Below are 41,740 nucleotides of genomic sequence, written 5' to 3'. Positions count from 1 at the left end.
GAGATGACCACGTTGATAGGCTATAGGTGTAAAGGCAGTAATGTCATAGCCGAGTAGTACTAATTACCCGTAGGCTTATGTACATCGCTTGCCCCTTTTTTAAGGGGTAGCACACTCTTTAGAATTTAAGGATCCAATATAGAAGAATATCTTTTTATCTCAGTATGTTACAATATTAGAGTTATGTAAATAACCAAAGATTTAAGGTGGTTATAGCAATGGGGCTCACCTCTTACCATTCCGAACAGAGTAGTTAAGCCCATTAGCGCAGATGGTACTGCCATCCGGTGGGAGAGTATGTCGCCGCCTTTTTTAAAACTCCTCAGTCTATTATTTAGTCTGAGGAGTTTTTTTGTTTAGATACTTTATGAAATAATATGTTTTTTTATCTTACCTATATAATAATTAAGTGGTACACTTTATGATCAAAGAAGCCTGTGTAGAAACCTTACAACAAGCCATAAGAGCTCAGCGAAAGGGTGCAAACAGAATTGAATTGTGTAGATAGTAGGTATTATTTCTTGTTCAATAAATAATACTTGTTTTTATTGTTTTGTTGTGGCTGTTTTGATTAGAAAGACTTTCGTATTATTTATACACCTTAATCAAAAAGCTTTTTTCTAGTTGAGAATCCCTTTTATTTGAATTTAAAAATTTCAAAGATAATCTACTTACTTTGTAATCTTTAAACGTTTGAATTATTTCACTTTTAAAGCCTAGCATATTTAGTTTGGGTTTTAATTCTTCGTAATTATTGGTAACGGAAAGAAATGGTGTAATAGGAAATTTAGAGTTTTCTAACTGAATTACATCAATATTTTTTTGCAAATAGAAATCTAGAGACCACTTATATTCATTATTAAATTGATGTATTGGTAAGTGATTTAGATTTGTGTTATTATGTATGTAGTTTGCAATTGATTCACCACTTTGATACTTTAATAAATTTGGATAAAAATAGGTGTTAAGATTAAAATTGAGCAGAATGGTAGCTACACAGGAAGTTATAATTAGTTTAGAAGATTTTGTGGTCGTTTGGCTGATCAAAATAATTGAAAGACCTACTAAAATAAGTGTTCCAGTTATGGTGGTTACAGATATAGTAGTGTTAAATCTTATTAAGTAGAGTCCAATAATAGCTAAGCAAGATATTACTGCAATAAAGTAAGATAGACCTAAGAAGAAGTTGATGGTTTTGGTTTTATTTAATTGCTTTAAGGAAAGAAAATATCCTGCTACAAAAATACTCATTAGTGGAATTAGAGAATTTAAATAGTGAGGTAATTTAGATTTAGAAAAACTTATAAGAACTAAAGTAATGAAACTTCCTCCAATGGATAGTATTTCTATTAGTTTTTTTCGTTTTACAATTTTTTGGATAGTTTCAAAAGTTCCTATATAATATGCAATTGACCAAGGAAAGAATACCCATAGAAGGCTATGAAAGAAAAAGAAGTTGTCATTGCTTTTCTGAAAATCTTTGGCAGCCATTCTATTAAAACTATGATCCCAAAGGATGAATTTTAATCCTGAATGATTATTGGTTTCGTTAATCATAATTTCGGGATGTAAGTCAAATTGGATATAAAATGCATACAGAACGGGCGTAATGCCTAAGACAAAAAAGCCTAGACCTACTAATGTTTTTAGTGAAATTAATGGTTTGTAATTTTTTGTGTAAATGATTTGGCAAAGAATAGACAATCCTATCACAAAAATTCCCAGATGTCCTTTGGTTGAAAATGCTATGGCAGATCCTAATGCACCTAGAATTATTGATTTATAACTTTGTCTTTGTAAATAGCTATTCAATTGCCAAATAGAAAAAATGACGGCACCTGTAAGAACCGCATCTGTTCTTACATCATGGTTTGCCAATATAATGGTTTGTGAGGTTAAGAATATAGCAGCTGCAGCATGAGAAAAGCTTTTGTTTTTGTATAAATCATTAAACAATCGATAGCATGAATACGCTCCTAATAGTGTAAATAACAGAGCTGGAATTCGATAGGCTACATGATTGATTCCAAATATTTTCATGGAAATCGCCGCAAGCCAAAAATGCATGTGTGGTTTATCTAAATACGGATCTACACCTTTATACAGATGAATAAAATCGTTGTTTAATACCATTCTCATTGCCATTGTAGCATGCTGAGCACTATCACTTTCCATTACCGGAATAAAAAGTCCCGCAGTATATACAATAGCAATTAAAAAATATAAAATATAAAAACTGGTAGTTGTTGTTAGGTTAATTTTCATATTTGATTCCCGAATTGAGTAGAAATTTTCATTAAGCTGATTTTATGTTTTGATTTCCTTTTAAAGAATTATAAGTATGAACTTTTCTCACTTTATATGGCTTTTTATTTTGTGATTCAAAATAGGTTCGCATTAGTAAATCTGCCAAAATACCCATAGTGAAAAATTGAATGCCAACGATGGTTAATAAAATTCCTAAGAGTAACAATGGACGATCACCAATATCATTTCCTAAAAATTTCACTATTAATAAATAACTATTAATGAGTATTCCAATCGAAAAGAATATAAGACCAATGTTTCCAAAAAGATACATGGGTTTTTGCAAATGTTTTCTTTTAAAAATAATGAGGAGTAGATCATTTACAACCTTAAATGTACGTTCTAGACCATATTTTGATTGGCCAAATTTTCTGGGATAATGATTTACGCTAACCTCTTTGATTCTGGCTCCATTCAAAAAAGCAATTAAGTTGATGAATCTATGCATTTCTCCATATAAGCGTAATTCTTTTGCTGTTTCATTTGTGAAAACTTTTATAGCGCAACCTTGATCTTTTAAATTTAAATTGGTTGCTTTTCTGATGATGAAATTTGCAATTTTAGACGGAATTGTTTTAAAAAAATGATCTTTCCTATTTTCTCTAAACCCTGTAACTACATCCCAATCTTCACTCTCTGCAGTATCTACCATTTTTAAAATATCATCCGGGTCATTTTGTAAATCACCGTCCATAGTTACTATGAAATCTCCAGAAGCATATTCAATACCCGCCGCTAATGCTAAACTTTGCCCATAATTTTTTTTAAGTTCAATAAGGTGAACATGATCGTCTTGAAGGTTTTTGATGGTTTCCCGCGTTTTATCGGTGGAAAAATCGTCAACATAAATTATTTGGTATGAAACTCCAGTAAGTGCTAGGTTAATTTTCTCGGTTAACAATGGTATGTTTTCCTCTTCATTATATACCGGAATGATGACGGAAATGTAAAAGTTGTTATGAGACATGCAGTAAAGTTGGTTAGTTGTGTTTGATAACTCTAAAGTAGTAAAACTTTATTATAAGTAGACGTTAGATTTTGATACAAAAAAAGCTTACTCAAAAGAGTAAGCTTTTTATATGGATGATTTTATGTTTTTGAATTATTTAAATTCCGAAACGTAATGCAATTTAACACTCGGATATTTAGATTTGGCCATGTCTATAGAGAATGCTGAATCTGCTAAAAATACTAGCTGACCTTTTTTGTCTTTCGCTAGGAATTTTTGTTTTACTCTTAAAAACTCTTGGTATTCTTCATTTTTAGGATCTTCAGCTTCTACCCAACACGCTTTGTAAACAGGGAAGTTTTCATAGGTACATTTGGCTCCGTATTCGTGTTCTAAACGATATTGAATTACTTCGTATTGAAGTGCTCCAACGGTACCAATGATTTTTCTTCCGTTTAATTCTAATGTAAATAACTGTGCAACTCCTTCATCCATTAACTGGTCAATTCCTTTGTTAAGCTGTTTTGCTTTCATAGGATCGGCGTTGTTGATGTAACGGAAATGTTCCGGAGAGAAACTAGGAATTCCTTTGAATCTAATTTCTTCACCTTCGGTAAGTGTATCACCAATTTTAAAGTTTCCGGTATCGTGCAAACCAACAATATCACCGGCAAAAGAAATATCTACGATCTCTTTTTTCTCAGCAAAGAAAGCATTTGGACTACTAAACTTTAGTTTTTTGTTATTTCTAACATGTAAATACGGTTTGTTACGCTCAAAAGTTCCTGAAACAATTTTAATAAAAGCCAAACGGTCACGGTGTTTCGGATCCATGTTTGCGTGAATTTTAAATACAAATCCGGTGAACGTTTCTTCATAAGGATCTACCAAACGAACATCGCCTTGTTTTGGTCTTGGTGAAGGTGCTAAATCAATAAAACAATCTAACAATTCACGAACCCCAAAGTTATTCAGAGCCGAGCCGAAGAAAACGGGTTGTTGTTCACCTTTTAAATAGGCTTCACGTTCAAAATCTGGATATACTTCATACACCAATTCTAAATTCTCACGAAGATCAGCTGCATGTTTTTCTCCAATAATTTTATCAAGTTCAGGATTGCTGATGTCGTCAAAAGCAATAGTTTCTTCAATATTCTTTCTACTGTCGCCGCTAAACAAGTTGATGTTCTTTTCCCAAATGTTATAGATTCCTTTAAAATCATATCCCATTCCAATCGGGAAACTCAACGGAGTTACCGATAATCCTAGCTTTTGCTCTACTTCATCCAATAAATCAAAAGCATCTTTACCTTCACGGTCTAGTTTGTTGATGAAAACAATCATCGGAATGTTTCGCATTCTACAAACTTCTACCAATTTTTCAGTTTGTTCCTCAACCCCTTTTGCAACGTCAATAACTACAATAACACTATCTACAGCGGTTAATGTTCTAAATGTATCTTCAGCAAAGTCTTTGTGACCAGGCGTATCTAGAATATTGATTTTTTTCTCCTTGTAGTTAAAAGCAAGTACCGAAGTAGCTACCGAAATTCCACGTTGGCGCTCAATTTCCATAAAGTCACTCGTAGCGCCTTTTTTAATCTTATTACTCTTTACAGCTCCTGCTTCTTGAATCGCACCACCAAATAACAATAATTTTTCAGTTAATGTGGTTTTACCTGCATCGGGGTGCGATATGATTCCAAACGTTCTTCTCTTCGAAATTTCTTTGCTTAACGACATGCTTTTAATTTAAAGTGCAAAAATAGAATTATTTGATAACTTAACTAACAAGCAACACGCTTAATCCGCAGAATAGTTAGGAAATACAGCCTTGAATTTTGTAGATTTGCTTAATTTGAAAAAAGAAGAATGGCAGAAGAAAGATTGATCTTAGTAAACGAAAAGGACGAGCCTATTGGGTTGATGCCAAAAATGGAAACCCATGAAAAAGGATTGTTGCACAGAGCTTTTTCAGTTTTTATCATGAATGATAAAGGAGAAACCATGTTGCAGCGAAGAGCTTTACATAAATACCATTCTCCGGGATTATGGACCAATACGTGTTGCAGTCATCAACGTGAAGGTGAAACCAATATTGAAGCCGGAAAAAGACGCATGATGGAAGAAATGGGCTGTACTGCCGAGCTTACCGAATTATTTTCTTTCATTTACAAAGCTCCGTTTGATAACGGCTTGACCGAGCATGAGTTTGATCATGTCATGGTTGGTTATAGTAATGAAGCGCCCAATATCAATCCAGATGAAGTTGCAGAGTGGAAATGGATGTCTCTAAATGATATCAAACTAGATATTGCTAAAAATCCTGCTGATTATACAGAATGGTTTAAGATCATTTTTGAAAAATTCTATCATCATCTGCCAAATACCATGACTCATGAGAGCTAGAGTAAGTAGAAAAGCTCATTTCAATGCGGCACATCGTTTGCACAATCCTAATTGGTCTGCTGAAAAAAACAAAGAAATTTACGGGAAATGTAACTACCCAAATTACCATGGTCACAACTATGAATTGGTAGTGCATGTTATTGGTGAAATAGATCAGGAATCTGGATTTGTCATGGATTTAGGAATCTTGAAAAGTTTGATCGGTGAACATGTTGAAGAAGCATTAGATCACAAAAACTTGAATTTAGATGTACCTGAATTCAAAGAAATAATTCCGACAGCTGAGAATATAGCTAAGGTAATTTTTCATAAATTACGTCCTCATATAAAAGAAACTTTAGACTTGCAGGTAACACTTTACGAAACACCTAGAAATTTTGTAACATACCCTGTTTAATTAACTGTAACCAAAAATACTATGAATCTGTATCCATTCAAATTCCAACCAATTTTAAAAGAACGTTTGTGGGGTGGAACCAAATTGAACACCGTTTTAGAAAAACCAATCACTTCTGATATTACAGGAGAAAGTTGGGAATTATCTGCTGTTCCAGGAGATATTTCTGTGGTTGCCAACGGTGAACTTGCCGATACTTCTTTACAAGAAATTATCAATGAAGCTAAAGGAGCTTTGTTGGGCGAAAAAGTGTACGAGCGTTTCGGAACTGATTTCCCTATTTTGATCAAATTCATCGATGCTAAACAAGATCTTTCTATTCAAGTGCATCCAAATGATGAATTGGCAAAAGAGCGTCACAACTCGTTTGGAAAAACTGAAATGTGGTACATTATGCAAGCCGATCCAGGATCTGAATTGATTGTTGGCTTCAACAAAGATGTAAGCAAAGCTGAATATCAAGAGCATTTAGATAATAATACGGTTACTGATTTAATGAATTATGAAGCCGTTAAAGAAGGCGATACATTTTTTATAAATACGGGAACTATTCATGCTATTGGAGCAGGAATTATGTTAGCAGAAATTCAACAGACTTCTGATATTACTTACAGAGTTTACGATTTCAACAGAAAGGATAAAGAAGGAAATCTTCGTGAATTACATACCGAACTTGCGCTAGATGCGATTACGTATGAAAAGAAAGATGATTTCAAAGTGGAATACAAAAACGAAGAGAACGTTTGTGGCGAGATGGTAGATTGCCCGTATTTCACAACCAATTATTGGAACATTACCAAAGAAACTAAGATAGATGTAACAGAGCGCGATTCTTTTACCATTTTCATGTGTACAAAAGGAGCTGCTACGATTACAACTCCAGCAGGAGCTATCGATATTAAAAAAGGAGAAACCGTTTTACTTCCGGCAGATTCTAAGCAAATCACTATTTCTGATGATGCTGTAGAATTGTTAGAAGTTTACATTTCATAAAAATTGAATTATGGCAAATATTAGAGATCTTAAAAAAGATATCAACTACGTTTTAGGTGATATCATTGAAACTGTTTACATCTGGGAAGTAGCCGCAGACAAAGCGAATGCTTCGGAAGGACAAGCAATTATTGATGAAGCTATTCAAGTTTTTGATGAATTGATGGCAAAAGTAAATGACAGGTCTGTAGAAGACAAAAAGGCTCATTTAAAATCAGTTAGAATCGAGTTAGAAGAGAAGGCTACAGCTTTGGTAGAAAAAGTGAATCAACTTTCTTGAAAAAAATTTCAAAAGCGCTTGCAGATATAAAAAACAGTGTTATATTTGCACCCGCAATGCCGATGTAGCTCAGCTGGCTAGAGCAGCTGATTTGTAATCAGCAGGTCGTGGGTTCGAGTCCCTCTATCGGCTCAAGCAAAAAGCCTCCTTAAACAAGGAGGCTTTTTTTATGGAGTTTACGCAAGTTCTTGATACAAAAAAAGCTCTTGTAAAAAGAGCTTTGATTCAGATATGTAAGTCAATTTATTTCTTTTTCTTATCCTTTTCATAAGGAAATTTTCTGGCCGCTTTTTTCATCATATCAGTAATGATCTCATAGGTGTTTTTTCCAGATTTTTTGTTGATCTCTTTTTCGTATTTCCAAAGAAGCTTACTGGTTTTACCGTCAGAAATTTTAATAGCAATTCTTCCGTAACCGGAATCTCCCAGAAGGTAGTCAAAAATGTCGAAATCGGTAGAAACTCCTTCAGAAATTAGTGCTTTGAGCGTAAGGTTTCCACTAATGATACCATCTACTCCTAAAATTTCAGATAATTGCTTAGTGGTGTAAATATCAATATTATCAATTGTGATTCCTTTCTTTGCAAGCATACTGTTCGTAATTCCAGTATTTTGAAAGGATACTGAAAACTTCTTTTTCTGTTTTTGCTTTAAAAAATAGGTTTCAATAGCGTTTTGAACGGCATAGCCTTCTTTCTCAGCTAGTTTTTTTAAATTTTCTTTAGAAATGTTCTTTGAATCTTCTAAATGTAAAGTAGCGTAAAACGGCATTATGGCCAATGTTTTATGATCTTTGCTTAGCTCATCAAAACTTTCACTGGTATAAATGTTTTTTTGAGCATAAGTAGTCACATTTAGTAATAGGAATAAAAGAAACAATAATTTTTTCATGTTGTTATTTTAGAATTTCATATTGAATTTTACATTGAATACACGGCCCGTCATGTAATTGGGAATTCCATATTGTCTTTTGGTATAGACATCGCGTACCCAAGTATTGGTAATAGAATTTAAGTTTTCAAAAATATTATAAATCTCGAAACCAACAGTAAATTCTTTGAAAGGATGTAACCAATGTCCTTTCGGGAATTTTTTCTCACTATCTGTTAATACATACGAAAAACCGGCATCAGCTCTTTTATAAGAATCTAATCTTGTTTGATACACGTAAGGGTCGGCATAACTTGGAGAGCCACCAGGAACTCCTGTATTGTAGGTTAAATTCAAGTACATTTTAAGTGATGGAATATTTGGTACATAATCTTGAAAAAGAAGTCCAAATTTTAACCGTTGATCTGTTGGTCTCGCAATGTAGCCACGATTGTCTATGTTTTCTTCAGTCTTAAGATATCCAAAACTCACCCAACTCTCAGTTCCGGGAACAAACTCCCCGTTCATTTGAAGATCTAAACCGTATGCATAGGCTTCGGCATTATTGTCTGCCTGATAACGAATGCGCACGTTTTCTATGGTGTAGGTGTTTACATCTGTAAGTTTTTTGTAATAAGCTTCTGTGGTTAATTTAAATGGCCGCTTCCATAGCTGAAAACTATAATCATTTCCAAATACAGCATGAATAGATTTTTGTGCTTTCACATTAGGATTTACCATCCCCGTAGAATCTCTTAATTCTCTATAAAATGGAGGTTGATAGTAAATTCCTCCAGAAAGTCGAAAAAGCATGTCTTTCTCCCAATTTGGTTTAATGGCAAATTGCCCTCTAGGACTTATAATGGTTTGGTTGGTGGTTTCTATATTTTCACCACTAACTGTCCAGTTTTGCATGCGAACACCCGCATTAAAATACAAATCTGTGTTTTTTGCCGTAGTAGTTCTGTAGCTCCATTGCCCAAAAGCAGAAACTCTGTCAATATTAGTATAATTGGTAGCTCTTACAGATTGATAGGAAACCAATGGACCTTCATAAGCATTGTATGGCTGATCGTTTGCTGGTTCAAAATAAGGTCTGATTGCAAATCCTGCAGAATCTATACTTTCCCATTCCACCAAACGATCTCTTATGTCTTCATGGGTATATTTAATTCCCCATTCTATTTGATGATCATTTTTGTTAAAGGTTCCTTTGTGCTGAAGATTAAAAATGAGTGCGTCCAAATCATTTCTAGCGTGGTTTAACTGTGAACCAATACCTTCTGAATATTCCACTTCTCCTAAATCTTCACTTCCTATACTTGTATTCACATCGCCCATTCGGTATTGCGCCAAAATATCAAAATACTCCTGTTCGGTGGTATGATAGGCAGAACCAATGAGTTTAAGAACCGTATTTTCATTCACCAAATAATTGGCTTTAAAAGCTCCAAATGTGGTCAAATATTCATCTTCTTCTTGTCCCTCGTAATAAATAAGCAACGCAACAGGATCATCAATAGTTCCAAAGTTTGTTTGGCGTGTCAACGGACTATAATTGTATTGGTTGATGGAAACATTGCCCAAGAAATTCAACGTGAATTTTTCTGAAAATTGATATGTAAGATAGGTTTGAAAATCCGCAAAAATAGGATCGTAATTCGTTTCTGTTTGTTTTGAATTCACAAGCAAACTATTGTTGCGGTAACGAATTCCCGAAATAGAAGAAAATTTTTTGTTTTTGGAATTCGTAGCCAAAGAAGCACTTGCGCCTAAGAGGCTACCGCTTACGGTTGCACCAAAATCGGTAGGCGTTTTATAGGTAATATCTAGTACTGAAGACATTTTATCGCCATATTTAGCCTGAAATCCTCCAGCGGAAAATTCTACATTTTGAACTAAATCAGTATTCACAAAACTCAATCCTTCTTGTTGCCCAGATCGGATTAAAAAAGGTCTATAAACTTCAATTTCGTTGACATACACTAGGTTTTCATCATAATTTCCACCGCGAACCGAGTATTGAGAACTCAATTCATTGTTCGAAATAACACCGGCAAATGTTTTGATAATATTCTCCACGCCAGGTTGTGCTCCAGGAATGTTCTCTATGGTTTTTGGGTCTATAGTTTTAACTCCTTCAACTTGTTTGTTTCCGTTTTCGGTAATGATTACTTGCCCAATATCTTGTACGTCAAAAGACATTACTGGGTGTAGTTTATAAACTTCTTTTGGTTCTAGTGGAAGAATTTTAATTGGAATTTTCTTAAAAGATAGATGGCTAAATATAATAGTAATCTCTTTGTTAGCAGTAACCTGAATGTTGTAAAAACCGTTTTCGTTACTTACTGTATTTTCATTGTCGGCTGTCACAACCACGCCTTCAATAGGTAAGTTGTTTTCGTCTAGAATAACTCCGGTAATATTGGCTTTTTGAGCTTGCAGGGCAAAACCTATCAAAAGGAAACTACAAAAAGTAACTAATTGTTTAAGCATGGTGGTTGTTTAATATTTCCTGAAAAAAGTGCTGGTAAAAGTAGTACTATTTCCCACATTATCGGTTACGGTAAGTTCTAATTTGTGCTTGGAACCTTCAAACTTCAGGTCGTTACAATTAAAAGTAAGTGTGTTGTTTTTGTATTCGTATTCCGTTAAAATCCATTTGCCATCAATAGTTGCTTTATAGGATTTAATACCACTAAGATCATCGCTTATGGTAAAAAGGAGATAATTGTAATTGGAAAGCCATTGGTTGTCTTTAAAATTTTGAGCTTTTACTACAGGCGGCGTACTATCTCTAAGGATTTTGTATGTACCCAAACTGCGCGTTCGTGTACTCATAGAAGTTCCTTTTAATCGCGTAGGTTCATACATAGGATTTCCACGATAGTTATAACTCGCAATAAAATATTGGTCAAGATGAGGATCGTCTTTCATATCACTGATGTCAAAATTGATAGAAAAATAATCGGCCGCAGGTGTTTCTCTGTTATGAACGTATAACGCATCTTCATCACTTTTCAAATCGATATAGAAATTTTTGTAAAATGTGTTCGCAGGGAAATAAATTGAAGCATTTCCTATTTCATAAAAATTATCACGATTCGCCATCAAGTAATAATTGGTTTTTTCCATCTCTGGAGCATTTGTCACAGCATGGTCTTTTCCTTTTACAGGAATATGAATGCTGGTAATGTTATCTTCAAAATCCTTTAGATTGATGGTGATATTGTAGTTTTTACCGGGTTCAATCAATATTTTTCCATCGTTTACCTGATGACTGTAAATGGATAAATGATTTCCAGAATCTAAATAGCATTTTTGATAACGCTGTCCGCTTCCAGCAAATTTTGCATAATCGATATAAGTGTTTATTTGTCTGCTTTCTGCAAAAGAAAAGGTTTCAAAATCTAATTTCACGTAAGGAGAACCGTTTACCAATACATCCACTGCGTAAATTCCGTTATGATTGTAAGCACCATCTTGACGGTCAAAACCTTTAAAGCCAAAAGATATATAGCCACTCGCAGTGATAGGATCGGCTAAGAAAACACCGTTATTTTGTTGCGTGTAATTTAATTGATAGGTGCCTTGTTTTCCATTAATTTGAGCATTCCAACCTAGTGTATATCCTACCAAACCTTGTAACACAGGAGCTTGAGAATCTTTGATGTCAATGCCAAAAAATAGTGGATTTATAATATGTTCTGTTTCAGAATCACGTACTTCAAAATGCAAATGTGGTCCTCCGCTACCTCCGGTATTTCCAGAAAATGCAACCACATCACCTTGCGAAACTTTTAGTTCATCAAATTTTGGGAAAAGTTCTATTTCGTACGATTCGTCTTGGTATTGTTTTTCTTTTATGTAGGCTTCAATATCTTTTCCAAACTTGGTCAAATGTCCATAAACTGTGGTGTAACCATTCGGATGCGTAATGTACAACGCTTTTCCATAGCCGTAGTGAGATATTTTAATACGGCTCACATAACCATCGGCTACGCTATATACTTTAAGCCCTTCTCGTTGCTGTGTTTTAATGTCGATTCCGGAGTGGTAATGATTGCTGCGTAGTTCGCCAAAGTTTCCGGCAAGTACTAGTGGAATGTCTAACGGATTGATAAAGTCGTTTTTAGGGTATTCTTTTTGTCCAAAAGAAACCAAACAGGAAAGAAAAAGTAGCCAATAAAGTTTATTCATACAGCAAAGAAATCAGAATTAATCAAGCATTCAAAACAACAGACGCTAAAATACAACCAAAAAAAATGATTTTTATTGTGCTTTAACTACTTAGCTTCTATTGCTTAAAGAAAGCATAAAAAAAGTTGTGAAGATGTCTGCGGAATAGTAACTTTGTATTTATTGTATTGAATTGAGTAGCTCGATGGAAGATCTTAATAATGTCGTTGATTCTCTTGAAAAGAAGATACATATCTTGTTGCAAAAACTCGATGGTATTTCTGAGCAAAACGAAGCCCTTTCAAAAGAACTTACAATGGCGCAGCAAGAGCACCAAAGGCTACAGCAAGAAACAGCAAATTGGCAGGAAAAATACAACTCGCTGAAACTTGCAAATTCAATGCTTGGCAGTACGCAAGATAAAACAGAAGCTAAGCTTAAGATAAATACTTTGATTCGGGAGTTAGACCATTGTATAATGCAACTCTCTGAATAACGTTCTCAAAACAGCTGTGTATACATGAGTGATAAGCTTAAAATAAAAATTTCTATTGCAGACAGGGTATATCCCTTGACTATAGATCCTAGTCAGGAAGAAGGCCTTCGAAAAGCAGCAAAGAAAATAGAAGAGCTTATCAAGCAATTTGAACGGAGTTATGCCGTTAGAGATAAACAGGATGTTTTGGCCATGTGTGCATTACAATTTGCTGCAGCGGTGGAACAACGAGGTATTGATAAAGAAAATAATAACAAAGATTTAGAAGAAAAATTAAGATCTTTGCATAGTCTTTTAGACGATAAACTTAGTTAGATTACGTTCTTTACATAGATAATGATACTGCCTATATTGGTTTTACTTTTTTGATAAACTCAACGCTAATTTCTTTAAAAAGGGTGAGTTTAGGTTGTAAAAGCGCGCCGCTTTTTAAGCGGATTCTTGAGCAATCTGTTAGCCCTAAACCTGTTTATTACGAGTTTATACAAAACTCTAACCAGTATAGGCTTTTTTTATACATAAATTTTACAAAAAGATGGATACTATAGCAGTGTATGTTGTAATTGGTATTGTAGGTCTGGTCATCGGGTTTGCAATTGCCAAATTTTTAGAGAAGAAAAGCGCTTCCGGTATTTTGGCTACCGCTAAAAAAGAAGCTTCTACCATAGTTAAAGAAGCACAAACCGAAGGAGAAAACATAAAGAAAGACAAAATCTACCAAGCCAAAGAAAAATTCTTAGAATTGAAAGAAGCACATGAAAAAGTGATTCTTGATAAGGATAAGAAAATGGCAGATGTAGAAAAGCGCATTAGAGACAAAGAGTCTCAAGTAGGTAGCGAATTAGCCAAGTACAAAAAATCAAGTGCTGAGCTAGACGAGAAAATGAAAGACTATAATTACCGTCTTGAATTTATTGAAAAGAAGCAAGCCGAAGTTGAAAAGCTACATAAAAGTCAGGTGAATCAATTAGAAGTTATTTCTGGTTTATCTGCTGATGAAGCCAGAACTGAATTGGTAGAATCTTTAAGAGAAGAGGCGAAAAGCGATGCCATGGCGTTTATTCAGAACACGATGGAAGAAGCCAAGCTTACGGCTCAACAAGAGGCTAAAAAGATCATTATTAATACTATTCAGAGAATTGGTACAGAAGAGGCTGTTGAAAACTGTGTGTCTGTATTCAACTTAGAATCCGATGATGTAAAAGGTAGAATTATTGGTCGTGAAGGGCGTAACATTCGTGCGCTAGAATCGGCTACAGGAGTAGAAATTATTGTAGATGATACTCCGGAAGCTATCATCCTTTCTTGTTTTGATTCGGTTCGTCGTGAGGTGGCGCGTTTGTCATTACACCGTTTGGTGACTGACGGTCGTATTCACCCTGCACGTATTGAAGAAGTGGTTCAAAAAACTACGAAACAGATCGAAGAAGAGATCATTGAAGTTGGTAAACGTACCGTGATAGATCTTGGAATTCACGGATTACATCCTGAATTGATCAAAGCAGTTGGTAGAATGAAGTATCGTTCTTCTTACGGTCAAAACTTACTACAACACTCGCGTGAAGTGGCGAAACTTTGTGGTGTAATGGCTGCTGAATTAGGCTTAAATCCTAAAATGGCAAAACGTGCCGGATTGTTACACGATATTGGAAAAGTGCCAGAAACAGAAACAGAAGTTCCTCACGCTATTTTGGGTATGGAATGGGCTGAAAAATATGGCGAAAAACCTGAAGTTTGTAACGCTATTGGAGCTCACCACGATGAAATAGAAATGAAGTATTTAATTTCTCCAATTATTCAGGTTTGTGATGCTATTAGCGGAGCAAGACCGGGAGCAAGACGTCAAGTGTTGGATTCATACATTCAACGTTTGAAAGATCTTGAAGATACAGCATTCTCTTTTAACGGTGTGAAGAAAGCTTACGCTATTCAAGCAGGTAGAGAGTTGCGTGTAATTGTTGAAAGTGAAAAAGTAAATGATGAAAAAGCATCTGAACTTTCATTCAATATTTCTCAGAAAATCCAAACGGATATGACGTATCCAGGACAAGTGAAAGTAACGGTAATTAGAGAAACCAGAGCAGTGAATATTGCAAAATAATCATTGATTCTCTTTAGAAGATAAAAAAAGGAACCTATTTGGGTTCCTTTTTTAGTTGGTACACAGGGCAATACTTTTTCCTTCTGTGATACGTATCAAATCGTTTGGTGTTAACTCCATTAAAATACCTTTTTTTCCGGCACTTACATACACCTTTTCAAGAGTGTCTATACTATGGTCAAAGAATGTTTGATAGTGTTTTTTCATGCCAACTGGCGAACAACCACCACGAATATAGCCGGTAAGAGTTAGGAGCTCTTTCATGGCTGTGAGTTCTATGCTTTTTTCACTGGCAGCTTTGGCTGCTTTTTTCAGGTCTAATGCTGCTAAAACGGGCACTACAAACACATAGATTTCCTTACTTTTTCCACGTGCTATCAATGTTTTGAAAAACGCTTCCGAAGGCAATCCTAATTTTTTGTAAACCGAAGCACCATCAATTAGGTCATCATCTATGGAATAGTTATGAATGCTGTATGCAATTTTAGCAGCATCAAGTAAGCGTAACGCATTGGTTTTTGCTATTTTTTTAGCCATGTTATTGGATGTCTATTTCAAAAAGAAATACTTGCGTTAGTTGATCTGCAAAAGAATTGAAGTTGTTATCAGAAACTAAAAGTAAGCTTTGTTTTCCATTAGGTAAAACCGGACCAAAACACATTCCTTCAATATTGTCAATCACCTTATCGGTCAATTCATTTTTTACCGATTTAAAATCGAAAAGTAATTTTTTGCTGGCTGGTGTGTAGTCTACTTTTTTTAGATTTTCTTCATTCACTGTATTTGTTGCTTGGGAAGCGTCTACCTCAAAAATCTTAACGGTATTTCCGTGTGAACCATGCCCGGCGGAATAGGCTCTTTCCAATACTAAAAAATGATCCTTCTTGTATTCAAGCAATTCAGTAATTCCGTTTACGGCAAAATATTTCCATGGAATTTTAGAAATACCATCGAGTTTGTAGGCGAATTGTTTGGTCGCTTTTTTAGAGTCTTTATCATAATACGTAATTCTTGCGTAGGAACGAGTAGGGAAGAGCTTCGGTTTGGCTCCATCCTTCGTTAATGGTAATTCGGTAGCTACCCAAAAACCTTTTTGATCTGTACTTGCTGCCAAACCTTCAAAAACACCATTGTGCCTTGGCTTCTGTTCTCCTGTTGCTTTGAAATAGGAAGGGATTTCAAAAGCATCTTTAAAACTCCCATCCATATTTACTTCAAAAATAGATGGATCTTTTTCGTAATTAATACTTCCTTCACTGGTGATGACAAACTCTTTTTCTTGCGGAAGAAAGCGTATGGATTCTGGATCAAGTGTGTGTGCTTTAAAAAATGGAGCTTCAGTATCTATAAAAGTTGTTTGCTTAAATACAATCGTATCTATTTTTTGATTGGAAATTGGAATGCTAGCTTGGTAAAATCGTGCTTGTTTGGGAACATCAACAATAAAATAATAGGTATTGCTTTCGGCATCATAATCAATATTGGAAAGTCCGCCAACCTTGGTATTGTTTACCATTAAATCACCAGGAATTACGTGTTCATCCAGAAATTTTAAGGATACTTCTGCATCTTTTGCTATACGATTTGTAGTGGCGCAAGACGTGATGATGCTAGCAAATAAGATGGCTAAAACTGCTTTTTTCATTTCCATTTTCTTTTAAAGCGTAAAGAAACAAATTCGCTTACAAACAAAAAAGAGGCATAAAGCCTCTTTCAATTTTTTTAACATGGATGGGAGATTTACTTTTTGGTGGTAACCTCTATAACTCCATTTTTGCCTTCTTCACCGTATTTTTTGATGGCAGGTTCACCCTTTAACACATTGATACTTTCAATGTTTTCTGGATCTATTTTATTTTGATCAAAATCTTTGGGTTGTTTTTTTTCATCAATTACAAATAGCGGTTTTTCAGAGTTTTGAATAGTACTATTTTTTTTGATTTTAACGTACATGTCTCCATTTGGAGTTACCAAACCACTATTAGACGCTTCTATTGTTTTTTTGTCCCCATCTTTGGTTTCTATAACAATGGTTTTAATGTTCTCAGGATCTACAAATTCATCAACAACTTGCACAGAATCTGTTAGTATGATTCGTTTTACACTGGTCTTGATTTTTTTATCGTCATCATCATCATCACCGGTATAAATAGCTATATATTTCTCTTCTTTTTTGGTTTCTTCCCTAGGAGTGTCTTCTATCACTTCAATTACTTCAATGATTTCCTTTTCATCTTCAACTAATTCAAGGATCTCTGGATTTTCCTTACTATTTTGAATTGTTTTTCTGAAGGTGATTTTCTTTTTAGGAGTAGTTTCCTTTTCATCTTCAACTACCTCAATGATTTCAATGTTCATATTTTTTTCATCATCATTTCCGGCTGTTACAAACAAATGTTTTCCGCTGTTCAGCATGTCAATTTCAGAGGTGTTTGCATTGTAACCGCAAGTGATTTTACCATCCTCTTGATGTGCAAAGAAGTGAACTGGTTCTATGCCATTTGAGTTTTCAATCTTGTAATTTCCAGTTTGTCCCGCAACTTCATACGTAGATTTAAATTTCACAATGTTACCATTGGTTCTCTTAATTCCTTTTACCTTAAAGTCAACGCCCAATTTTTCTTTTAGCGTATTTTGAAAAGATGTAATTTCTGCATCGCTGGTGGTTTTGGTAATTGGAAATTCATAATGTTCCACTTTCTTTTCCTGTTGATCCTCTACCACCATAATTTGTGCTTCAGATTGGTAATTGAACATAAAAAAGAAAGCTGTAAGTAGTGGGAGTATAATTCCTAATTTTAAAGCGTGACTGTTTTTTGATTTCGATTTTTGTAACATAACGATTCGTTTTTTGATTGATAATTTAAAGAATGAACTCACCAAGGGAAGTTCGTTTTTTGATATGTGATGATTCAGTAATAAATATTGATAATTTTTGATGTTTTTGGTCTTTTGAATTGCCGCGGTATCTGCTAGAAACTCCAAGTTTTGCGATAATTGTCTTTTATAAAAATGGATGAACGGAAAGAACCATAACAGGATTGAAGCTACTTCGGCAATGATAATGTCTACAGAATGCAACTGGCGAATGTGAGCAAATTCATGCTGAAGTATGGCGCTAAATTCGGTTTTAGAGTAATTTTTTTGATTGTATACCAAATAATTAAAGAAAGAAAACGGTGTGTTTTCGTCTTCTGATTTTATCAAATGGATGTTGGATAATTTTCGTTTCAAGCCGGTAGACAATACTTTGTTTACGCTTAATAATTTTATGATTAGTCGACCACTGAAAAACAGCAAACCAGCGAAATAAACGATCGCTAATATATTGGTGGTATTCCAAAAACTTTCTTCCATAACCAGCTCACTTTGTGGTGAAGCAGTAGTTTGCAGGGAAGATTGTGGAATGTAAATGGTTTCTACATGTGTATACGTGAGCAGCGGAAACAGAAAACTGATAAAAATTCCGGCTAAAAGAAAAATTCGATTGGCTTTGAAAAACGTTTCTTTAGCCAGTAGTTGATAGCTCAAAAAGAAGAGCGTCAACAAACCACAGCTTTTAGCAATGTAAATAAGAAATGTTTCCATTATTGTTCGTTTTCAATGATGTTGATGATTTCCTTCAATTCGTCTACCGACAGTTTTTGCTCTTGTGCAAAATAGGATACCATACTTTTATAACTATTATTAAAATAATTTTCTATAGCCTTGTTCATAAACGTTTTTCGGTATTCCTCTTTCGGGATAATAGGATAATATTGATGCGTGTTTCCAAACGCATTGTGGTCTACATATCCTTTTTCCTCTAAGTTTCGGATGATGGTAGACAAAGTGTTGTAATGTGGCTTGTCTTCGGTGATCTCTTGCATCACTTCTTTTACAAAAGCTTTTTCAAGCTTCCATAAAATGATCATGATCTCTTCTTCTTTCTGCGTTAATTTTTTCATTATTCTTTCTTATGATACTTCGAAAGTAAAACTATTATTTTAGTTACACAACTATTTTTATAGTTAACCAACTGTTTTTGTAGTTAAATCATGTTAAAGAAACGGTAAGAATACTCGTTTGGCATAAAAGAAATTGTATTTTTACGTCAAATACCTTTTCATGTTACAAGACATTCTGTTTGTTATTTTCGGATTTGTACTATTGGTTTTAGGAGGAAATTGGTTGCTGAAATCTGCGGTAGCCTTATCGCTTCGGTTGGCGATTCCAAAGATCGTAATAGGAATGACCATTGTCTCCTTAGCTACGTCAGCACCAGAACTTATCGTAAGTATTAGCGCTGCGTTCAAGGGAAATCCGGATATTGCTATCGGGAATGTGGTAGGATCCAACATAGCAAACCTTGGTTTAGTACTTGGAATCACAACCATTTTGGGAAATATAGATGTGGAGAAAAATTTCTACAAAGTCAACTGGCCGGTCATGATGTTGACCAGTGTATTATTATATCTATTCGTCATATTTGATGGAACGTTAAGTTGGGTAGAAGGAATTTTATTCATTGTGTTACTAGCACTCTTTTTATGGTTTTTAGTTAAGAATGGAAAAAGTTCTGTGGTAGATGAAATGCCGGAAGATGATGAACCACTTTCTCTTTTTAAAACCCTTGCTTTTTTGGTATTGGGTGGAGTTGCGCTTTGGGGTGGTTCGGAATTGTTGATTGATGGTGCGGTTTCTTTGGCCAATGATATGAATATAAGCCAACGCATCATCGCGGTTACCGTTATTGCTATAGGAACCAGTGTGCCCGAATTGGCGGCGTCGGTGATGGCGGTGATCAAAAAAGAGAAAGCTATTTCGCTGGGGAATCTTCTAGGCTCTAATATTTTTAACATTCTAGCCGTATTGGGTGTTACTTCGGTCATTCACCCTATAGAAGTGAGTACCGCTTTTAATAGTGATTTGCTGTGGATGTTGGGTATTTCATTCCTTATTTTACCATTGGTGTTTTTTCCAAAACGAATGAGCTTAGGCTGGCGCGAAGGAATCTTTTTGTTATGTAGCTACGGGGTTTGTTTGTATTTGTCTATATAAAAATTCATATCGTAGTACTTTTTTTTGGTAGCATTCACTGACTTGATGACTGTGGTTTGTAAAGGGATGTTTTAGGGATTAAATATTTACTTATGAAAGTAAATGGCATTGTGCTATTGTTGTTGTTATTAAACTATGGTTGTAATAAACCTACAGCTTTAGAAAATAGATTTTTAGGTGATTGGCAAATTATAGAATCTGTAAATATGGATCATACAATAAAGGACATCATTAATAGTACTCTTATATTGACAAAGTGGGTTTTCCTCGTAACCACCTAATTCATCTATTATCGTTTTTACATTCATAAAGTATCTATTTACATTTTTCACATTCGCTGTGCCATCAATACAAGTTCTATTGTTAATAAGTGTAAAGAAGCCACCAAGGCTAATACAAAGGATGAAGATAATTAGAGCCTTCCAAATTTATATAACTTATAATACCTCTGTTTTTTGAATAATAAATTATTCTCTCCTCATCACTGTCTGGAACATTAACACCAATAGTAATATTAAATTTATATATGATTTCATTATCAAGAGTGTCGATTCTTGAAGTCTTGGATTCTAAATGGTAGATTATTGTACTTAAATTGCACTCATTCCCTACAGAAAACAAATTATGATTACTAATTCTTTTCAACCCTATCTTCCAAACTTCATTGCATTCATCAAAAATATCATCTATCATATATACAGTATCATTAGATTCTCTTATGTAAGCTTCATAGATATCTAAACTATCCCCGTAGTGACTTATAGCATTGTAAGTATCTTTATAGAAAATATCTCCATTAAACTCCTTTAGTTCTTTTTTGATGGAAGGACTATTACTACATGAATTCAGTAATATCACAAATAGAATAATTAACCTAAAATTCATAAATTTCTATTTCTAGCGTCATTGGTACTTAAGCTTTTTTAATGTATGCATCAATTCTAACACAGAAATATTTACTATCACATCTACTACATGTTACTTTTCTATAAATAATATCATCAGTAAAATCTATATAAACAAATTTTTTCTCGTTGTAAAGAAATTGATTCACGTTATATTTATCCTCCTTTTTTAAAATATCAATAAGCTTCCAAAAATGATTATAATCAGAACCAATAGAAAAGTATATTTGATAATAATCTAAAGTTTCATTTTCAAACGCAAGAATATATTTCACTTTTGTTTTTTCATGATTGAAAAGCGATATTTTAAACTCTGTCACTAAAGTATTCCATAATGTATCCACTGTAAACTCACCTTCGTTTACTCCATGGGAATCGTGAAATTTCTCAAAAACTTTTTGCTTGTCTTCACCTAAAGATAAATCAAATCCAAATATGGGTTGTAGATAAAAGGTCTTAATTTCATTTTCATTAGTAGCTTGAGCATTTAAATTTAGAAAACTTAAAGTGCATAGAATGAAGAGGTATACGATGTGAGGTTTCATAATTTCTGATTTTAGCGTTATATGTGTGTAAAGATGTCTTTGCCAGTAGTTATTTTTTATCTCTTATTTTGTTGGTATACATAAAAAAAGCATCCAAAACTTGGATGCTTTTTTAAATCTGACACTTGATATTGAATACTAAAAATTAAATTTTCGCAGACTTTACAGTTTTCACGATTCTTGCCGCAATTTTGTACGGATCACCGTTTGAAGATGGTCTTCTGTCTTCTAACCAACCTTTCCATCCTTTTTGAACTGTCATAATTGGAATACGAATAGAAGCACCTCTATCAGAAACTCCAAATGAGAATTCGTGGATAGATTGTGTTTCGTGTTTTCCTGTTAAACGCATTTCGTTGTGCGCTCCATAAACTTCAATGTGCTCTTTCACAACTGGTCTGAAAGCTTCACAAATCTTCTCATAGGTTTCTTTAGAACCACATTCTCTTAATACAGAGTTAGAGAAGTTAGCGTGCATACCAGATCCATTCCAGTCTGTATCTCCAAGAGGTTTTGGATGCCAGTTAATAGCTAATCCATACTCTTCTCCTAATCTTTCTAAAATATAACGAGCTACCCAAATTTCGTCTCCTGCATTTTGAGCACCTTTTGCAAAACATTGGAATTCCCATTGACCTGCAGCAACCTCAGCGTTGATACCTTCAACGTTGATACCTGCTTCTAAACACATGTCTAAATGTCTTTCAACGATTTCTCTACCAAATGCATTTTTAGCACCTACAGAACAGTAGAACTGTCCTTGTGGAGTTTGATCCCTTGGGAAACCTAAAGGTAAGTTCGTGTCAACATCCCAAAGGAAATATTCTTGCTCAAAACCAAACCAGAAATCATCATCATCATCATCGATAGTTGCTCTTCCGTTACTTTCGTGTGGAGTACCATCAGAATTTAAAACTTCCGTCATTACTAGATATCCGTCTTTTCTAGCCGGATCCGGGAAAATTGCAACAGGCTTTAACAAACAGTCAGAAGAGTTTCCTTCTGCTTGTCTTGTAGAACTACCGTCAAAAGACCACATTGGGCAATCTTCTAGTTTACCGCTAAAATCTGTTTCAATTTTTGTTTTACTTCTAAGGCTTGCCGTTGGTTGATATCCATCTAACCAAATGTACTCTAGCTTCGCTCTGCTCATAGTTGAATTGTTATAGATATTGATTGAACTTAATTTTGAACTGTAAAATTAATTTTTTTTTGTATCCCCTCCTTGGGAAATGGGGGTAAATATTAAAAAATTATTAATTTTTAATGTTAGTGTAGTAAAATGAGGGGTGCAATGAAATTTTTTTAAAAAATACCTTTTCAATTTATATTTTTGCAATAATAATCAAAGATTACTAGTATGTCTTCAATCAGATTCAAAGCTTTACAAGAAATTTATAACAAAAAACCTCATTTCGTAGATAAAATTGAAAGAAGGTCTAAAATTTTTGCGGAAAATGTTTTCAATGAGACTTCCATGAGGCAATTTATGAGTGAAGCGGCTTATAAAAATATTAAGGATGCAGTCACTTTAGGTAAAAAAATTGATAGAAAACAGGCAGATCATATTGCTGTAGGTATGAAAAATTGGGCCATCTCTAAAGGAGCTACCCATTATACGCATTGGTTTCAACCCCTCACAGGGTCTACCGCAGAAAAACACGATGCATTTTTTAGCTTAACTGAAGAGGGAATTCCTGTAGAGCGTTTTGATGGTTCACAATTGGTACAGCAAGAACCTGATGCATCTAGTTTTCCAAGTGGTGGTATTCGTAATACGTTTGAAGCACGTGGTTACACAGCCTGGGATCCTTCTTCTCCGGCATTTGTATACGGGAGTACACTTTGTATTCCTACCATTTTTGTTTCGTATACCGGTGAAGCTTTAGATACCAAAACCCCCTTGTTAAGAGCATTGAGCGCTATAGATAGTGCAGCCACAGAAGTGGTGAAGTATTTTGATAAGAATGTGACCAAAGTAAATGCAACGCTTGGTTGGGAACAAGAATTCTTTTTGGTCGATAAAGGATTGGCATATTCCAGACCCGATATTTTAATGGCAGGAAGAACCATGCTGGGCCATGCACCTGCGAAAGGACAACAGCTAGATGATCATTACTTCGGAAGCATTCCTTCTCGTGTGATTGGCTTTTTAAGAGAATTGGAGATCGAATGTATGCGATTGGGAATTCCGGTAAAAACACGACATAATGAAGTAGCGCCCAATCAGTTTGAATTAGCGCCCATACATGAAGAAGCCAACCTGGCGGTAGATCACAATTCCTTGATCATGGATGTGATGGATAAAACAGCCGATAAGCATCAGTTTAAAATACTATTTCATGAAAAACCTTTTGCGGGGATCAACGGTTCCGGTAAACATAACAACTGGTCACTCACCACAGGAGCTGGTGTAAATTTGTTGAGTCCGGGAACTACTCCTATGAAAAATCTACAGTTCTTAACGTTTTTCATCAATACCATCAAAGCGGTTCATGAGAATGAAGAATTGTTAAGAGCTTCGGTAGCTTCTGCCGGAAATGACCATAGATTAGGAGCTAATGAAGCACCACCAGCCATCATTTCGGTATTTATAGGAGAACAATTAACCAAAGTGTTGGATGAGTTAGAAGGCGTTTCTAAAGGAAAACTATCTCCACAGGAGAAAACCGCATTGAAGTTGAACGTAGTAGGGAAAATTCCGGATGTGTTATTGGATAATACCGATAGAAACCGAACGTCGGCTTTTGCCTTTACCGGAAATAAATTTGAGTTTAGAGCCGTGGGAAGTAAGGCAAATTGTGGAAGTGCGATGACGGTTTTGAATACCATAGTAGCCAAGCAATTGCAAAACTTTAAAAAGGAAGTAGATGCTTTAATAGATAAAAAAGGACTGAAAAAAGACGAAGCTGTTTTTAATGTTCTTCGGGAATATATCAAGGCTTCTAAGAAAATTCGTTTTGAAGGCGATGGTTACAGTATAGATTGGGAGAACGAAGCCAAACGCCGTGGCATTAGTAACTATAAAAATACACCAGATGCGCTGAAAGTAATGAAAAGCAAGAAGGCCATTGCACTGTTTGAAGAAACCGGTGTAATGAATGAGGCAGAACTGCGAGCGCGTTTTGAGATAGAGTTGGAGGAGTATGCCAAGAAAATTCAAATAGAAAGCAGAATTTTAGGGGATATCGCCAACAATCATGTAGTGCCTACAGCCATTCGTTATCAAAATTTGTTAATTAAAAATGTACAGGGCTTAAAGGATATTTTTGGAGCTACGTTTAGAACCGTAGGCGCAGAACAATTGGACCTTATTGAACAAATAGCCAATCATATTGCCATGATCAAAAAGAAATCAGACCTCATGCGTAATGAGCGTAAGAAAGCAAACGGTATTTCGGACGCGCATAAGTTGGCAGAAGCCTATTGCTACCGCGTTAAACCGTATTTTGAAGATATTAGATACCATTGTGATAAGTTAGAGTTATTGGTAGAAGATGATATTTGGCCATTGACAAAATATAGAGAACTGTTGTTTATGCGATAAACGTAACCGAATTCTCTGCGAGGGTGTTAATTTTAATTCACAAAAGTGTAGTATTTCAAAAATATTTAAGTACATTTAAAAAGTCGTAACCAGACAGCGGATACTGAATGGGATAGTGAAATACTAACGATACAGCTCAAAAAAAGCCGGGGCCTAATCCGAATTTTTGAGCTTTTTTTATGTCTTTTTAGTAAAAACCAGTACTTACGGTTTGTGTAAAAAATAAAGGTTTCTTCTAGCTGATTTATGCTACATTTCCTTTAAGAGAGGTATTTTGATGTGATTTAAGATGTAAATTATGCATTTTGCAGCAACAAACGTTTGGTAGGAAGGAATCAAACGTTTGGTAGGAAGGAATCAAACGTTTGTTTGGAGTGGGGGAAACGTTTGTTTTGGAAGTATTTTGATAAAAAAATCCCGACCAGCGGATACTAGTCGGGATAATGAAACTACCGAAGTAGCTCAAAAAAAGCCGGGGCCTAAGCGACTTTTTGGTAGGTAAGCAGTTTCAGCATTTCGCGGATACGCTTACCCGGTTGAAACAACACTCGATTTTTGGTGACATCACTGGCTACAACATCCTCTTCATTGTCTTGTCCCTGTGCGCTGACGCTTACTTTAAAACTCCCCAGTCTTCCGAGTTTTACATGTTTCCCGTTACGAAGTTGTTTGATCACATTTCGTTCCAGGGCTGCTAGCACTGCTAAGCAGTCGGTTTCAGTTACGGTGCATTGCAGTGAAATGTCTTCTGCTAATGCTTCCAAATCGGTTTCTCCATCGGTGATGGCTGTGGCATAATACTTTGCCGGTTGGGCCAAATCTAACGGATTGATCCGTTTGACCGCTTTGATTTTAACGCTCATAAAGCTTAAAATTTAAAAATGAATACTTTTTGTTGGATACATATATACTACGCTGTGAGTACCTTGATGCTCCTTTTCAAAAATACAGTAAAATTTTAGCTACTTGATAATCAAATAACTATGAATGTTAAGTAAATGTTTTTAAACGACATGTAACTACTTGTTTATTAATCGTTTAAAAACTTATAAACAGGATTATGTTTGTAAGTATTTTTAAATCAAGTGTTTATGGTGTTGATTTTTTCGGAATTATTTATCATATTTGCGGTCAACTAAGGGCGTATTCGGTATATACCTATTTGTTTTTATTTTTTACCTGTAAATCAGGTGTTTATGAATTTTAGAAAATAGTGATGAGTCATTATTTTTTTAAGTACTTCTCTTTCCAAGTCGCTGTTTGAAAAGCCATTACATTGTTTAAAAACAGTTAAAAGTGTTCATATTACGGCTTCAATGGCATAAAATGAATGTCCTGAAATTCCATTTTTTTGGTGCAAAAATGTATTTATGTGTGCTTGATCCGTGAGTAAAAACGCTAGATTTTGATTTTTACAGATTTTTTTTGATCATTTTATCGGTGCACACGTCGTCGTTTGTTCTGTATCTTTTTTGATGGTTTTCTGTGATGGTTTTCTGTGATGGTTTTCTGTGATGGTTTTCTGTGATGGTTTCAAAAGGGTAGCGTCGAAGTGTTTTTTGGAGTATACTTCAGTGGTTATAGAACTAGAGTTGTCTACAGTATATAAAAAAAGCCCCGAAGGTAGTCGAGGCGCTAAATGTTTTCACAACGGAATAATCCTTATTGTGAATTGCTTTCAAAATTGTACTCCAAATATATAAAAAGAATTCTAAATTTTATTACGGTTAACCGTAAAGTTGTGTAAAAATTAATTCCTATATTTAGAAACGTTATAGTATTGAAAGAAAATAGCTATGAAAAAAATATTAGGATTAGACCTTGGAACCAACTCTATTGGTTGGGCGTTGATAGAACAAGATTTTGAAAATAAGCAGGGTGAAATATTAGGATTAGGAAGTAGAATAATTCCTATGAGTCAGGATGTATTAGGTGATTTTGGTAAAGGAAATTCGATTTCTCAAACTGCAGAAAGAACAGGGTATAGGGGTGTAAGAAGATTACGAGAAAGACACCTTTTAAGAAGAGAGCGTTTACATAGAGTTTTAAACATATTAAATTTTCTTCCATCTCATTATGCAAGTCAAATTGATTTTGAAAAGCGACTAGGTAAGTTTAAAGAAAATACTGAGCCTAAAATAGCTTGGAACAATATAAAAAGCGACGATGAAGAAAAGGAAACCTATGAGTTCCTATTTCAGTCTTCGTTTGAAAAGATGGTACAAGATTTTAAATCAAAGGGATATGATATAAGTATTCCTTATGATTGGACAATTTATTATTTACGTAAAAAAGCGCTTTCATATAAAATTGATAAACAAGAATTAGCGTGGATTATACTTAATTTTAATCAAAAGCGAGGTTATTATCAATTACGTGGAGAAGAAGAAGAGGAAAATCCTAATAAATGTATTGAGTTTTATTCATTGAAAGTTATTGATGTTAAGGCAGACGAAGAACCAAATAGAAAAGGAGAGGTTTGGTACTCTTTAACTTTAGAAAATGGTTGGGTATATAGAAGGTCTAGTAAAACTGATTTAGCTGATTGGAAAGATAAGGTTAAAGATTTTATCGTGACAACAGATGTTAATGATGACGGATCTGTGAAAACTAATAAAGAAGGAGAAGAAAAAAGAAGTTTTAGAGCTCCTAAAGAAGATGATTGGACTTTAATAAAAAAGAAAACAGAACAAGAGATAACTCAATCTAAAGTAACTGTTGGAACCTACATTTATGACAACTTACTTAAAAATCCTAATCAAAAGATTAAAGGACAATTAGTAAGAACTATTGAGCGGAAATACTATAAAGAAGAATTACAACAAATTTTACAAAAGCAAATAGCATTACAACCAGAGCTGTTTACAGATGAGTTATATATAGATTGTGTAAGAGAGTTGTATAAAAGCAATGAAGCTCACCAAACTCAATTAGGCAAACGAGATTTTTTACACTTATTTTTAAATGATATTATTTTCTATCAACGTCCTTTAAAAAGTCAAAAATCATCTATAGGTAAGTGTACTTTAGAGTATAGAGTTTTTAAAGATAAGGACGGGGTTGAACAGACTCAATACTTAACAACAATTCCAAAATCAAATCCTTTATACCAAGAGTTTCGTGTTTGGCAATGGTTACACAATCTTAAAATTTATCTTATAGAGGGAGATAAAGATGTTACAGAACAATTCATAAATAGTAATGTCGATGTTGAACAGCTCTTTGAGTTTCTTATGGAACAAAGGGAGGTTGACCATTTGGATATTCTAAGCTATTTTCTATTACCAATTGTAAAAAATAAATTTCCGAATGCAAAAGGTAGAGCTTTAAAAACCGAATTAGCTATAGAGGTTGCAAAGTATCGTTGGAACTATGTATACGATTCAGATAAAAATGAATCAAAAAAATATCCAATGAATGAAACCAGATATGAAATTCATAGAAGATTAAAAAAAGTTATCAATATCACGGATGATTTTCTATCACCAGACAAAGAGCAACATCTGTGGCATATCATCTATTCTGTTACAGATAAACGTGAATATGAGCGAGCATTAAAGTCGTTTAGTAAGCGGTATAATTTAGATGAAAGCTCCTTTGTAGACAATTTCATAAAATTCAAACCTTTTGATAGTGAGTACGGCCGCTATTCACTTAAAGCTATTAAAAAACTACTCCCTTTATTTAGAGTAGGGAAATACTGGTCTTGGGATGCAATAGACGAAAATACTAAAGCCAGAATTGAAAAAATTATTACCGGCGAATATGATGACACCATTAAAGATAGGGTTAGAGAGAAATCTCAAAAACTAACAAACGAAGATCATTTTCAGGGATTACAATTGTGGTTAGCTCAGTATATAGTTTATGATCGTCATTCTGAAGCCAACTCCGCAGGAAAATGGAATTCAGTGAATGATTTGGAAGAGTTTTTAAATGATTTTAAACAACATTCGTTGCGCAACCCAATAGTAGAACAAGTGGTTACAGAAACACTGAGAGTTGTAAAAGATATTTGGAAACAGTATGGAAAAGGAATCAAAGATTATTTTGATGAAATTCACGTAGAACTAGGCCGTGACATGAAGAATACAGCCGATAAGCGTAAAAAACTATCGAGTGTTATTGCTGAAAATGAAAACACAAATCTGCGTATTAAAAAGATATTAATAGAGCTTATGAGCGATAGCTCTATACAGAATGTACGCCCATATTCACCAATGCAACAAGAAGCATTGAAAATATATGAAGATGGCGTATTAAAATCTAATATTGTCATACCAGATGATATAGATAAAATCAGTAAAAAAGCAGAGCCTTCCAAAGCAGAAATTCAACGTTACAAATTGTGGTTAGAGCAAAAGTATTGTTCGCCCTATACAGGAAAACCAATACCGTTGAGTAAATTATTTACTGCTGCTTACGAAATAGAACACGTAATTCCACAAAGTAGATATTTTGACGATAGTTTTAGTAATAAAATTATTTGTGAAGCTGAGGTAAATAGTTTAAAAGATAAACAGCTAGGTTTAGAATTCATTAAAAATCATCATGGACAAAAAGTTACGACAAGTTCAGGTGAAGTAGAAATTTTATCCGAAACAGCCTATGAAGCGTTTGTAAACGAGCATTATACAAAGAACAGAGGCAAGAAAGATAAATTATTATTGGATGAGATTCCTGAGAAAATGATCTTACGTCAACTTAATGATACTCGCTACATTAGTAAATACATAGCTAATGTACTATCCAATATTGTTAGAACTGAAGATGCAGATGATGGCGTAAACTCAAAAAATATAATACCTGGAAACGGGAAAATTACTACTAAATTAAAACAAGACTGGGGATTAAATGATGTCTGGAATCAATTGATACTATCACGTTTTGAACGAATGAATCAATTAACCAAATCGGAAGAGTACACTTCTAAAAATAGCAGTGGTAAAACCATTCCAACTGTTCCTTTTGAGTACTCTAAAGGATTTCAAAAGAAAAGAATAGATCATCGTCACCACGCATTAGATGCCTTGGTAATAGCATGTGCCACACGTGATCATGTAAATTTATTAAACAATAAGCATGCACAATCAAAAGAACGGTATGACCTACAACATAAGCTAAGAAATACGGAGCAGTGGATGACTAAAAATGGAGAAACTAGAAATAAGTTTACCACGTTCAAGAAACCATGGGATAATTTTACAGCAGAAGCAAAAATTGAACTAGAGCATACAGTGGTTAGCTTTAAACAGAATTTAAGAGTAATCAATAAGGCTACAAATTATTATGAGAAAATAGTAAACGGTAAAAAGACTAAAGTAGCACAAAAGGGTGTCAATTGGGCTATTCGAAAATCTATGCATAAAGAGACAGTTTCTGGATTGGTAGATCTTCCTAGAGTAAAAGTTCCAAAAGGAAAAATATTAACTGCAACTCGTAAAAGTTTAGATGCTTCTTTTAATTCAAAGAGTATAGAGAGTATAACAGATACAGGTATTCAGATGATACTCATCAATCATCTAGAACAGTATGATGAAACCAAAGTGACAATAGCTGAAAAAGGTGTTGCCGAGAAAATTCAAAGAAGAAAACAACTTATCAAAGACAAGGTTCTTTTAGAACATCCTGAATTAGCTTTTTCTCCTGAAGGTATTGAAGATATGAACAAGAATATAGTTCAATTAAATGGTGGTAAATTTCACCAACCTATCTTAAAAGTTAGAGTTTTTGAATTAGGAAGTAAATTTAAAGTTGGTTATCAAGGAAATAAGAAAGCCAAGTATGTGGAAGCTGCTAAAGGAACTAATTTATTCTTTGCTATCTATTGGGATGAAACTAAAAATAAAAGAGTGTATGAAACCATTCCTTTAAACATTGTAATTGAAAGACAAAAGCAAGGACTAAGTTCAGTACCTGAGGCTAATGAAAAAGGTAATAAGCTCTTGTTTCATCTTTCTCCTAATGATTTGGTATATGTGCCTTCCGAAGATGAGAGTACTAGTTTAATAGATTTAAACAATTTGAGTTCTGAACAAATCAAAAGAATTTATAAAGTTGTAAGTTTTACAGGTACACAAATGTTTTGCGTAATACAAAATATGGCAACTTCAATTGTAAATAAAATGGAGTTTTCATCATTAAACAAAATGGAACGTAGTTTGGATAATACAATGATGAAAGATGTTTGTGTGAAGTTAAAGGTAGATAGATTAGGTAATATACAAAAAGCTTAGTGTTATGATCAAACGCACGCTCTTTTTTGGTAACCCAGCCTATCTCAGTACCAAAAACGAACAATTGGTAGTGAACTTTCCGGAGGACGAAAAACCTCCGGCTACCATTCCTATCGAAGATTTGGGGTTTGTGGTGCTAGAACATCCACAAATCACGGTAACCAACGGATTGCTAACCAAGTTAATCCAAAACAAAACAGCCGTGGTTACGTGCGACAAACAGCATTTACCTTGCAGTTTGCTGCAACCCTTAACAGGCCATAGCGAACAAACCGAACGCTTTCGGCAGCAACTCATTGCCAGTGTACCGCTCAAAAAGAACTTGTGGCAACAAACGGTCATGGCCAAAATCAACAACCAGGCAGCGCATTTACAAGAGCGGCAATTATATGCTAAAAAACTGTTTCGATGGGCTACCGAAGTAAAAAGTGGCGATGCAGCCAATCATGAAGCCATTGCGGCGGCTTTTTATTTTCAAAACCTATTTGCACACGTACCGGATTTCAGCCGAAATCAAAAGGGCATACCACCTAACAACCTCCTCAATTACGGCTACGCTATTTTGCGGGCCGTGACAGCCAGAGCCTTGGTAAGTACGGGCTTGTTACCCTCTTTAGGCATCTTTCACAAAAATAAATACAATGCTTTTGCCTTAGCCGATGATATCATGGAACCTTACCGCATCTATGTAGATGCGTTGGTGTACGAAATAGTGCAAAGTGGAGAAGAGGTAACCGAATTAACCAAATCTTTAAAAGCAGATTTGTTAAGCATCCCGGCCATGGATGTTAGTATCGACGGAAAAAAGAGTCCGTTAATGGTTGCTATGAGTAGAACAACCAATTCGTTGTATGAGTGTTTTCTGGGAAGTAGCAGAAAAGTGTTGTATCCGGACTATGGAAATTAACGAACATCAAACGTATGATACAAGAACAGCATTTATCACGTTTAAATCAATATCGTTGTATGTGGGTATTAGTGTTTTTTGACTTACCAACCGAAACTAAGATAGATCGGAAACGCGCTACTCGGTTTCGAAAAGAATTATTAGACGACGGATTTAATATGTTTCAGTTTTCTATTTACATGCGATTTTGTGCCAGTAGAGAAAACGCAGAGGTTCACATCAAACGCGTAAAGCGTTCCCTTCCCAAACACGGTAAAGTAGGCGTGATGCAAATAACCGACAAACAATTTGGAATGATAGAATTGTTTCACGGTCAAAAAGAAATAGCTCCAGAAACACCTAACCAACAATTAGAACTATTTTAGGAATATAAATCTGAGTTTGTGCTAACGAAGTCCGCTTTAAACAACTAGATTTTTTAATTTCTAATAGATAAGGTATTCATCAGAATACCAGTCTGATAGCGACGGTATCCTGTGAATCCTAAATAAAAATACAATTTTGAGAGCAATTCACAACTTAGTTATAATATTCGACGTAAGCAAGAACCTGTGAATCCTAAATAAAAATACAATTTTGAGAGCAATTCACAACTTTAGGCTAAGTGTAACAGTGTTATCTTTTCCTGTGAATCCTAAATAAAAATACAATTTTGAGAGCAATTCACAACACTGTATGCCAGACGGTGAAGGTGAAGAAGCCTGTGAATCCTAAATAAAAATACAATTTTGAGAGCAATTCACAACTGTACAACTTAACGTACCAATTCGTTTTTTCCTGTGAATCCTAGTTAAAAGTACAATTATTCATATCATTTTTATTGGTTTTTAGAGGAATTCATGATTACTTCGCAATTCTGAAACTGATTTTATGAGGTTCAGCGACTCCAAAAGAGCAATAAAAATTGGAGCTAAAGCAATTCACAACCTTAAGTTTTTATATTTTTGTAATGTCAGGCTCGCGAGCCGGGCAAAGCTCAGCTGATGGATAAGCAATTATTTATCAGCTGTTCGATTTTTAATGGAATTTATGATTACTTCGCAATTCTGAAACCGATTTTATGAGGTTCAGCGACTCCAAAAGAGCAATAAAAATTGGAGCTAAAGCAATTCACAACCTTAAGTTTTATATTTTTGTAATGTCAGGCTTGCGAGCCGGGCAAAGCTCAGCTGATGGATAAGCAATTATTTATCAGCTGTTCGGTTTTAATAGAATCATGATTGCTTCGCAATTCTGAAACCGATTTTAAGAGGTTTATTTGATTTAAAAATGAACCATCTAAAGGTAACAGTAGCATATTGAACAAGATAAAACATAAAAGCCAATTCATAAGAACTGGCTATTACGAGGAAGCTTGAGATTGCTCCCGCGCTTCGTTGTAAAAGTATAAATTATGATCTCATTATTTATACTTTTTTAAAAAAATAATAACATTATTCCGTCATGGTCACGTGGAAGGTAAACGTAGCAGTAACACTGTTCCCATTTTCCGGAGTGTAGACCAACGCTTGTTTAATGGTATACGTGGTACCTGCAAGTGCGTGGGTAGGATATTGCCCTACAGAAAAGCTGAGGGCTGCCTCGTCAAATTCTGAAAATAAAACGGCGCTTTCGCCCCAACCAATGACATCTCCATTGGCATCAAACCAATGCCCATACCCATTGGCGGTATATTCTTCAGATAGGTTTCCGTCACTTTCCTCTGCATAGAATACAATGTTGGTCCCTATCAAACTAGAAATTTCTGATGGTTGTAGTACAAATGCTGTTGCTAGTTGCGCTGTAGGGATGTTTTGTGTAATGCTGGTATAGTTGGTATCATCTGCAGTAAGTGCTATATCAAAAGTGAAATCAACATCTTCAGGTGTTTCATCACCATTAAATACAACATAACCGCTTACGTTGGTGTTGGTAAAACTTACTGTGTAGGGCCATTGATCATCGTTAGAAGGTTCGTCGTCCCAAGGATGCTCAGCGTAGGTAGTGGGAGCTCCTGTAACCACCAAATAAAGATCCGCGGCATTTTCAGGAACTTCAAAAGTAGCGGTTGAGGTGCTTGTGCTTCCGGTTTGCATGTCGCTATACACTCGGGTTCCGTTTTCTAAAAGTGCTACAAATCCATAACGCCAACCAGCTCTTGAAGGATCGGCTACCGTATTGTAGCCTGCTTCATTTATAAGTCCGGTAAATGCTACCGAAATGGTTGTATTGTTTTCCGGTAAAGAAAGAGGCACTACATTGTAGCCTGCTGTTTGTGGTGTGGTAGCGTAGGAAGAGCGTAAAGTTCCACCTTCTAAGGCATCAAATTGATATGCAAACTGGTGTTGATAGTCTTCTCCGTACGTTCTGATAGCATTATAATCTAAATCCCAGGTAGCAAATTTGCTGGCTGCATCATAAATTTCGTCGTTGAAAGTGGTATTGTCTATCCCTGTTAAACGTTGGTATGCTTCGATAGGATCTTCCGGTTGTTGTGCTTCTCGCCAAACCTGACCGATGATTTCCTTTCCGTGAATATCTGACCAATAATTCAGTAACCAGTAGCTGGCATATCGGTAGTCTTCATGTAGCGGATGCTTAAAGTAATTAGCAAAATAGTCGTCTAGATAATAGGTAGTAAAGGCTTCCTCCTGATATGTTTGAAATGATTGCCATTGCGCTGTTTGTTCCCAAAAGGTATTCCCGCCGTTACCCCCAAAGCCATATCTAAATCCGCTTCCGCCACCCAGATCGGCAAAAACCTGGTATTGAAAAGAATGACCTATCTCGTGTGCAATGGTACTACCAACAGGTTGACATGTACTAGGATTTACCCATAAAGCACCAATAACATCATCGTATCCTGATCCTGTAGCGAGCCATTCATCTTGATAATATAGAAAGATCATCATTTTATAGGTGTCTAGTTGAGAATAGCCTAATCCGGTTTGCGCAAATAAGAGTTCGTCTACGTTAAGCGCATAGAATGCTTCCGCTTTACTCAAAAGATCGTCGATATCCACTCTGTACGTTGCGGGAATTTCAGCATCGTTTGGGTCGTTTGTGCCATACGCTGTATCCCAAAAAACAATAAAATGGTCTGATTCTCTACTACGTTCAAAAGACCACGTACTTGAGTTGTTGTTATAATCCATGTCTCCAAACTCTAGAGGTTTGTAAATGGCTAATTCGGAAACAACAACTGGAGTTTCTTCTTCCGGTATGGGATCCGTATCGTCATCGCAACTGAACAAATTACCGATACAGAAAATGGCTATCAGTAGTTTTATAACCGCTGTAGCCGGGTGCGTGAAATGGTGTTTCATAAGTTGAAAGTGTTTGTGATGTATGACGAATTTAAGCCATTAACAGCTTTCAATTTTATAGTATGTTAGCTTTTTTTGATGAAAAATTAGCGAGCTAAAACATTTTAGGAGTTGTTAAAAAGCTATTTTTTACCATAAAATGTTGCTAGTGAATAAATATGCTATGAAGCGCCAAGGATAGAAAGCAAAAACTCCGACCATGTCGGTAGTCGGAGTTTCTTTAATGAAGTATCCCCAATCGGGAAATCTCTCTACTTGTTTAGCAACTGCTCTAAACAAGAACCCACGTAGTTTTTCTTTCTATCTATATTCTCCACGTGAGTGCTTGTCAAGTGATGTTGAGATCACTTTAAGTACAACACAAGTATCAATAACACTTCAAACTCTATCAGTATGTAAATCTTTTTGAGAAGCCTACTTTTATACAGTTTGATAAATGATAAAAATACTAATTGAAAGTGCTTTGAATATTACCTAATTTTTACCCAATAGTTATGTTTTTGAAGATTTGATTTTGAACTTAACTCGCAGGTAAAATAAATTTAATATTGCAGTAATTTTAGGAATGTAAAAAAGCCATAAGAGACTTATGGCTTTTATTGTTTTTATGTTGTTTTACAGATTATGCTAATGCTTCTTTCAAAGCTTTTGCAGCAGCAGCAGGATCTTCAGCACCATAAATAGCACCACCAGCTACGGCAACTACAGCTCCAGATTTCTTAACGTCTGCAATGCTGTTGATGTTGACACCACCTGCTATAGATACCGGTACACCTGCATTAGTTGCTTCGTCAATTAATACTTGGATAGAGTAGCCGTCTTTAGCTTGCTCATCTAAACCAGCATGTAATTCTACAAACTCAACACCTAGTTTAGAAACTTCTTGTGCACGCTTCACACGGTCTGCAACGCCAATAGTATCTACTACTACAGCACGGTTGTATTCTTTAGCTTTTGCTACAGCTCCGGCAATAGTTGCATCATCCACAGCTCCTAAGATGGTGATATAATCTGCACCAGCTTTGAAAGCCATTTCTGCTTCTAAAGCACCTGCGTCTGCAGTTTTAAAATCAGCGAAAACTTTTTTGTCTGGGAAAGCCTCTTTCATAGCGGTAATAACGCTTAATCCTTCACTTTTGATAAGGGGAGTACCCAGTTCAATAATATCAATATAAGGAGCTACTTTAGTTGCTAATGCAATAGCATCTTCGGTAGTTAATAAATCGATTGCTACTTGTAATTTAGCCATAATAATCAGTGTTTAAAAATGTATATTCAACTTAATTTTATCTTGTATTTATTCCATGTTGGCATGGCGCTTCCATAATTCCTCTCTGCTAACACCAGCATCTTGCCATAAGTGTTGTATGATAGCATCGAAGATCAAAAGGAACGATTGCTCAAACAAGCTTCCCGCATATTGGTGCGATACAGCTTCTTTTAATTCTTGTTTTCCTGCAGCAGGAATCTGTACTGTATGCGTAGCAAGTTGTGCTAAAGGCGATTCGGTATTGGTGGTAAAGCAAACAATAGCAGCACCGCTTTTTTGTGCAGTTTGGGCAGCTTTTACAATGTTTCCTGTGGTACCCGAACCAGATCCGGCAATCAATAGATCACCTTCGCCAATGGCAGGAGTAGTAGTTTCGCCTACCACATGCACCTGAAATCCTAAATGCATCAATCGCATTGCGGCCGCTTTTATCATAAATCCGGTACGGCCTGCGCCCAACAAGAAAATACTTTTTGCATTTTTGATAGCATTGATCACTTCCGGAACGTTGTCAAAACTTAGCTGATTGTACATTAACTGATGCTCATCTAAAATCATCTCTAAAGCATCCTGAACTGCTTCTGCTGTTGTAGGGGTTTCTGTATAGTTCATAGCATTTAGTTGTTTACAGGGCAAAACTAGGAGGGAATGTTGGCGCTATTTGTATACAATCTGATAGTTGTGTGGTACAATTTGCTCAGAGCGCTACAACTTGTGGTGTTATTTGGTAGCTTTGTGGTACATTATGGAAATAGAGGTGTTTCCTACTGAAAAATGAATAGAGAAAATGACGCTACAGAACAAAGTTTTATACATTAGAAATTTAGATAATTGTCCGCCTGCTTATTTGGAAGATCCGGCGCGAAAGGAGTTTTTCGAAATCGTATGGTTACGCAACGAAGAGGCTTTGCATGAGCTTCAACATAGTTTTCAAACTTTGAAAGGTGATTGGATATATCTGATTCCGCCGTATCGGGTTCATCAATTGAACAAAGCAGGAAAAAACGGAGTGCTTATCTCTTTTAAACGTGAATTATTAGAAGGAGATTTAAAAGAATTTCTGTTAGATGTGTTCCGAATGTTTAACATTCAGGGCGAATTCTCTTGTTTGCAGGTGAATGAAGAAACATCTGAAAGCTTGGCGCAGGTATTCCAACTTTTGATGGATGAGTATGAGAAAGAAGACATGCAATTGATTATGATAAAAGCCTTGTTGAAAGTGTTTTTATTGAAGTTGATTCAGTTAAAAGAAGAGCATTTTACCAAGCAAGACATTAATGAAAAGCGCGTGTATGAGTTTATGCTGTTGTTAGAAACCAATTATATGGAAGAGCGTACCGCAGACTTTTATGCCGGAAAATTAGGATTGAGTGCCAAACGTTTGAATCAGATTTTAAAAGAGAAACTGAACAAAACGGCGGTGCAATTGATTCATGATAGGGTAGTGCTAGAGGCGAAAAGACAAATTATTCACAGTGAAAACACCATTAAGGAAATTGCGTTTAATTTAGGCTTTAAAGACCGCTCGTATTTCAGCAGATTCTTTAAACAACATTCAGGGCAAACGCCTCAGGAATTCCAAACCGATGTAAAACATCATGTAGCTGTACACGACAATACCCTCATCAATTCCTAAATATTAACAATCCGAAAGCATCACAGCAACGGCCAAACCACCTTCAGAAGTTTCTTTGTATTTGGTATTCATGTCTTTGGCGGTTTCCCACATGGTATTCACCACTTTGTCTAACGGTACTTTGGTATTCAACGGATCGGTATCTATAGCCAATTCGGCTGCGTTAATCGCCTTGATAGCACCCATGGCATTTCGCTCTATACAAGGTACTTGCACAAGGCCGCCAATAGGATCGCAGGTAAGACCTAAATGGTGTTCCATAGCAATTTCGGCCGCTACTAAAACCTGTTCAGGCGTACCGCCCATAAGTTCGGTGAGTGCCCCGGCAGCCATGGCAGACGATACGCCGATCTCGGCCTGGCAACCGCCCATAGCTGCAGAGATGGTAGCACCTTTTTTAAAAATACTTCCGATTTCTCCCGCGACTAAAAAGAATTGTCTGATGTGGTGGAACTTAGCTTTGTGATTTTCAATAGTTAAATAGTACATAAGTACTGCTGGAATAACGCCGGCACTTCCGTTGGTAGGGGCTGTAACCACTCTCCCCAAAGAAGCATTTACTTCGTTTACAGAAAGCGCAAAACAGCTCACCCATTTTAGAATCTGACGAAATTTAACTTCGGTATTTCTAATGGCATTCAACCAACTTTCCGGATCTGTATATGAAACATCCCCGATGAGGTTTTTGTGGGTATCAAAGGCACGTCTGCGAACGTTCAATCCGCCCGGTAAAACACCTTCGGTATGGCATCCGGTATACATACAGTTGAGCATTACATCCCAAATACGTTGTAATCCGGCGTCAATAGCTTCTGGTTCGCGCAGTGATAATTCGTTTTCCCAAACCAATTCCGAAATGCTTTTGCCCTCTTGTTTACAAGCGGCCAACAACTCCGTACCATTTTGTACCGGATATGGAAACGACTTAAATAAAGCTTTGTTTTCTTTAGAATTACTACGTTCTTCCTTTACAACGAATCCGCCACCAATAGAGTAGAAGGTTTCTTCTAAGAATTCTCCGGTTTTTAAGGTTGCTTGAAATCGAATTCCATTAGAATGAAACGGAAGAAATTCTCGGTTAAAAATTATATCATTTTCAGCATTAAAAGCAATTGTATGTGTGCCTCCTAAAGGAAGTTGTTTGTTGTTTTGTATAGTTTCAATAATGGTAGGAATTGCTTCGGTAGGCATGGTTTCCGGATCTTGTCCGCATAAGCCTAGCATGGCCGCTATATCGGTAGCATGCCCTTTTCCGGTAAGTGATAAAGAACCATATAATAAAACCTGAACACTGGAAACTTTATGAAAATAATGGTCTTCTTTGAGTTCTTCTAACCAACGTTCTGCTGCTCGCCAGGGACCTAATGTATGGGAACTCGAAGGCCCAACGCCAATTTTCAACATATCAAAAACGCTAATACACTCCATAAAATTCTTTTGATTTCTGTCTAATGGCAAAGATACATTTAGTTTGTAATTGGCAAGGATAAGTCATTGTTTGGTTTCCGTGAATTTATTTTATATAACATTTCTGAATGGGCTTGTGGTAATACTTTATTTCATCTTATCAAGGTTTATGGGTTTAAAATTCGACAGAATGAAAGTAAAATCTTAATTTTATGGAAAACTAATGTTATGGGGAAGATTTTGACATTGTTGTGTATGGGTGTTTTTTGGATGTACGCTAATCCAATTTTTGCACAAGACATTCAAGGAGTAGTCCTAAATGTACTTACAGACAAACCAGTTGCCGATGTGTACATATTTTCGGAAGGAGATAAATTAGTTGCTAGCACAAATGCTGATGGAGAGTTTCAACTATTGAGTAGTTTAGGCTTAAAAAATAGAAGTCAGCTTATTTTTTCTCATGTGGGATTTGAAGATTATAAAGTTGATTTTAAAGATTTACAGGAACAAACAGTAATTTATTTAAAACAGATAGAGGAACAATTGGATGAAGTTACCTTAAATGGAAAGCGAAAATTACATTCAAGAGTTCAGTATACAGAAATAGCTTCACTAAAAGACAGGTTGTTTGATTTTGGGGCGGTGCTTCAAGGCAATAAAATTTATGTAGATGGAGGAAATCTTTCTAAGGAAAATAATGCCTTCATAAGTGGAGATTTTAATAATGGAAATGTAGGAAGTAGTACTACAATGCAGGAACAACTGCGGTCGGCAGAGATAAGAAGTTATTTCTTTAAGGAATATTCAGATGTGATGCATGTATATGATATTGAGAATAATTCTTGGGCAACCTTAGATAAAAAATTTAGGAAGCGGGCGTATCATCAAATGTTGAGTTACAAGAATAATTTGTATATGCTTGGTGGTAGGTTTTATTCAAAAAATCATCGGTTTGAATATTTAGATAACATGACAGAGGTTTTCAATATAGCAAAAGATACCGTGATACTTGACAACACAAATCCTCATGAAGCTACTAGATTTGGAGCTATTAATTTCAAAGGAAATTTTGTGCTGTTTGGAGGTTCTGTAAAGCAACACAAAAATGGGAGTGTAGAATATTCTAAAGAGGTTCATCTTTTTGATGCAACTAGCGGTTATTGGTATGCTTTAAAAGATATGCCCGATGCAAAAGAAGTAAACGCTGTGTTGGTTGGAGATAAGGTGTATTTAATTGGAGGTTTTGACGGGAAGGAACTTAAATCAATCCAAACATTTGATTTAAAATCTGGCGAGTGGGCAAATGAGGGATCTTTGAGAACGGCTATGGAATATCCTGCATTAGCAGTACTGGGAAACTCCATCTATATGTTTGAAAATGGAATATTGGCATCCTATAATATAAATACCAAAAGTCTCAAAGAATATTACATCAACTTGCAATTATATGGCTCTCATATGTTTATTTATAATAACGACTTATACATTATTGGAGGGCAGTATAGAAATAGAGGTGTAGCTTTACCTACATCTAAATGTTATAAACTCTCTTTACGGCAATTGGAAAACACCAAAGTGATTCATATGAATACGTTGTAAAATAAAAGAAGCCGCTTTAAGCGGCTTCTTTTATTCTAGGCGGGTAAATACCCCGAGGCTTGCCTCGCGTGAAAAAAATAGTAATCTTTGAGCGTGAGCTCAAGTAGACATTTTCATAAAAGTCATAATGTGTCTTTGTTATTATACCATTTGGTATGTTCAACGAAGTATCGTCGATTGGTATTGAGTCCAAAAGTTGATCGAATATTAAAAAGAACTTGTATCGAAATTGAGGATAGATATGAAATTCACTTTTTGGAAATAGGTTCAGACAAGAATCACGTTCATTTTCTGTTACAGAGTGTTCCAACCTACAGTCCAACAAAGATTGCCAGAACAATTAAAAGTATCACTGCCCGTGA

33 protein-coding genes, 1 tRNA gene, 1 rRNA gene and 1 other RNA gene are annotated in these 41,740 nt (G+C 35.4%); 18 read left to right on the top strand and 18 right to left on the bottom strand.

The genetic code is table 11. From position 1 onward, the window contains the following. Positions 1-202: 202 nt before the first annotated feature. Positions 203-312: ribosomal RNA gene (gene rrf, locus BM383_RS17980) — 5S ribosomal RNA — on the top strand. A gap of 276 nt (positions 313-588) precedes the next feature. On the opposite strand, the gene BM383_RS17975 is transcribed toward rrf, so the two are convergent. The 3 genes from BM383_RS17975 to BM383_RS17965 form a co-directional block, all read right to left on the bottom strand. Then, the gene (locus tag BM383_RS17975; protein ID WP_093026541.1) at positions 589-2,265 is read right to left on the bottom strand and encodes an ArnT family glycosyltransferase; all 1,677 of its coding nucleotides are present in this window, start codon (positions 2,263-2,265) and stop codon (positions 589-591) included. 31 nt (positions 2,266-2,296) lie between these two features. Continuing rightward, positions 2,297-3,274 carry a glycosyltransferase family 2 protein gene (locus tag BM383_RS17970; protein WP_093026540.1) on the bottom strand — a complete coding sequence of 326 codons (978 nt, stop codon included), beginning with the start codon at positions 3,272-3,274 and terminating at the stop codon, positions 2,297-2,299. 135 nt (positions 3,275-3,409) lie between these two features. Next, complete coding sequence (locus BM383_RS17965; RefSeq protein WP_093026539.1) at positions 3,410-4,999, bottom strand: peptide chain release factor 3; 1,590 nt, start codon at positions 4,997-4,999, stop codon at positions 3,410-3,412. Positions 5,000-5,128: 129 nt separating this feature from the next. Here BM383_RS17965 and idi point away from each other — a divergent pair, with 129 nt between their 5' ends. The 5 genes from idi to BM383_RS17940 all read left to right on the top strand — a co-directional run bounded on the left by idi (position 5,129) and on the right by BM383_RS17940 (position 7,467). Continuing rightward, on the top strand, positions 5,129-5,665 hold the full coding sequence (idi, locus tag BM383_RS17960; RefSeq protein ID WP_093026538.1) for an isopentenyl-diphosphate Delta-isomerase: 537 nt from the start codon (positions 5,129-5,131) through the stop codon (positions 5,663-5,665). Next, on the top strand, positions 5,655-6,062 hold the full coding sequence (locus tag BM383_RS17955; RefSeq protein ID WP_093026537.1) for a 6-pyruvoyl trahydropterin synthase family protein: 408 nt from the start codon (positions 5,655-5,657) through the stop codon (positions 6,060-6,062). The genes idi and BM383_RS17955 overlap by 11 nt, the downstream gene beginning before the upstream one ends. Positions 6,063-6,089: 27 nt before the next feature. Continuing rightward, the gene (locus BM383_RS17950; RefSeq protein ID WP_093026544.1) at positions 6,090-7,055 is read left to right on the top strand and encodes a type I phosphomannose isomerase catalytic subunit; all 966 of its coding nucleotides are present in this window, start codon (positions 6,090-6,092) and stop codon (positions 7,053-7,055) included. Between the two features lie 10 nt (positions 7,056-7,065). Then, positions 7,066-7,335: a hypothetical protein gene (locus BM383_RS17945; protein ID WP_093026536.1), complete on the top strand. Its 270-nt coding sequence runs from the start codon at positions 7,066-7,068 to the stop codon at positions 7,333-7,335. A 58-nt stretch (positions 7,336-7,393) separates the two neighbouring features. Next, positions 7,394-7,467: transfer RNA gene (locus BM383_RS17940), tRNA-Thr, on the top strand. 111 nt (positions 7,468-7,578) lie between these two features. Here BM383_RS17940 and BM383_RS17935 read toward each other — a convergent pair. The 3 genes from BM383_RS17935 to BM383_RS17925 are packed head-to-tail and all read right to left on the bottom strand — an operon-like array spanning position 7,579 to position 12,405. Further along, positions 7,579-8,226, bottom strand: coding sequence for a hypothetical protein (locus BM383_RS17935; protein WP_093026535.1), 648 nt, complete (start codon positions 8,224-8,226; stop codon positions 7,579-7,581). Positions 8,227-8,235: 9 nt separating this feature from the next. Next, the gene (locus tag BM383_RS17930; RefSeq protein ID WP_093026534.1) at positions 8,236-10,701 is read right to left on the bottom strand and encodes a TonB-dependent receptor; all 2,466 of its coding nucleotides are present in this window, start codon (positions 10,699-10,701) and stop codon (positions 8,236-8,238) included. Positions 10,702-10,710: 9 nt separating this feature from the next. After that, entirely contained in the window at positions 10,711-12,405 is a 1,695-nt protein-coding gene (locus BM383_RS17925; protein ID WP_093026533.1) for a M23 family metallopeptidase, read from the bottom strand. Between the two features lie 184 nt (positions 12,406-12,589). On the opposite strand from BM383_RS17925, the gene BM383_RS17920 reads away from it, so the two are divergent. From BM383_RS17920 to rny, 4 genes are all read left to right on the top strand, one after another. Then, on the top strand, positions 12,590-12,880 hold the full coding sequence (locus tag BM383_RS17920) for a hypothetical protein (RefSeq protein ID WP_093026532.1): 291 nt from the start codon (positions 12,590-12,592) through the stop codon (positions 12,878-12,880). A 24-nt stretch (positions 12,881-12,904) separates the two neighbouring features. Further along, positions 12,905-13,195: a cell division protein ZapA gene (locus BM383_RS17915; RefSeq protein ID WP_093026531.1), complete on the top strand. Its 291-nt coding sequence runs from the start codon at positions 12,905-12,907 to the stop codon at positions 13,193-13,195. 57 nt (positions 13,196-13,252) lie between these two features. After that, positions 13,253-13,362: non-coding RNA, 6S RNA (gene ssrS / locus BM383_RS17910), on the top strand. Positions 13,363-13,415: 53 nt separating this feature from the next. Beyond that, the gene (rny, locus tag BM383_RS17905; RefSeq protein WP_093026530.1) at positions 13,416-14,981 is read left to right on the top strand and encodes a ribonuclease Y; all 1,566 of its coding nucleotides are present in this window, start codon (positions 13,416-13,418) and stop codon (positions 14,979-14,981) included. 51 nt (positions 14,982-15,032) lie between these two features. On the opposite strand, the gene ybaK is transcribed toward rny, so the two are convergent. From ybaK to BM383_RS17885, 4 genes are all read right to left on the bottom strand, one after another. After that, the gene (gene ybaK, locus BM383_RS17900; RefSeq protein WP_093026529.1) at positions 15,033-15,518 is read right to left on the bottom strand and encodes a Cys-tRNA(Pro) deacylase; all 486 of its coding nucleotides are present in this window, start codon (positions 15,516-15,518) and stop codon (positions 15,033-15,035) included. A 1-nt stretch (position 15,519) separates the two neighbouring features. Beyond that, a complete protein-coding gene (locus tag BM383_RS17895) occupies positions 15,520-16,626 on the bottom strand; it encodes an esterase-like activity of phytase family protein (protein ID WP_093026543.1) in 1,107 nt (368 codons plus the stop codon). Between the two features lie 95 nt (positions 16,627-16,721). Beyond that, the gene (locus BM383_RS17890; protein WP_093026528.1) at positions 16,722-18,569 is read right to left on the bottom strand and encodes a M56 family metallopeptidase; all 1,848 of its coding nucleotides are present in this window, start codon (positions 18,567-18,569) and stop codon (positions 16,722-16,724) included. Further along, a complete protein-coding gene (locus BM383_RS17885) occupies positions 18,569-18,928 on the bottom strand; it encodes a BlaI/MecI/CopY family transcriptional regulator (RefSeq protein ID WP_093026527.1) in 360 nt (119 codons plus the stop codon). The genes BM383_RS17890 and BM383_RS17885 overlap by 1 nt, the downstream gene beginning before the upstream one ends. Before the next feature lie 160 nt (positions 18,929-19,088). On the opposite strand from BM383_RS17885, the gene BM383_RS17880 reads away from it, so the two are divergent. Continuing rightward, positions 19,089-20,021 carry a calcium/sodium antiporter gene (locus BM383_RS17880; protein ID WP_093026526.1) on the top strand — a complete coding sequence of 311 codons (933 nt, stop codon included), beginning with the start codon at positions 19,089-19,091 and terminating at the stop codon, positions 20,019-20,021. Between the two features lie 390 nt (positions 20,022-20,411). On the opposite strand, the gene BM383_RS17870 is transcribed toward BM383_RS17880, so the two are convergent. The 3 genes from BM383_RS17870 to BM383_RS17860 form a co-directional block, all read right to left on the bottom strand. Beyond that, complete coding sequence (locus tag BM383_RS17870; RefSeq protein WP_143106466.1) at positions 20,412-20,906, bottom strand: hypothetical protein; 495 nt, start codon at positions 20,904-20,906, stop codon at positions 20,412-20,414. A gap of 28 nt (positions 20,907-20,934) precedes the next feature. Then, positions 20,935-21,471, bottom strand: a complete 537-nt coding sequence (locus BM383_RS17865; RefSeq protein WP_093026523.1) for a hypothetical protein — start codon at positions 21,469-21,471, stop codon at positions 20,935-20,937. A gap of 145 nt (positions 21,472-21,616) precedes the next feature. Continuing rightward, a complete protein-coding gene (locus BM383_RS17860) occupies positions 21,617-22,624 on the bottom strand; it encodes a glutamine synthetase beta-grasp domain-containing protein (protein ID WP_093026522.1) in 1,008 nt (335 codons plus the stop codon). Between the two features lie 207 nt (positions 22,625-22,831). Between BM383_RS17860 and BM383_RS17855 the strand changes: the two genes are divergently transcribed. Further along, positions 22,832-25,018, top strand: coding sequence for a glutamine synthetase III family protein (locus tag BM383_RS17855; RefSeq protein WP_093026521.1), 2,187 nt, complete (start codon positions 22,832-22,834; stop codon positions 25,016-25,018). A 479-nt stretch (positions 25,019-25,497) separates the two neighbouring features. Here the strand turns inward: BM383_RS17855 and BM383_RS17850 are convergent, their stop codons facing one another. Further along, positions 25,498-25,881 carry an HU family DNA-binding protein gene (locus BM383_RS17850; RefSeq protein ID WP_093026520.1) on the bottom strand — a complete coding sequence of 128 codons (384 nt, stop codon included), beginning with the start codon at positions 25,879-25,881 and terminating at the stop codon, positions 25,498-25,500. Positions 25,882-26,814: 933 nt separating this feature from the next. Here BM383_RS17850 and cas9 point away from each other — a divergent pair. The 3 genes from cas9 to cas2 are packed head-to-tail and all read left to right on the top strand — an operon-like array spanning position 26,815 to position 32,526. Further along, positions 26,815-31,254, top strand: a complete 4,440-nt coding sequence (gene cas9 / locus BM383_RS17845) for a type II CRISPR RNA-guided endonuclease Cas9 (RefSeq protein ID WP_093026519.1) — start codon at positions 26,815-26,817, stop codon at positions 31,252-31,254. 4 nt (positions 31,255-31,258) lie between these two features. Continuing rightward, positions 31,259-32,161, top strand: a complete 903-nt coding sequence (gene cas1, locus BM383_RS17840; protein ID WP_093026518.1) for a type II CRISPR-associated endonuclease Cas1 — start codon at positions 31,259-31,261, stop codon at positions 32,159-32,161. A 14-nt stretch (positions 32,162-32,175) separates the two neighbouring features. After that, on the top strand, positions 32,176-32,526 hold the full coding sequence (cas2, locus tag BM383_RS17835) for a CRISPR-associated endonuclease Cas2 (protein WP_245766620.1): 351 nt from the start codon (positions 32,176-32,178) through the stop codon (positions 32,524-32,526). 1,068 nt (positions 32,527-33,594) lie between these two features. Here the strand turns inward: cas2 and BM383_RS17830 are convergent. From BM383_RS17830 to hxlB, 3 genes are all read right to left on the bottom strand, one after another. Continuing rightward, the gene (locus BM383_RS17830; protein ID WP_245766619.1) at positions 33,595-35,466 is read right to left on the bottom strand and encodes a DUF4859 domain-containing protein; all 1,872 of its coding nucleotides are present in this window, start codon (positions 35,464-35,466) and stop codon (positions 33,595-33,597) included. Between the two features lie 622 nt (positions 35,467-36,088). Further along, positions 36,089-36,715 (bottom strand): 3-hexulose-6-phosphate synthase, encoded by a 627-nt coding sequence (hxlA, locus tag BM383_RS17825; protein WP_093026516.1) that lies wholly within the window; start codon positions 36,713-36,715, stop codon positions 36,089-36,091. A 48-nt stretch (positions 36,716-36,763) separates the two neighbouring features. Then, complete coding sequence (hxlB, locus tag BM383_RS17820; protein WP_093026515.1) at positions 36,764-37,348, bottom strand: 6-phospho-3-hexuloisomerase; 585 nt, start codon at positions 37,346-37,348, stop codon at positions 36,764-36,766. Between the two features lie 175 nt (positions 37,349-37,523). Here hxlB and BM383_RS17815 point away from each other — a divergent pair, with 175 nt between their 5' ends. Further along, positions 37,524-38,372: a helix-turn-helix domain-containing protein gene (locus tag BM383_RS17815; protein WP_093026514.1), complete on the top strand. Its 849-nt coding sequence runs from the start codon at positions 37,524-37,526 to the stop codon at positions 38,370-38,372. Positions 38,373-38,375: 3 nt separating this feature from the next. Here the strand turns inward: BM383_RS17815 and BM383_RS17810 are convergent, their stop codons facing one another. Further along, positions 38,376-39,800 carry an L-serine ammonia-lyase gene (locus BM383_RS17810; RefSeq protein WP_093026513.1) on the bottom strand — a complete coding sequence of 475 codons (1,425 nt, stop codon included), beginning with the start codon at positions 39,798-39,800 and terminating at the stop codon, positions 38,376-38,378. 207 nt (positions 39,801-40,007) lie between these two features. Here BM383_RS17810 and BM383_RS17805 point away from each other — a divergent pair, with 207 nt between their 5' ends. Then, on the top strand, positions 40,008-41,378 hold the full coding sequence (locus tag BM383_RS17805; protein ID WP_143106465.1) for a Kelch repeat-containing protein: 1,371 nt from the start codon (positions 40,008-40,010) through the stop codon (positions 41,376-41,378). 93 nt (positions 41,379-41,471) lie between these two features. After that, positions 41,472-41,740: IS200/IS605 family transposase (tnpA, locus tag BM383_RS17800; protein ID WP_245766608.1), on the top strand; the 269-nt coding region annotated here is incomplete at its 3' end.

Source organism: Pustulibacterium marinum, assembly GCF_900116665.1.
GTDB classification, from domain to species: Bacteria; Bacteroidota; Bacteroidia; order Flavobacteriales; family Flavobacteriaceae; genus Pustulibacterium; species Pustulibacterium marinum.
The sequence above is the reverse complement of the archived record's forward strand: the minus strand, read 5'-3'. Positions and strand labels throughout refer to the sequence as shown.

Bases quoted from the DNA above. Each gene is read 5' to 3' on its own strand.
- BM383_RS17930 (WP_093026534.1), bottom strand. From the start codon at position 10,701: ATGCTTAAACAATTAGTTACTTTTTGTAGTTTCCTTTTGATAGGTTTT.
- BM383_RS17880 (WP_093026526.1), top strand. From the start codon at position 19,089: ATGTTACAAGACATTCTGTTTGTTATTTTCGGATTTGTACTATTGGTT.
- BM383_RS17860 (WP_093026522.1), bottom strand. From the start codon at position 22,624: ATGAGCAGAGCGAAGCTAGAGTACATTTGGTTAGATGGATATCAACCA.
- BM383_RS17895 (WP_093026543.1), bottom strand. From the start codon at position 16,626: ATGAAAAAAGCAGTTTTAGCCATCTTATTTGCTAGCATCATCACGTCT.
- BM383_RS17855 (WP_093026521.1), top strand. From the start codon at position 22,832: ATGTCTTCAATCAGATTCAAAGCTTTACAAGAAATTTATAACAAAAAA.
- BM383_RS17925 (WP_093026533.1), bottom strand. From the start codon at position 12,405: ATGAATAAACTTTATTGGCTACTTTTTCTTTCCTGTTTGGTTTCTTTT.
- hxlA (WP_093026516.1), bottom strand. From the start codon at position 36,715: ATGGCTAAATTACAAGTAGCAATCGATTTATTAACTACCGAAGATGCT.
- cas9 (WP_093026519.1), top strand. From the start codon at position 26,815: ATGAAAAAAATATTAGGATTAGACCTTGGAACCAACTCTATTGGTTGG.
- BM383_RS17915 (WP_093026531.1), top strand. From the start codon at position 12,905: ATGAGTGATAAGCTTAAAATAAAAATTTCTATTGCAGACAGGGTATAT.
- hxlB (WP_093026515.1), bottom strand. From the start codon at position 37,348: ATGAACTATACAGAAACCCCTACAACAGCAGAAGCAGTTCAGGATGCT.
- BM383_RS17920 (WP_093026532.1), top strand. From the start codon at position 12,590: ATGGAAGATCTTAATAATGTCGTTGATTCTCTTGAAAAGAAGATACAT.
- BM383_RS17810 (WP_093026513.1), bottom strand. From the start codon at position 39,800: ATGGAGTGTATTAGCGTTTTTGATATGTTGAAAATTGGCGTTGGGCCT.
- BM383_RS17815 (WP_093026514.1), top strand. From the start codon at position 37,524: ATGACGCTACAGAACAAAGTTTTATACATTAGAAATTTAGATAATTGT.
- BM383_RS17945 (WP_093026536.1), top strand. From the start codon at position 7,066: ATGGCAAATATTAGAGATCTTAAAAAAGATATCAACTACGTTTTAGGT.
- BM383_RS17870 (WP_143106466.1), bottom strand. From the start codon at position 20,906: ATGAATTTTAGGTTAATTATTCTATTTGTGATATTACTGAATTCATGT.
- BM383_RS17850 (WP_093026520.1), bottom strand. From the start codon at position 25,881: ATGAGCGTTAAAATCAAAGCGGTCAAACGGATCAATCCGTTAGATTTG.
- BM383_RS17805 (WP_143106465.1), top strand. From the start codon at position 40,008: ATGGGGAAGATTTTGACATTGTTGTGTATGGGTGTTTTTTGGATGTAC.
- BM383_RS17970 (WP_093026540.1), bottom strand. From the start codon at position 3,274: ATGTCTCATAACAACTTTTACATTTCCGTCATCATTCCGGTATATAAT.
- ybaK (WP_093026529.1), bottom strand. From the start codon at position 15,518: ATGGCTAAAAAAATAGCAAAAACCAATGCGTTACGCTTACTTGATGCT.
- BM383_RS17965 (WP_093026539.1), bottom strand. From the start codon at position 4,999: ATGTCGTTAAGCAAAGAAATTTCGAAGAGAAGAACGTTTGGAATCATA.
- BM383_RS17975 (WP_093026541.1), bottom strand. From the start codon at position 2,265: ATGAAAATTAACCTAACAACAACTACCAGTTTTTATATTTTATATTTT.
- BM383_RS17830 (WP_245766619.1), bottom strand. From the start codon at position 35,466: ATGAAACACCATTTCACGCACCCGGCTACAGCGGTTATAAAACTACTG.
- idi (WP_093026538.1), top strand. From the start codon at position 5,129: ATGGCAGAAGAAAGATTGATCTTAGTAAACGAAAAGGACGAGCCTATT.
- cas2 (WP_245766620.1), top strand. From the start codon at position 32,176: ATGATACAAGAACAGCATTTATCACGTTTAAATCAATATCGTTGTATG.
- BM383_RS17955 (WP_093026537.1), top strand. From the start codon at position 5,655: ATGAGAGCTAGAGTAAGTAGAAAAGCTCATTTCAATGCGGCACATCGT.
- BM383_RS17935 (WP_093026535.1), bottom strand. From the start codon at position 8,226: ATGAAAAAATTATTGTTTCTTTTATTCCTATTACTAAATGTGACTACT.
- rny (WP_093026530.1), top strand. From the start codon at position 13,416: ATGGATACTATAGCAGTGTATGTTGTAATTGGTATTGTAGGTCTGGTC.
- BM383_RS17865 (WP_093026523.1), bottom strand. From the start codon at position 21,471: ATGAAACCTCACATCGTATACCTCTTCATTCTATGCACTTTAAGTTTT.
- BM383_RS17890 (WP_093026528.1), bottom strand. From the start codon at position 18,569: ATGGAAACATTTCTTATTTACATTGCTAAAAGCTGTGGTTTGTTGACG.
- BM383_RS17885 (WP_093026527.1), bottom strand. From the start codon at position 18,928: ATGAAAAAATTAACGCAGAAAGAAGAAGAGATCATGATCATTTTATGG.
- cas1 (WP_093026518.1), top strand. From the start codon at position 31,259: ATGATCAAACGCACGCTCTTTTTTGGTAACCCAGCCTATCTCAGTACC.